Below are 57,671 nucleotides of genomic sequence, written 5' to 3'. Positions count from 1 at the left end.
TACTCAGCAGCACAAACAGCAGCGCCTGCAGCAGGTCGTAACTGCCTTCACCCACTTTGCGCAGCTGCTCGACATATTTGATGATCGCCGACAGGCCAACAAACGTAGCCAGTACCAGCGACATGGTGGCGACAATCGTTCGGCCGATATACCAATCTAGAATCTTAAACACTGCTTAAGCCGCCCTTTTCTGTCTTATTTTATCTTTGAGACGTCGCACCGGAATACTGTCCATTGAGTTGACCACCAGCGCGGTGATCAGCAGCCCAAGGTTAATTGGCCACAAACCAATGAACGCCGGGATCGAACCATCTTCTAAGGCCGACTTGGTGGCACTAATGGCGAGAAAGTAAGTCAGATAAATCAGGATTGCCGGGCCCATCTTGGCAAAGCGCCCCTGACGCGGATTCACCGCCGACAGCGGCACCACCAACATGGTCAGCAGCGGAATACAGATCACCAGCGAAATACGCCACTGCAACTCCGCCTGCGCTTTCGGATCAGTGTTACCCATTAACTCCTGAGTCGGCAGCGCCTCCCAGTCACGACCTTTTTGCCGCACTTCACGCTGGCCGATGATCCCCTCGTACTGATTAAAACGGGTGACCATATAATCCAGCCGGGTGGGAATCGCTTCATAACGGACGCCATCGTTCATGCGAATGATCTGACGGCCGTCACTCAGTTCAACCACTTCTCCGGATTGTGAATAAGACACGCTCGGCAGAACCGAATCTCGCGGGCGCATCTGCGCAATAAAGATGTGCTTAAGTTTTTTGTCCTCAATATCGTCGATGAAAGCCACCGATGCGCCATCTGGCGTGCCCTGGAAATGGCCTTTTTTCAATAGATCGACATTGTTTTCCGCCTGCACCTGCTCCTGTAGCGCGGTGATACGGTCCTGGCTCCAAGGCGCCAGCCAAAAGGCGTTAAACGCGGCCGCCGTACCGGTTATGACCGCCAGGTAAAGCGCGGCCCGCACTAAAAACTTATTACCGATGCCAGTCGCATTCATCACGGTAATCTCACTCTCAGCATACAGACGGCTGAAGGTGAGCAAAATACCCAGAAACAGACTCAGTGGCAACATCAACAGCCCCATATAGGGCATACTCAACGCAACAAAATTCATCACCAGACCGGCAGGAATTTCACCATCTGAAGCATCCGCTAATACCCGTATCAGTCTCTGGCTCAAAAACACTAAAAATAGGATGAAAAATATCGCAAATTGGCTCTTTAGTGTTTCGCGGATCAAATATCTAACAATAATCACGCTGAAATTACCCACACAAAACTTGTATTTTTGATTGAATCACTATAGTTTCCCGTTGAACCTATTATTTTTTAAATTTTCTCTAACTGTTGGATAGCCTGGTTCAGGGTCAGTTCCGTCACCGGATTCAACCACTAAGTGCACCATTATCTAACATTTAGTTCTATTTGTCTTCAGGATGTAGGAGTACGCATGGAGTTCAGTGTAAAAAGTGGCAGTCCGGAAAAACAACGTAGCGCATGCATCGTTGTTGGGGTGTTCGAGCCACGTCGCCTTTCTCCCGTCGCCGAACAGCTGGATAAGATCAGTGATGGCTATATCAGTTCACTACTTCGCCGTGGTGATCTGGAAGGTAAACCCGGTCAGATGCTACTGCTGCATCAGGTACCTGGCGTATTGTCTGAACGTGTTTTGCTGGTCGGATGCGGCAAAGAGCGAGAACTGGGCGAACGTCAGTACAAAGAAATCATTCAAAAGACCATCAGCACTTTGAACGAAACCGGTTCAATGGAAGCGGTCTGCTTCCTGACTGAACTGCACGTCAAAGGCCGTGACACCTACTGGAAAGTTCGTCAGGCGGTTGAAGCGACTAAAGATGGCCTGTACACCTTTGACCAGTTCAAGAGCAGCAAACCGGAAACCCGTCGTCCGCTGCGCAAGCTGGTATTCAATGTGCCTACCCGCCGTGAACTGAACTTAGGTGAACGCGCCATTGCCCACGGCCTGGCAGTCTCGTCTGGTGTCAAAGCGGCTAAAGATTTGGGCAACATGCCACCAAATATCGCTAACCCGGCATATCTGGCTTCACAGGCCCGCCGTCTGGCTGACGATTACGACTCCATCTCGACCAAGATCATTGGCGAGCAGGAGATGGAAAAACTGGGTATGACTTCGTACCTGGCGGTTGGCCGTGGGTCGAAAAACGAATCCATGATGTCGGTCATCGAGTACACCGGTAACCCGGATGCTCAGGGCAAGCCTATCGTGCTGGTCGGCAAAGGGCTGACTTTCGATTCAGGCGGTATTTCACTTAAGCCAGGCGAAGGCATGGACGAAATGAAATACGACATGTGCGGCGCGGCCACTGTATTCGGTGCCATGAAAGCACTGGCGAAACTGAATCTGCCGATCAACGTGGTTGGCGTACTGGCCGGTTGTGAGAACATGCCTGGCAGCAACGCTTACCGTCCGGGTGATATTCTGACTACTATGTCGGGCCAAACCGTTGAAGTACTGAATACCGATGCCGAAGGCCGTCTGGTCTTGTGCGATGCCCTGACTTACGTTGAACGTTTTGAACCGGATTGTGTGGTCGACGTTGCAACGCTGACCGGCGCTTGTGTCATTGCCCTTGGTCACCACATCAGCGGCGTGATTTCCAACCACAACCCGCTGGCACACGAACTGATCAACGCCTCAGAGCAAGCCAGTGACCGCGCTTGGCGTCTGCCAATGGCCGATGAGTACCAGGAACAACTGAAGAGCCCGTTTGCTGACATGGCCAATATCGGCGGTCGCCCAGGCGGTACTATCACTGCCGGTTGTTTCTTGTCCCGCTTTGCCAAGAAATACAACTGGGCCCACATTGATATCGCCGGTACCGCATGGAAATCCGGTGCTGCCAAAGGCTCGACCGGTCGTCCGGTCTCAATGCTGGTGCAGTTCCTGCTTAACCGCAGCGGCCAGGATAGCGAAGAGTAAGCAATCCATGATAAAAAAGGGCCATCCGGCCCTTTTTTGTTACAGCCGAAACAAGGTATCCGATGCCCAACGCCAATTTTTATCTGATTCAGCCACAGTCGGCCCAAGCCAGCCAGAGCGGCTTTCATGACTATGTGCTCTACCTGGCCAAGCACTTTTCCGCCCAGGGGGCCAAAGTTTATCTTAACTGTCAGGATAAAACCGAGGCAGAACAACTGGCTGAACTGTTCTGGCAACTGCCAGTCGATCAGTTTGTCGCCCATAACCTGGTCGGTGAAGGCCCCAGATACGCCACACCGATTGAGATCGGCCACTGTCAAACCAGGCCGAGCTGGAACCGACAACTGGTGATAAATTTGGCTCAAACCGACACAACCTTTGCGAACCAGTTTAGTGAGGTGGTAGACTTCGTCCCTTGCGAAGAAAAAGCCAAGCAACTCGCCCGAGAAAGGTATAAAATCTACCGCCAGGCGGGCTATCAGCTCCAAACGATCGCAATTTCGTATCCATAGTCAAACTTTATAGTTAAGGCGATCTTGGTCAGATCCCTCACTTATAAAGTTTGGCAGTAAATAAACCAGCAAGATATCCATTTAAGAGCGCTATGGAAAAGACATACAACCCAACTTCAATCGAACAAGCTCTGTATCAGACTTGGGAAGAGCAAGGCTACTTTAAGCCCCACGGTGACACGACAAAAGATGCCTACAGCATTATGATCCCGCCACCGAACGTCACCGGCAGCCTGCATATGGGCCACGCGTTCCAAGACACCATTATGGATACCCTGATCCGTGCCGAGCGCATGAAAGGTCACAACACTTTGTGGCAGGTAGGTACCGACCACGCCGGTATCGCGACTCAGATGGTAGTTGAGCGTAAGATCGCCGCAGAAGAGAACAAAACCAAGCACGATTACGGCCGTGATGCCTTCATTGACAAAATCTGGGAATGGAAAGGCGAGTCTGGCGACACCATTACCAAACAGCTACGCCGTCTGGGCGCATCGGTAGACTGGGATCGTGAACGCTTCACTATGGATGACGGCTTCTACAAAGCGGTTCAGGAAGTGTTTGTCCGCCTGTACAAAGAAGACCTGATTTACCGTGGCAAACGCCTGGTAAACTGGGATCCGAAACTGCACACCGCCATTTCCGATCTGGAAGTGGAAAATAAAGACAAAAAAGGCCACATGTGGCACTTCCGCTACCCGCTGGCCGACGGAGCCAAGACCGCGGAAGGCAAAGAGTACATTGTGGTGGCAACCACTCGTCCGGAAACCATGCTGGGTGATACCGGTGTTGCTGTTAACCCGGAAGATCCTCGTTACAAAGATCTGATTGGTAAAGAGATCGTGCTGCCTATCGTCAACCGTCGCATCCCGATCGTAGGTGACGAGCACGCAGACATGGAAAAAGGCACCGGCTGTGTGAAAATCACTCCGGCACACGACTTTAACGACTACGAAGTCGGTAAACGTCACAACCTGCCAATGATCAATATTTTCACCTTTGACGCTAACGTGCGTGACGCAGCAGAAGTGTTCAACTCCAACGGTGAAGCCAGTGACGCCTACAGCTCAGAGTTACCGGTTAAATACCATGGCATGGAGCGTTTTGCGGCGCGTAAAGAGATCGTGGCAGAGTTTGAACTGCTGGGCCTGTTGGATGAAATCAAAGATCACGAACTGACTGTGCCTTACGGCGACCGTGGCGGCGTAGTCATCGAGCCGATGCTGACCGACCAATGGTATGTCCGGGCTGGTATTCTGGCTAAGCCTGCGGTTGAAGCGGTGGAAAACGGCGACATTCAGTTTGTGCCAAAGCAATACGAAAACATGTACTTCTCCTGGATGCGTGATATTCAGGACTGGTGTATCTCCCGTCAACTCTGGTGGGGTCACCGCATTCCTGCCTGGTACGATAACGACGGCAATGTCTACGTAGGCCGTAACGAAGATGAAGTACGTGCCGACAACAATATCGCCGCCGACGTGGCGCTGCGTCAGGACGATGACGTTCTGGATACCTGGTTCTCCTCCGCACTGTGGACTTTTGGAACTCAGGGCTGGCCGGAGCAGACTGACGCGCTGAAGACTTTCCACCCGACCGACGTACTGGTAACAGGTTTTGATATCATCTTCTTCTGGGTAGCCCGGATGATCATGATGACGCTGCATTTCGTGAAAGATGACAACGGCAAACCTCAGGTACCGTTCAAGACCGTTTACGTCACCGGCCTGATCCGTGATGAAAACGGCGACAAGATGTCGAAATCGAAAGGTAACGTGCTGGATCCGATCGACATGATCGACGGCATCGATCTGGAGTCACTGGTAGAGAAGCGCACCGGTAACATGATGCAGCCTCAACTGGCAGCCAAGATCGAGAAAAACACGCGTAAAACGTTTGAAAGCGGCATCGAAGCTTATGGTACCGACGCACTGCGCTTTACCCTGGCAGCGATGGCCTCGACCGGCCGTGACATCAACTGGGACATGAAGCGTCTGGAAGGTTACCGCAACTTCTGTAATAAACTGTGGAACGCCAGCCGCTATGTACTGATGAACACCGAAGAGCAGGATTGTGGTTTTAACGGTGGTGAGCTGGAATACTCACTGGCAGACAAGTGGATCGAATCTCAGTTTGAACTGGCGGCAAAAGCGTTCAACGAGCACATCGACAACTTCCGTCTCGATATGGCCGCCAACACCATTTATGAGTTTATCTGGAACCAGTTCTGTGACTGGTATCTGGAGCTGACCAAGCCAGTTCTGTGGAAAGGTACTGAAGCGCAGCAACGCGGTACCCGCCGCACGCTGATCACGGTACTGGAGAAGACCCTGCGTCTCGCTCATCCGGTGATCCCGTACATTACCGAAACCATCTGGCAGAGCATCAAGCCGCTGGTTGACGGTGTGGAAGGTGAAACCATTATGCTGCAGGCACTGCCTCAGTATGATGCCGCCAACTTCAACCAGGACGCCCTGGATGATATCGAGTGGGTGAAAGCCTTTATCACCAGTATCCGTAACCTGCGCGCCGAATACGACATCAACCCGGGTAAACCTCTGGAAGTAATGCTGAAAGCGGCCAGCGACAAAGACGCAGCCCGTCTGGAAGCGAACAAGCAAGTACTGGTTTCTCTGTCAAAACTGGAAAGCGTACGCGTACTGACAGCTAGCGAAGCTACTCCGGCTTGCGCCACTGCACTAGTCGGTAAATCTGAGCTGATGATCCCGATGGCAGGCCTGATCGATAAAGACGCCGAGCTGGATCGTCTGGCCAAAGAGATTGCCAAAACCGAAGGTGAAATCAAGCGTATCGAAGGCAAACTGGGCAACCAGGGCTTTGTTGCCAAAGCACCGGAAGCGGTGGTTGCTAAAGAACGCGAGAAGCTGGAAGGTTATAAAGAGACCCTGACCAAGCTGGAAGAGCAGAAAGTGACTATCGCGGCACTGTAATCACGGCAACTTTTGCTCACTAGCAGTAAAACAGATAAGGCAGCCAATTGGCTGCCTTCTTTATTTCTGCTGTGTTGTCACTGTTTAGGCTTAAACCACCCGGTTCTGCCGCTCACCACGCGCAAACGCAGCAATATTGTCGATCAGTATGTTGGCCAGTTGCTGGATGGCAGAATCACTGCCCCAGGCAACATGAGGGGTGAGCAACAGATTCGGCAGGTCACAATTAACCAGTAGCGGATTACCTGGCTCAGGCGGCTCTGAAGTAAACACATCGACCCCGGCGCCGGCAATTTGGCCTTTCTGCAGTGCTGTCACCAGCGCCTGCTCATCAACCAACCCGCCCCGTCCGGCATTGATCAACAGTGCACTCCGCTTCATCAGTACCAGTTCAGCTTCACCGATCAGGTTACGGGTCTGTTCCGTCAGCGGACAGTGCAAGCTGATCGCGTCGGCCGTTTTCAATACCTGTTCAAATGGCAGGTAACCGTCACGACAAGTGGTAGCACCTTTGCGCTCAGCAAACAGCACCTGCATACCCAGCGCGCGGGCAAGAGCCGCCGTCGCCTGGCCCAGCGCCCCACTACCGATAATACCCAGGGTACTGCCGGCGATATCACCAATCGGATGAGTAAAGAAACAGAACTGTCCCTGCCGCTGCCATTCACCAGCGGCAATATCCTGGTGATAACCCACCAGGTTACGTCTCAACGCGAACAGCATGGCGATCACATGTTCCGGTACCGAACGGGTGGCATAACCCTGCACGTTAGTCACGGCAATATTGTTCGCTTTACAGTACTCAATATCGACATTGTTGACCCCGGTCGCGGAGACGGCGATCAGCTTAAGCTGCTCCAGTTGCGACAACACACTGGCGTCCAAGACCACCTTGTTGGTGATGATGATATCCGCATCCTCGATCCGCTCGAGCAACTGCTCCGGCTGGGTGTAGTCGTATTCCATCCACTGATGCTGGAAAGGCAGGTGCGGCAGATGGATGTGGCCGGGAATGGTCGCCCGGTCAAGAAACACCACTTTAATTAACGGCATAACAACTCCTTGTCCTGAGACGCTCCGCTTGCGTCCTTAAGGTTTCGGCAAACTTTTATAATCCGGTAATTTACGCTCCGGGTCAAAGTAGTCGAAGATCATCTCTTCGCCTTCTGGATAAAAATCGCAGCGAACAAACAGACTGCGTAGCCAGTGACTACGCGGGTGATAAAAGCTCAGTTCGGCAGCGTGCAGTTCCAGCCGTGAAGAAAACGCCAACGCCTCCGCCGTGGCATAAAATTCGTCGCCAACGATCGGATGACCCAGTGCCTGCATGTGCACCCGCAGCTGATGAGAGCGGCCGGTGATCGGCAGCAAACGGACGATACTGGTTTTCGCTTCGCGCTTAACAACCTGATAAAGCGTTCTGGCCGGCTTGCCCTGCTCCAGACAGACTTTCTGCCTGGGCCGGTTCGGCCAGTCGCAAATCAGCGGCAAATCCACTTCGCCCTGCTCTTGCTCTAAATGGCCCCAAACCCGGGCGTAATAGACTTTATGGGTTAACCGGTACTGGAACTGCTTTTTCAGCGCCCCTTCAGCCCGTTTGTTTTTCGCCAGTACCATCAGACCAGACGTCGACATATCTAACCGGTGTACCACCTGAATATCCGGATGATCCTGCTGCAGGCGGCTCCAGATACTGTCGTGATGCTCTGGCAATCGTCCGGGCACCGACAGCAACCCCGACGGTTTGTTGACCGCCAGAATGTGGTCATCTTCATACACCACCTCAATCCAGGGGTCAGTGGGCGGGTGGTACTCAGTCATTGCCATTAACGTTATCTCTTGGAAAAAAACGGCGCATTATAACAAGACCTGAGCCCGGCTGTTAGTCACCATGGGCCAATGGTTTAACTGTGGTAGAAAACAGCTCCTGCCAATCGTACATTAAACTGACAGCCAGAACCGCTATGGCCGTTATGATAGAAATCGAGATTAAGAAAAGGCCTTCCCGCTGGAAGGCCTTTTCTTGGCTATAGGGACGAACAGAACTAGCCGTTGTGCGTCACAACAATCAGACGCAATGAATCAAGCTGATACTGTGCCTGGCTGATATAGCCGGCCAGTTGGTCTATTTGCTGCTCGATCGCCTCCAGCTCTTCATCACGAATATTCGGGTTCACCGCCTTGAGCGCCTGCAGCCGCTCCAGCTCTGCATTCAGATTGTGCTGCATCTCCTGGCGGGCGCGCTCGCGCACCTCAGTCACTTTATCAACAATCTGTGAGTTCCCTTGCTCAATCAGGGTGTGGATCTGAGCCTGAACCGAGCTGACCAGCTTACTGGCCAGCTGGCGGTTAACCGGACTGAGCTGACGGTTGAACGACTCAAACTCGACCTGGCTAGAAAGATCGTTGCCGCGGCCATCAAGTATCATGCGGATCGGCGTAACCGGCAGGAAACGGCTGATACCACTCTGCTTCGGTGCCTGGGCATCCACTTTGTACACCAGCTCCAGCAGAATAGTTCCCACCGGCAGCGCTTTGTTTTTCAGCAGCGAAACCGCCGAGGTACCGACCCCTTCACTCATCAGCAGATCGATCCCGCCCTGGATCATCGGGTGCTCCCAGCTGATGAAGTGCATATCTTCACGAGACAGCGCCGTATCACGATCAAAGGTGATGGTCGCGCCTTCATAAGGCAGACCCGGATAGCTCGGCACCATCATATGCTCAGATGGCGTCACCACCAGAGCGTTCTCCCCTTTGTCATCCTGATTCAGGCCGATGGTATCAAACAGGCTGAGTGCGAACGTCACCAGGTTGGTATCACCGTCGGTAGATTCAATCCGCTCAACTATCTGCTGCGCCTGCTCACCACCGTTGGAATGCATTTCCAGCAGGCGGTCACGGCCGTGCTCCAGCTCCTGCTTCAGCGTTCGGGTCAGCTTGGCAGACAGGTCGATCACCTCATCCAGCTCGCCGCTGTCACCACTGGCCAGCATCTCGATCAAACGTTCAGAATACTGGTCGTACACCGCCCGGCCAGTCGGACAGGTTTCGGCAAACGCATTTAACCCTTCGGCATACCAGCGGGCCAGAATCACCTGGACGGTATCCTCAAGGTAAGGTACATGAATATCGATATCCCGCAGCTGGCCGATTCGGTCAAGACGACCAATGCGCTGCTCCAGCAGGTCCGGGTTGAACGGCAGATCAAACATCACCAACTGGTTAGCAAACTGGAAGTTGCGCCCTTCGGAACCAATCTCGCTACAGATCAGCACCTGGGCGCCACCTTCTTCCTGGGCGAAATACGCGGCCGCTTTGTCCCGCTCAATAATCGACATACCTTCGTGGAATACGGTGGCACGAATGCCTTCGCGCTCTCGCAAAGCCTGTTCCAGTTGCAGCGCGGTGTTGGCCCGCGAAGCGATCACCAGGATTTTCTCACTGCGTTTGGCTTTCACTTTGTCGATCAGCCAGTTGACCCGCGGGTCAAACTGCCACCAGCTGGAACTTTCACCTTCAAACTCCTGGAACAGCTCTTCAGGATAGAGATTTTTCAGTGCCCGCGCTTCCAACGGCATCGGGCCGCCGAGCATATTGGCCACCCGCATAGAGGTCTGATACTGGCTTGGCAGTGGCATCGGCATTAAATGCACCTGACGTACCGGGAAGCCCTTGACCGCCGCCCGAGTGTTGCGGAACAGTACCCGCCCGGTACCATGCCGGTCCATCAGGTTATCGATCAGCTCCTGACGCGCCTCGGCTTTTTCTTCGCCGTCGGCCTGGCTTTCTAAGGTGCGGAACATCGGCTCCACATCCTGTTCGGACAGCAATTCGCCGATCTGGTTTTTGGCCTGATCCGTTAATGGCTGGCCACTGAACAGGGCGCTGATGGCATCGGCTACCGGCGCGTACTGGCTCTCTTCTTCGACAAACGCGGCATAATCGTAGAAACGATCCGGGTCAAGCAGGCGCAAGCGGGCAAAATGGCTCTCCCGGCCCAGTTGCTCCGGGGTTGCGGTCAGCAGCAGTACGCCAGAGGTGCGTTCGGCCAGCGCTTCCACCAGCTGATATTCCCGGCTTGGTGCCTGTTGGCTCCACTCCAAGTGGTGCGCTTCATCCACCACCAGCAGATCCCAGTCGCCTTCCAGCGCCTGTTCAAAGCGATGACGGCTGTGACGCAGAAACTCCAGTGAGCAGAGCACCAGTTGTTGGGTATCAAACGGGTTATCCGCATCAGTAACCGCTTCCACACAGCGCTCTTCATCAAAAATAGAAAAATGCAGGTTAAAGCGGCGCATCATCTCCACCAGCCACTGGTGCTGCAGGGTTTCCGGCACCACGATCAGAATCCGCTCGGCGCGACCGGTCAGCACCTGCTGATGGATAATCATGCCGGCTTCAATGGTTTTGCCCAGGCCCACTTCGTCAGCCAGCAGCACTCGCGGCGCGTAACGACGTCCCACTTCATGGGCGATAAACAGTTGATGCGGGATCAGGCCGGCACGCATGCCACATAAGCCACGCATCGGGCTCTTGTGCTGCTCATATTGGTTCATAAGTGCACGATAACGGAGCACAAAGTTGTCCATACGATCGATTTGACCGGCAAACAGCTTATCCTGAGGTTTATTGAAACGGATCTGATTGCTGAGCATGATCTCACGCAGCAGCACCGCTTGCTGATTATCTTCGCGGACACCCTGATAACTGAGCACGCCGTTCTCTTCCAGTACCTGTTCAACCACAAGGCTCCAGCCTTCCTGGCTTTCGACCACATCACCACGATTAAATATTACTCGGGTCACCGGGGCATCATTACGGGCATAGACACGATTTTCTTCCGATGCGGCAAACATCAGTGTGACGGTGCGGGCATCCATTGCCACTACGGTACCTAAACCCAGATCGCTTTCCGTATCACTTATCCAGCGTTGACCCAAAGCAAATGTCATCGATCGACTACCTCATTCTTAGTTTTGTCTTATTATCTTAGCCGCTGTCAGTTCTGGCTACAGCGTCTACGCGCGGAAATCCGACGGATGTCAGACAGCCGCGAAAAAGGTCGCTCATCTTACTGCAAGCCGTGATATGGGTCACGTATAAAGCCACTTATCGACCGGTTTTTTTGCCCGTCTTCAAACTGTCATATTTTCGTGGCATTGCTAACAGTGTGTGTTGCACAGCATGGCATATACTCTAGGTGAGTGTGCTGCGCCCGCCCTGTTCCAGATTGGCATAGCGCATGCATAGTCATAAGCTAGTTCAACACCAGGTTGCAGAATGTCGGACCCAGTCATTCGCGCCAGCGGAACATGGCGTCCAACCCCTTCTGCAAACAGCGATTGCTAAGCTGCCGCCAGACGGCAAGGAGACGCTTATGGCCGACACCGATCGGAAACTGTTTGTACTCGACACCAATATCCTTCTTCACGAACCTTTTGCTATTTACTCCTTCCAAGAACATGACGTGGTCATTCCGATGACCGTCCTCGAAGAATTAGACCGAATCAAAGACAGCAAGCGCGACGTCGCCCGCGATGCCCGGGTCGCCATCCGGGCACTGGAAGACTTTTTTAAAGACGCCACGCCAGAGGCCATCTCTGAAGGTATCCCTATTAACAAGGAGTCAGCTCAAACCGGACATATCTCTATCCTGGCCGATTTCCAACTGCAGGAAACGGTGAAAGCGTTTGCTGATAAGGCCGGCGACAACCGTATCCTCAATGCTGTGCTCAACCTGCAGACCAAACGGGCGCCAAGGGATGTGGTCCTGGTGACCAAAGATATCAACATGCGGCTGCGCGCCAAGGGGGCCGGGGTCCGCTACGTGGAAGATTACCGTACCGATCAACTGATAGACGATGTGCAGTACCTGACCAAGGGCTTCCAGCAGGTCGAAGGCGAGTTCTGGAGCCGAATCGATCAGGTCGACAGTCAGACATTGGGCGGTTATACCTACCACACCATTGCGCGGGCACCATTTGAACCGACCTACATCAACCAGTATGTACTGGATGAAAAAAGCGACTTTGCCGGCCGGGTCGAACGAGTCGACAGTGAAACGTTAACCGTGCGCGATCTCAGCCGGGAAAGGATGATGCACCGCCGGGCCTGGGACATCACTCCGAAAAATATCTATCAGGCGATGGCCATGGACGCTCTGCTTGATACTGATATCGACCTGGTGATCCTGACCGGTGCCGCCGGTAGCGGTAAAACCCTGCTGGCGATGGCGGCGGCGCTGGAACAGACGATAGAGAAAGGTATGTTCGATAAGATCATCGTCACCCGCAATACCCCGGACATCGGCGAGTCGATCGGCTTTTTACCTGGCACCGAAGAGGAGAAAATGATGCCCTGGCTGGCCGCGGTCACCGATACCCTGGAAGCGCTGCACAAAAATGACCACTGCACTGAAGGCTCACTCAAGTACATTTGTGATAAAGCCAACATTCAGTTTAAGTCGATCAACTTTATGCGCGGACGCTCAATCCAGAATGCCTTTGTGCTGCTCGACGAATGTCAGAACCTGACGGCGTCGCAGATCAAAACCATCATTACCCGCTGCGGCGAAGGCACCAAAATTGTCTGTTCCGGCAACCTGGCGCAGATTGACTCTCACTATCTGACTCCGGTGACATCCGGTCTTACCTACATGGTAGAAAGGTTCAAAAACTTCGAAGGCAGTGCCAACATTCACCTCAATGGCGTGGTTCGCAGCCGGCTGGCCGAGTTCGCTGAAGAGAATTTATAATCACAATTAGCGAGATATTATTTATATCTCGCTCTTTTTACAAAATAATTATTCACATTTACGCCATTTTTATGTTTTACTAGCCCTATTCATAATCCCCTGACAAAGGACTGAGGTATGGCTTTTAACCTACGTAATCGCAATTTCCTAAAATTACTCGACTTCACCCCGAAAGAGATTCAGTTTCTGCTTGAGCTGTCGGCTGAACTGAAAAAAGCCAAATACGCCGGTAGCGAGCAGCCTCGCCTGAAAGGAAAAAACATCGCGCTGATCTTTGAAAAGTCTTCTACCCGAACCCGCTGCGCGTTTGAAGTCGCCGCTTTCGACCAAGGTGCCCAGGTTTCTTACATTGGTCCGTCAGGCTCTCAGATCGGCCATAAAGAGTCGATGAAGGACACCGCACGGGTGCTGGGCAGAATGTACGACGGCATAGAGTACCGCGGATTTGGCCAGTCTATCGTTGAAGAGCTGGGGCAATACGCTGGCGTACCGGTGTGGAACGGCCTGACCAACGAATTCCACCCGACCCAAATCCTGGCCGACTTCCTGACCATGCTGGAGCACGGCCGCGGCAAACAGCTGCATCAAATCAGCTTTGCCTACCTGGGCGATGCACGCAATAACATGGGCAACTCCCTGCTGGTCGGCGCGGCCAAGATGGGGATGGACATCCGACTGGTGGCACCGAAACAGTTCTGGCCCGAAGCTGACCTGGTGGCCGAGTGTCAGCAGATAGCTGAGCAGACTGGCGCTTCAATCCTGCTGACCGAAGATGTCAGCGAAGGCGTTGCCGGGTGTGACTACCTGTACACCGATGTCTGGGTCTCGATGGGCGAAGCGCCGGAAGCGTGGGATGAACGGGTCGCATTAATGACCCCTTACCAGGTTAACCAGCAAGTGATGAATAAAACCGGCAATCCGCACGCGAAATTTATGCACTGCCTGCCGGCGTTCCATAACGATGAAACCACGGTCGGCAAACAGGTAGCTGAAAAATACGGTATGAACGGGCTGGAAGTGACCGAAGAGGTGTTTGAGTCGGAAAATTCCATCGTGTTTGACCAGGCGGAAAACCGCATGCACACCATCAAAGCGGTAATGGTTGCGACGCTGGGTGATTAACCTTAAAAATTACCAGACTAAAGCTTGATGCAATCGCTTGCGCTCAAATTAGTTAGGCGTATAATGCTCCGCAATTTGTCTGGAGATAGCGATAATGACCCGTCAATTGCGTTCGAAAATACGCTCAGTTGCTGCTAAGCCGATTGGCTTATTAACCGTCGTTATTGCTGTTTCTAATGATTATTAAAGCCTCCCTTTCAGGGAGGCTTTTTTATTGTCCATCATCACTTGGGTAGGGAAGAAGACTATGACCAATACGCTTTATCAGAAGCACATTATCTCGATTCCGGAACTGTCTCGTCAGGAACTGGAATTGATCGTAAAAACGGCCGGTCAGCTCAAATCTGAGCCAAATCCAACACTGATCAAAAACAAAGTGGTTGCCAGCTGTTTCTTTGAACCTTCAACTCGAACGCGTCTGTCATTTGAAACCGCCATCCAGCGCATTGGCGGCGATGTGATTGGCTTTGATAACGGTGGCAACACCTCACTGGCCAAGAAAGGTGAAACCCTGGCGGATTCCGTGCAGGTGATCTCCTCTTACGTGGATGCCTTTGTCATGCGCCACCCACAGGAAGGTGCGGCACGTCTGGCATCTGAATTCTCTAACGGAGTACCGGTGATCAACGCCGGCGACGGTGCCAACCAGCACCCGACACAGACGCTGTTGGATCTGTTTAGTATCGCTGAAACCCAAGGCCGCCTGGACGACCTGAACGTCGCTTTTGTCGGCGACCTGAAATATGGCCGTACCGTCCACTCGCTGACTCAGGCGCTGGCGAAATTCAACAATGTGCGCTTCTTCTTCATCGCACCAGATGCACTGGCGATGCCAGATTACATTTTGGAAGAATTGGATGAAGCCGGCATCGCTTACAGCCTGCACAACGATATCGAAAGCGTGGTCCCTGAGCTGGATATCCTGTACATGACACGGGTACAGAAAGAACGCTTTGACGAGTCGGAATACGCTCACATTAAGTCGGCTTACATCCTGACCGCCAAGACGCTCGAAGGTGCCCGTGAAAACCTCAAAGTGCTACACCCACTACCACGGGTGGATGAAATTACCACCGACGTCGACAAAACGCCGCACGCCTACTTCTTCCAGCAGGCAGAAAACGGCGTGTATGCCCGCGAAGCCTTGCTGGCACTGGTTCTGAATCAATCACTGTAATTGGAGGAAAATATCATGACAAAAGAGACACAATTGCAGGTAGAAGCGATTAAAAACGGCACCGTAATCGACCATATTCCGGCACAAATTGGCATCAAGGTGTTGAAACTGTTCAACATGCACAAATCTCAGCAGCGCGTCACGGTGGGCCTCAACCTGCCCTCTTCGGCACTGGGCCACAAAGATCTGCTGAAGATTGAAAATGTCTTTATCAGCGAAGAGCAGGCCAATAAGCTGGCCCTTTACGCGCCGCACGCGACCGTTAACCAGATAGAAGATTATCAGGTGGTTAAGAAGTTGGCGCTGGAGTTACCGCAGCGAGTCAACAACGTGTTCGCCTGTCCGAACAGCAACTGTATCTCCCACAACGAGCCGGTGGAAAGCAGTTTCAGCGTAATCGAAAAAGCGGACGATATTCGCCTCAAATGTAAGTACTGTGAGAAAGTCTTTTCACGCGAGGTGGTGACCGAACGATAGTCACCCATTAACTGCTCAATCCCTCGCCAGTCGGCGGGGGATTTTTACTTTACCCTTGGGTCGATTCACGGCACACTGCTTATCAATTTCCCATAAGCAAGATGGAACATAACAATGACAAAAGTACTACATACCGAATCTGCCCCTGCCGCTATTGGTCCTTACGTTCAGGGTGTTGACCTGGGCAACATGGTGCTGACATCCGGCCAGATCCCGGTCAACCCGGTAACCGGTGAAGTTTCAAGCGATATCGCTGAGCAGGCGCGTCAGTCGCTGGAAAATGTTAAAGCCGTGGTCGAAGCTTCAGGCCTGAGCGTGAGCGACATTGTTAAGCTGACTGTTTTTGTTAAAGATCTTAATGATTTTGCCACCGTAAACCAGGTATACGGCGAGTTCTTTGACGAACACCAGGTCGCACACTACCCAGCGCGTTCTTGCGTAGAAGTAGCGCGGTTGCCAAAAGATGTCGGCATCGAAATCGAAGCGATTGCGGTACGTAAATAATACCCGCCTACCGGTGACGGACAGAAGCAAAAAGGCGAGCATACTGCTCGCCTTTTTATTACCTGTCGGTATATCACCGTCAGACGCTATTGTTTTTTAGAAGCTATAGCTTTTAGCATCACCGGCGGCCAATGCAATCGCATCGCTGGCCTGGTTGATGGCAAATGTCTCGCCCTCAACAATGCCCTCTTCGGAATCATCGTTAGCACTACAGGTATAGCCTAAGGTGTAGCTTCCCGCAGCCAGGTGACCAAAGCCAAATTGATAGCTGCTGCCTTCGTCGCCGCTGATTTCCTGCACGTTGGCTGCCGCAATCGGAGCCACGCTACCAGTACCGGCAAAGGTGCCCATATCGGCCATCGCCACATCACCCGGATAGAGATATACCGCGTGAGCAAAACCGTTATTCGACGGCGTGTTCAATTCACAGTCGTTGAAGGTTGCAGGATCAACGCTACCCGTCAACTCGGCCGTGGTAACGCTATTGATTAATGACACGGACGTACGCTGAATGCTATAGCTGTCCGGTACGGTGGTGTCTTCCTTTAAGCCGCGGCGTAAATCGAAATCGAGCACAAAGTCATTGTTTTGCGCATTAACGGTAAAGGTTTTATTGAAGTAAAGTACTCCGGCATCAGGCAGTTCACCGACGCCTTGCGGGCATTTGCCATCCCCTTTCACCGTCAGCGGGTACTGACTTTGATTGACACTGTCTTGCACGTAAGAGGCACGATCCGGATGGTTACCATCGTGGGCAAACACACACAGCTTGTAATCACCAACCGGAATTTCCTGCTGTTCAACCAAAGGCTTCACCAACTGGCCCTGGTACTGCAGCAAGTCAACCCGCATCGCCAGTGGCTGTTCGCCTTCTGCCAGCGGAGCGCCATTATCATCGACGTAATTACCCTGCTCGTCTTTCTGATAGACATCAAACAGGATAGGCTTGCTGCCATCCAGCGGCAAAAACGCCACCTTACTGTAAGCCACTACTACTTTTTCCATCTCGTCGACCGGCGCATCGGTCACCGACAAGGTCACTGGCGTGGTCTTCGGCTGGTCATTTGAGCTGGAATCAAAACAACCGGTTAAAGCGGTCGCAATCAAACTGGCTGCTAGCGTGGGATAGAGATATTTCATTCTGTTGTCCTATATTGATTCAGTCCATTCACAACGCCAACATATTAGCAATACCAATAAATACATTAACTAACGCGCGGTTAGCGTTATGTCAGTAACAGGTTATTGCGACTGAACCAACCCGGTCATTTAAAACCTTTCTCCCGTTTAATCAGGTCGTAGGCATTCTGGATTTCCTGGGCCTTTTCTTTTGCCACATTCATCATCTCTTTAGGCAGGCCTTTCGCCATCAGCTTGTCCGGGTGGTGTTCGTTCATCAGCTTACGATAGGCCCGTTTGACCGTTTTACTGTCAGCCTGCTCACTCACCCCCAGCAGTTTATAGGCGTCAGCCAACTGACTGGCACTGGTTGCCTGTTGCCACTGTTGGCCCTGCTGACCTCCGCCCGCATGGCCAAACCCGCCTTGCTGGAAACGGAAGGCAGCTTCCTGCATGCGAAGCCGCTGTTCCAGTTGCGCAGCAGAAAAACCCAGCCCACTGGCAACCTGATGCAGCACTTCTCGCTCTTTCGGATGGATTTCACCATCCGCGAACGCTGCTGAGATTTGCAACTCAAGAAAAAACTGCAGCAAGTCAAACCGGCCACCGGTGGAGATTTTTACCCGCTGTAACACGTCCTGAAGAGGAAAGTCGGCGGTTTTTCCTTCTCGAAATGCATCCTGTGCTTCACGTCTGTGTTCACCGCGCAGGCCCATCCGATCCATCATCATGCTGGCCAGTTCAATCTCCTGGCGGGTCACTTGACCTTTGGCTTTTGCCAGGTGGCCCATCACGGCAAACGCCGCCTTGAACAGTTCATGCTGTTTTTCACTCTGGCTCGGCCCGGAGCCAAATGGGCCGCTTTTAAATCCCGCCTGGTTTAGACGACGCGCTTTATCAAATTGATGGCCAAGAAAAAGACCAAAAATGGCACCGACGGGACCACCAAACAAAAAGCCGAAAAAGGCCCCGAGAATTTTGCCGAAAATATGCATTATGTGCTCTCAATCTGTGAATTTTTTACTCATGCGGTGGTCTGATAGTGCTGGATGCGCCAATTTCCTTTATGATATGGGGCGTCATAATAACAATTGGACATCTGTTCGCCAGATCAGTCAGTTTCAACAGGATAGTAAAACTCAATGCCACTTTTTCCCCGCACCTTGTTGGCTGCATCCATAGGTGCCGCCTTATATGTGCCCCAGACCCTCGCCGAAGCTATGATCAACGATAGTGTGCAGGAACTGCCTGCTATAGATCAATGTTTAGTCGATGTTCCTGAGCAAGAAGATGCCACTCAACTGCCCATCAAGGTAGAAGCGGACTCTCTGGAAGCGATCAGCGGCGACAAGGCGACCTACAGTGGCAATGTCGTGGTCGTTCAGGGTAAAAAACGCATTCGCGCCGATAACGTTACGCTTCATCAGCAAGATAACATGGTCGTCGCCGAAGGTAACGTGCAGTTCAGTGACGGCGAGTTTCAAACCCAATCTGATCGCGCCACCAATGACCTCAACAAAGATCAAATAACGCTGGAAAACACCCAATACAAGTTCCTGTGCGAACCAGGACGAGGTGAAGCGGTTTACATTTCTAAAACCGGTAAAGCAGTCTACAAGATTGAAGACGGTAGCATTACCTCCTGTCCTGACGGTGATAACGCCTGGCGGATGAAAGCCTCCAGCATCGATGTCGATCAGGAAAAAGAGCAGGCGGTCTTTCACCACACTCGGTTTGAGATCCTGGATGTACCGGTCATGTATGTGCCCTATATCACCCTGCCGATTGGTGATACCCGTAAATCCGGTTTTCTCTATCCAACCATATCCTATGGATCCAGCGATGGTTTTAAAACTGAGATCCCGTATTACTGGAACCTGGCTCCAAATTACGATTTAACCACCACCTACCAGTACCTGCAGAATCGTGGCAACCAGTTTGATACGGATTTTCGTTACCTGACCCAACTGGGTGCGGGTAACTTTCGCAGTGAATACCTGATCGACGATAAAAAATATCCGGATCAAGGTGATCGCTGGGGCTTCCAGTATAAACACAGCGGGATCTACCAGCAGCAGTGGAAATTTGATATTGACTATTCTCAGGTCAGTGATATCCGCTACTTCAGTGACGTCCGATCCAACATTGGTAACCGTGAAGATGGCCAGCTGATCCAGAAAGGCTCAGCCATGTATCGCGCCAGTAACTGGGACACGTCGATCGTGGTAAAAGATTTCCAGGTATTGACTGAAGATGGCAACCAGCCCTATCAGCTGTTACCCCAGTTGAATTTCAACTATTACGCGCCAGCACTGCTACCTTACCTCGATTTCGATATGGTCAGCCATATCTCGCAATTTGAGACCGATGATCCCAAAAAGCCGAGTGCCACGCGAATTCATGTCGAACCTGGTTTGAAAGTGCCGCTATCAAGCACCTGGGGCAACTGGACTACTGAAGCTCGCCTGCTGGGCACCTACTACCAACAGGAAATAGACCATCTCAATCTGAGTTCTGATAATTTCAGTAACTATGACCTAAAGCCGGAAACCTACCGGGTCATTCCTGAATTCCGTTCGCATGCCGGACTGGTACTGGAACGGGATACCGTGGTGCTCGGTAACTATACCCAGACGCTGGAGCCGCAGATCCAGTACCTGTACGTACCAGAGCAGGATCAGAGTGATATTTACCTCTATGACACCACCTTGGTGCAGTATGATTATTACGGCCTGTTCCGTAGCCGCCGCTATAGTGGAGTGGATCGGATTGCTGCCGCCAATCAGTTCAGCTACGGTGCCAGTACCCGGCTGTTCGACGACGGTTTCAAAGAGCGCTTTAATCTGTCGTTTGGCCAGATTTTCTACCTCGATACCACCAACAAGTATCTGCGTAATCAGGATCGTCAGGTCAATTCCAATTTTTCCGCCTGGGCGGTTGAAATGGACTTCAATCTCAATGACAACGTGTTTTATCACGGTGGCGTGCAGTACGATCTGGATACCAGCTCAGTTCAGTCTGGCAACAGTACACTCGAATATCAGTTTGATGGTGGATTTATCCAAACCAATTACCGCTACGTGAGTAAAGAGTATATTCAGAATACGGTGGATTTTGATGTTAACACCATTACCCGCAACGGTATTTCTCAAGGTGGATTAATGGGTTCTTATCAGCTCAGTCGAAAATGGCATGCCAGCGCCCAGTACTTCTATGATTTCACCACCCGACGTGAACTGGAATGGGTGGCTAACCTGAATTATCTGTCCGATTGTTGGTACATCGGCTTTACCTACAGCAACCAGTTACGTCGCTGGGAAGGCGACTATATTAATACTGATAACGCCACGCCGATCTACGAGAACAACTTTAGCTTTAAGTTCGGCATTGTCGGCTTTGGCACGTCCATTGGCGCGGGCTCTGGGAATACGGGGATCGATAACGCCGACAACTCACTGGGTTATGGGCGACCATTTTTCTTAAACAACTAATATTTTCCGCCCGCCGATCAACTTAGCGGGCCGTTTCAAATAGGAATACACATGAGACTTTGGAAAGCTACCCTGATGGGAATTCTGGCCACTTGCTCAATTTCACTGGCTTCGGCCGCACCACAGCCGCTGGATAAGGTCGCGGTGATCGTCAATGGCGGTGTGATTTTGCAAAGTGATGTGGATACCGCGCTGATCACAGTGAAAGCCACCGCGAAAAAAAACGGCCAGGCCTTGCCCGATGATGATGTCCTTTACGATCAGGTGGTAGAGAAACTGATCCTGGACACTATCCAGGAGCAGGAAGCCGATCGAATCGGCGTTCGAGTCGATGATAACCGGCTGAATGACGCGATTGCCGATATTGCCAGAAACAACAATCAGACCGTTGAACAGCTGACGGCTTCACTCAGTGAAGAAGGTTTGACCTATCCGGAGTTCCGTGAACAGGTGCGTAAAGAGATCGCCGCCAGCGAAGCACGCAATGCCCTAGTGCGCCAGCGAGTGAATATCCTTCCCGCCGAAGTCGATAATCTGGCCGAAGCGTTAGCCCAGGAAACTAACGCCGAGGTGCAATACAAAATCGCTCACATTCAGCTGCGATTCAAAGATGGTGAAGATAAAAGCCAGCTAGAGCAACAAGCAAAAAAGTTGGTTGAGCAACTCAAAGATGGCGAAGACTTTGCCACTATGGCCTACACCTATTCTAAAGGGCCGAAAGCGCTACAGGGCGGTGATTGGGGCTGGATGCGCAAAGAAGAGATGCCGACCATCTTTGCCGACCAGATCAAACTGCAGAATAAGGGCAGCATCATCGGTCCGTTCCGCAGCGGGGTTGGTTTCCATATCCTGAAGATCGAAGACATCCAAGGGCTGGAAACTGTCGCCGTGACTGAAGTTAACGCGCGCCATATTCTGATCAAACCGACGGTGATTCTGAGCGATGAAGGCGCTCAGCAGCTACTCAATGGCTACATTGAACAAATAAAATCCGGAGAAGCGACTTTTGCCCAGCTGGCACAGCAATTTAGCCAGGATCAGGGCTCCGCGGCCCAGGACGGCGAACTGGGATATCAGACCCCGGATCTGTACGTACCAGAGTTCAAACATCAGCTTGAAGTACTGCCCATCGGTGAAATCAGCCAGCCGTTCAAAACCGCCCATGGCTGGCACATTGTCGAAGTGCTCGGCCGCCGGGAAGTAGACCGCACCGATTCTGCTTTGAAAAATAAAGCCTACCAAATTCTGTTTAACCGTAAATTTAATGATGAAGCAGGGGCCTGGATGCAGGAAATCCGCGCCAGTGCCTATGTAGAAAAGATTGAGGACAGTAACGATGGCAACTAAGCGAATCGTTGTCACCGCTGGCGAACCAGCCGGTATCGGACCGGATCTGGCCCTTTCGCTGGCCCAGCAGGACTGGCCACACCAAATCGTGGTATGCGCCGATAAAAACCTGTTGGCTGAGCGAGCCGAGCTACTGGGTCTGCCGGTCGAGTTGGTTGCTTACGACTCAGATTCCGCCCCTGAGCCCAGCCGCCAAGGCATGCTGTTTGTTGAACATATCCCATTAGCCGAGCCTTGTGTCGCAGGCCAGTTGGATGAACGCAACGGCCATTATGTACTGAGTACGCTGGAACGTGCGGCCTACGGCTGTATGGACGATGAATTCGATGCGGTGGTTACCGGGCCGGTGCATAAAGGCGTAATCAACCGAGCTGGCGTAGCGTTTAGCGGCCATACAGAGTTTTTTGCCGAAAAGTCCAGCACGCCACTGGTGGTGATGATGTTGGCGACCGAAGGACTGCGAGTCGCGCTGGTCACGACACACATTCCGCTGGCCTATGTATCAAAAGCCGTGACACCTGAGCGTCTGGAAAGTATTATCGCCATCCTGCACCGTGACCTGGTCGAAAAATTCGCCATTGAGCATCCGACCATTTACGTCTGTGGCCTCAATCCTCATGCTGGTGAAGACGGCTGTCTGGGCCGGGAAGAGATCGAAACCATCACCCCGACACTGGAAATGATTCGTCAGCGTGATGGCATCAATCTGGTTGGCCCTTTGCCTGCTGATACTATATTTAACGAAAAATACCTTCAGGATGCGGACGCCGTTTTAGGCATGTATCATGATCAGGTATTACCGGTACTGAAATACAAAGGCTTTGGCCGTTCGGTAAACATCACTTTAGGTTTGCCCTTTATTCGTACCTCAGTCGACCATGGTACCGCACTGGAGTTAGCGGGCACCGGCACTGCCGATACAGGAAGTTTCACTACAGCGCTGCGCCATGCGATCGAACTTGCTGAAAAAAGAACCAATTAAACTGAGAACACTATGAGAAATGATGTCCACTTAGGACACAAAGCGCGTAAACGTTTTGGTCAGAACTTTCTAAACGATCCGTATATTATCGATGGCATTGTTTCGGCCATTAACCCTAAGCCGGGGCAGAATCTGGTCGAGATCGGTCCGGGCCTGGGGGCGATCACTGAACCGGTCGGTAAAGAAGTGGATAAGTTTACCGTCATCGAACTGGACCGCGACCTGGCTGAGCGCCTGCGTAATCATCCGGATCTGGGCGACAAGCTGACCATCCATGAAGGGGATGCGATGCGCTTCGACTTCAGCCAACTGGTCAAGCCCAACAACAAATTGCGCATTTTCGGCAACCTGCCGTATAACATTTCCACCCCGCTGATGTTCCACCTGTTTGAATTTCATGGTGAAATCCAGGATATGCACTTTATGCTGCAAAAAGAGGTGGTAAATCGTCTGGCAGCCGGTCCCGGTAGTAAGGCTTACGGGCGCTTAACCGTGATGGCACAATACTACTGTAAAGTGATTCCGGTTCTGGAAGTGCCACCAACGGCATTTGTACCGCCGCCGAAAGTTGATTCCGCCGTGGTCCGTTTAGTACCTTATGAGCAACTGCCCTACCCTGCCACCAGCTTAAAATGGCTGGACAGGGTTTGTCGCGACGGATTTAACCAGCGCCGTAAAACGGTCAGAAACTGCTATAAATCCCTGATGGACGTCGAAGTACTCGAACAGCTAGGCGTCAATCCGGCGATGCGGCCGGAAAACCTGACCCTGGAACAGTTTGTGGCAATGGCCAACTGGCTGGACGCCAATCACTGATGGAACAACAGGTAAGGGCACTGCCCTTACCTCTACTTGAGCAAAGGAGTCGCTATGCCCATCTCTCAGCCCTGTATTAAAATTCAAGTCCAGACCAAGTACGTTCCTGAACAGTCCTCTCCTGAGCAAAAACGCTATATCTTCGCTTACATCATTACTATCAAAAACCTTAGCCAACAGAAAGTGCAGCTGCTCAGCCGTCGCTGGCTGATCACCGATGCTAACGGCCGCCAGGTTACGGTGGAAGGTGATGGTGTGGTTGGTCAACAGCCGGAGATCGAAGCCAACGATGACTATACCTATACCAGCGGTACCGCACTGGATACCCCGGTCGGAGTGATGCAAGGCCATTACGTCATGATCGATGAGGCCGGTTCAGAGTTTCACGCCGAAATCGAGCCGTTTCGTCTGGCAGTGCCGAATATGCTCAATTAACCGCATTCTTGAATAATTGATAGCGACGAAAATAGGAAACTAGCTTGGCCACATACCTGGTTGGAGATATTCAGGGCTGCCTGGATGAACTGCAGTTACTGCTGAAACGGGTCGAATTCGATCCCAGTCACGATCAGCTCTGGATTGCCGGCGATTTGGTAGCCCGTGGGCCTAAATCACTGCAAACCCTACGCTTTATCAAATCCCTCGGCGACAACGCCCACGTTGTACTGGGCAATCATGACCTGCATTTGCTGGCGGTATCGCTCGGCATCCATAAGGTCAAAGCCAAAGACAAAACCGCAGCGATATTTGCAGCCGAAGACAAACAATCGCTGCTGGATTGGTTGCGTCAGCAGCCGCTGCTCGCAGAACATGACGACTTTGTACTGTGCCACGCCGGTATCTCCCCGATTTGGAAACTAAAACAGGCCAGAGCGGCAGCAAGGGAAGTGGAACAAGTATTACGCAGTGACCGCTGGCAGTGGCTGATACGCCACATGTACAGTAACAGCCCGGATCAGTGGCACAATGACTTAGACGGGATCGCCCGCTATCGCTATATCATCAATGCCTTCACCCGAATGCGATTTTGTCACCCGGACGGCAGACTGGACATGCTCTGCAAACTTCCTCCCGCCGAAGTGAACCCAAAGCTGCTGACCCCCTGGTTTAGCTGTCCGGTTCGCCAGACATTGAAGAAGACGGTCGTGTTCGGCCATTGGGCCGCCTTAGATGGTTACCAGGACAAGGATGTGATCGGTCTGGATACCGGCTGTGTCTGGGGCGGAACCATGACCATGTTACGCTGGGAAGATAGGCGTTACTTTGTTCAGCCCGCCCTGACAGCAGAGGAATGATTTAACCAGCGACTCGCTGTAACACCACAAACTGCATATCGTGGGCATTTCGTTCATCGGCAGCGTAATGCTCTCGGTGGGTCTCTTGCCAGCCGTCGCCCCAATCGGGAAAGCAGGTATCACCGTCAACCTGTAAGTCAATAAAGGTCAGATACAGTTTGTCAGCCAACTCCAGGCAACTCTGATAGATAGAACCGCCGCCGATCACCATCACTTCATCCACTTCACCGGCCGCTTGCAGCGCCTCTTCGAACGATGTCACTGTGGTCACCCCGTCGATCTGCAGGTCAGCATCCCGGCTGATGACAATATTAGTGCGTCCGGGTAGCGGGCGCCCAATCGACTGATAAGTTTTCCGCCCCATCACTACCGGCTTACCCAGCGTACAACGTTTAAACCAGGCAAAATCTGCCGGTAAGTGCCATGGCATCTGATTGTCTTTGCCAATAACCCGATCGTTCGCCATTGCGGCTATCATACTGATGATCATTTCCATTTCCTGTTCACTGACGTTGTCATTGCATTCGCCAGGCGGCTTATACCACCGGACGGCGGCGGTAGAATAACAGTCCGGGCATCGCCAGGCCAATAGCCAGGCCGGCAATAATGAACATCGCTTTGAGGAAATTTTCCAGGCAGAGCGCCACCAGCTCCGGACTGTAGCCAGACTGTTGAATTTCCACCATGGCAATCATGGCCTTAAAGGCGTACACACCGGGGACCATCGGAATCAACGCCGCAACGGTAAACACCTTCGGGTGGGCAAGGAATCTATGCGACCAGTGAACCCCGATCATCCCTACCAGCGTGGCGGCGAATAGTGTCGCCCATTCGATCGGCACACCAAATTGCAGCATCAGATAACGGCTGCCATGGCCAAGAGCGCCGCCGACCGCGCAGTAGATCAGCGCTTTCTGCGGAACATTAAACACCAGAGCAAAACCCACAGCGGGTATTGCGGCAAACGCCATATCATTGGCCAGGTTTAACAATAATTGCCAGTACGACATCAGTTCATCCACCCCCAGACGCCAGTTACGCCCATTGCGCCGACAATCCCCAAGCACGTCGCCAGGGTCAGCAGGCTTGCCATCACAAAGCGGGCGATGCCCATATTGATGTGCCCTTTCAGCATATCCGCCACTGAGTTGATCAACGGGAACCCCGGCACCAGCATCAGCACAGAAGATGCCATCACCACGGTCGGCAGATTGCCGATAGCAAATATCACCGCCTGAGCAGAGATCAGCGTAGTGACAAATGCGGTCATAGCAAAATTGAGCAACGGGTTAAAATGGCGGTGGCCGATTTCCTGCCGCACCACCATTCCCACCGCCGAGGCGATAAAAGTCATGGCAAACACTGACCAGTCACCACCCGCCAGGCGGCTAAAGGAAGCACACGACAGGCCGATCATCCACACCACCAGCCAGCGGTTGTAACGCTCCGGACTGATCGCATCGAGTTTTTTCTTTGCCAAATCGTAGTCAAGGATGCCTTTTTCCATCATGATGCAGATACGCTGGATCTGGGTGATCACCCGCATGTTGATACCACGGTCGGCGCAGCTACGAGTAGTGGTGATACAGTGATCATTCATCAGTGTGGTGACGGTCAATGCATTGGCCGACAAGGCAACTTCTACTTCGCTCATACCACTGGCCAGCCCAATCCTACGCATAATGTCCCCAACCAGGGTACTTTCCGCTCCATGAGCCAGCATCATTTGCCCCGCCTTGGCGACTAACCGTGAAATTGCTCTTTGTTTGGACTGCATAGATATCTATTGTTCATTGGTTAAATTTCAGGCCTATCATACTACCTGCAGTCATCGATAAGCTGTACTGTGATCCAGACGTTGTTTGATTCATAGCAATAAATTACGCCGATATCTGTACAGATATTGATAACTCGCGGCTGATGAAAATGCCCTCAGCAATAAAAAAGCCCGAACACAGCGTGCTCGGGCTAAATAAGGCAATTAAGATTCCACGATTACTCGCGGACATAGATGACGTGACCATCGTCTTCGTCGTCGTCATCATCCCAGTCATCCCAGTCGTCATCGTCTTCGGTAACGACATCTTTACCGGCCATGGCATCTTTGTGGTAATCATCCCACATGAATTCGACTTTCTCTTCTTCACTCATTTCAGTCGATTCACGTGGCAGATTTTCCATGAATTCAGCCAGCTTCATACACAACTCTTTGGTACCCTGACGATTCACGGCGGAAACCTTGAAGTATTCACCTTCCCAGGCCAAGGCATCAAGAATGTTCTGAATGATCTCGTCCGCTTCTTCTTCCGGCATCAGATCCACTTTGTTGAACACCAGCCAGCGTGGTTTTTCCGCTAACTTATCGCTGTACTGCTCCAGTTCATCAATAATGGTCAGTGCATTTTGCGCCGGATCCGATTGATCAATCGGCAAAATGTCGATCATATGCAGCAGTACCCGGCACCGTTCCAGGTGTTTCAGGAATCGGATCCCCAAACCAGCACCATCGGCGGCACCTTCGATCAAACCGGGAATATCCGCGACGACAAAGCTCTTTTCAGGAACCACGCTCACCACGCCAAGACTTGGGATCAAGGTGGTAAAAGGATAATCTGCCACTTTAGGTTTGGCGGCCGATACCGCGCGGATAAAGGTCGATTTACCAGCATTCGGCAACCCCAGCATGCCGACATCGGCCAGCAGCAGCAGTTCAAGGCGCAGTTCACGCACTTCACCTTTGGTACCCATGGTTTTCTGTCTTGGCGCGCGGTTCACCGATGATTTGAAACGGGTGTTACCTAAACCATGCCAGCCACCTTTGGCCACCATGACTTTTTTACCGTGTTCAGCGACTTCACCAACGATCTCATTGGTATGGATATCGACCGCCCGGGTACCAACAGGGACGCGCAGAACCTTGTCCTTGCCCCGTTTACCGGTACAGTTACCACCACGGCCATTTTCGCCGCGTTCTGCCTCATAAAAGCGCTGAAAGCGATAATCGATCAGGGTGTTGAGGTTTTCATCGGCCTGGATGTAGATATCGCCACCATCGCCGCCATCACCACCATCAGGACCGCCTTTGGCAACGAATTTTTCCCGCCAGAAACTGACGACACCGTTACCACCATCGCCCGCTTGTACTTTTACTACCGCTTCATCAACGAACTTCATTTTTCACTCCGGCTACTGCGTGCGTAGCATGTTTGCTACTTGCCACAATTTTAGCAGATGACAGATCCCAGCTCCCATTCTCTAGAGGCTTGGCTCTGCCCACTGCTGTAAATAAAAAACCCCGCCGAATCGGCAGGGCTTTTGAATTCAGCTAGAAACTAAAATTATTCAGCTTCGATGCTTACAAACTTACGGTTTTTAGGACCTTTTACTTCGAACTTGACTTTACCGTCAGACAAAGCAAATAGAGTGTGGTCTTTACCGCAGCCTACGTTGTTACCAGCGTGGAACTTAGTACCACGTTGACGAACGATGATGTTACCTGCCAATACAGATTCACCACCGAAACGCTTAACACCTAGACGTTTGCTTTCAGAATCGCGACCGTTACGAGTAGAACCGCCAGCTTTTTTGTGTGCCATTGTTAAACTCTCCTACTAAATTAAGCGTTGATAGCAGTGATTTTCACTTCAGTGAACCACTGACGGTGACCTTGCTGCTTACGAGAGTGCTTACGACGACGGAACTTAACGATTTTTACTTTATCGCCACGACCGTGTTGTACAACTTCAGCAGTAACTTTACCGCCCTCTACCAGAGGTGCACCAACTGTAATGTCTTCACCATTTGCAACCAGCAGAACTTTATCAAATTCTACAGTTGCGCCAGTTTCAACGTCTAATTTCTCTAAACGAAGAGTTTGACCTTCGCTTACACGGTGTTGTTTACCACCAGATTGGAAAACAGCGTACATATTTTACTCCGCTTTTTCCGCACAGCCTGTTGCGTTTTATTTGTGCAATAAGGGTGTGCGCTAAACTAATCATCAATAGGGCGCAGATTCTACAGAAAGGATGCCCCTATGACAAGCCAAATTTTGAAAAAATTGGCGAAAAGCTAATCGCCAAACAAAAGTGCCGCAATCATGCCTCTAACCCGTGTATTAATCAACGTTTTTTCGTGTATTATTCAACGATTAAATTAGATAAGAACACCTTACAGGTCCTAACCTCAGCCGGATTTATCATGGATTTTAATGCCATCCAATCACTGACTGCCGAAGATATGGCAAAAGTGAATGAAACTATTCAAGCTCAGCTCAATTCAGATGTCTCATTAATCAATCAATTGGGATTTTATATCGTCAGCGGTGGAGGCAAGCGTCTGCGCCCGATGTTGGCGATTTTGTCTGCTCGTGCGCTGGGCTATCAAGGTCAGGGACACATCACCTCGGCCGCCTTTATCGAATTTATCCATACCGCGACCCTGTTGCACGATGATGTGGTCGACGAATCGGACATGCGACGGGGTAAAGCGACCGCGAACGCCGCGTTTGGTAATGCCGCCAGTGTTCTGGTCGGCGACTTTATCTACACCCGCTCGTTCCAGATGATGACGGAACTGGGATCAATGAAGATCCTTAAACTGATGAGCGATGCGGTAAACGTGATTGCCGAAGGTGAAGTGCAGCAGTTGATGAACTGCAACGATCCGAACACCACCGAAGCCAGCTATATGCAGGTGATATATTCGAAAACCGCCCGCCTGTTTGAAGCGGCCACTCAGATCGGTGCCATTTTGAATCAAGCGCCTGCTGAAGTGGAAACTGCGTTGCAAGATTACGGTCGCTATCTCGGTACTGCGTTCCAGTTGATCGATGACGTGATGGACTACACCTCTGATGGCGAGGAAATGGGCAAGAACGTCGGTGATGATTTAGCAGAAGGTAAGCCTACCCTGCCTTTACTTCACGCCATGCACCACGGCACACCGGAGCAGACCGCGATGATTTGTGAGGCGATAGAGAAGTCAAATGGAATGGAGCGCCTAAACGAGATACTGGCCGCCATGGAGCAGTGGGGATCACTGGATTACACCCGCGACAAAGCCCTACAGGAAGCCGACAAAGCGATTGAAGCCCTCGCCATCCTGCCGGAGTCAGACTATAAACAGGCGCTGATTACCCTGGCCCACATGGCGGTTCAGCGCACCAAGTAGCCAGACAATGTAAATTGATCAGTATTTAGTAGTATTGATCACAGCCATTATGCAGTTGCGGATCATCGTGCACTTCGTCAGCACGTAACGCCAACTGCTCATGGCTGTGACGTGGTTCCAGCAGCACACTGTCGGACTGTTCATCGACCACCAGTACCCGGCCTACCCCTTGATCGCATTCCAACCACATACCTTTTTTAATCTCACTGATGCGCATAATCATTTCCTCTTTGACTGCAGCAACAGTTATTTTTACGTGTGACGGATCGTAAGGATCAAAAAAGCCGACCAGTAATGATCGGCTTTTAATTACAGCTCAAACGGATTATTTGACGAAATCAACGCCGACCTGGATATCACCGTGCAGCGTTTCCAGCATGCCGTCCAGTGCGGCCTGTTCATATTCGCTGATAGCGCCGTAGCTCAGGATTTCTTCAATACCATCTTTGCCCAGTTTGATTGGTTGTGCAAAGAACGGAGCATGTTCACCGGCACCTTCTACATAAGCACATTCAACCACATTGCTGTCGCCTTGCAGCGCTTTAACCAGAGACAGACCGAAACGGCATGCCGCCTGGCCCATGGACAGAGTAGCAGAGCCGCCACCGGCTTTGGCTTCAACAACTTCTGTACCCGCGTTCTGAATGCGTTTGGTCAGAGCTTCGATCTCTTCTGCGGTAAATTCTACGCCTTCAACCTGAGACAACAGCGGCAGAATGGTTACGCCCGAGTGACCACCGATAACTGGTACACGGATATCGCCTGGATCTTTATCTTTCAGATCCGCGACGAAAGTTTCAGAGCGGATTACATCCAGTGTTGTTACACCGAACAGCTTACGCTTGTCATACACACCGGCTTTTTTCAGTACTTCAGCAGCAATTGGCACAGTGGTGTTTACTGGGTTCGTGATAATGCCGATACACGCCGTTGGACAAACAACCGCGATTTTCTCTGCCAGTGCTTTTACGATGCCAGCATTAACGTTGAAAAGATCCGCACGATCCATACCTGGTTTACGTGCAACACCCGCGGAGATCAGCACCACGTCAGCGCCTTCCAGTGCTGGAGTTGGATCTTCACCGGCGTATCCTTTAATAGATACAGGGGTCGGGATGTGGCTAAGATCGGCAGCCACACCAGGAGTGACTGGCGCGATGTCGTACAGAGCCAGATCAGAACCAGCTGGCAGACGATTTTTTAGTAATAGGGCTAGGGCTTGACCGATGCCACCTGCGGCACCAATTACGGCTACTTTCATTGTAGTTTCTCCTTGAGATGAGCTCTCTTATATATGTTGTCGGTGATACATAATCAGGTATGCCCAACCTATAGCAATTACAACTTGATTACAATCAATTAACGCCAGCTTTGCGACCTCGCTCAAGGGTGATTTCCCCCATCTCACCCCTTGTTATAAATATCAATATAATTACTTAATTAACAATAAGTTAAATGACATTCAATATTAGAAAGCGCGCAAAGTTTACAGTGATAGACTGAACATATTTGACCACCCGGTTTGCTGCAAACTGCATAGCTATGCGAAAATATGCACGAAATTCATCTTCACTGACGGTTAAATCAGTATTATGCGTAATTCAGAAAAACAAGATAACCTGGTCCGCGCCTTTAAAGCACTGCTAAAAGAGGAACGCTTTGGTTCCCAGGGCGACATTGTCGACGCGTTAAAAAATGAAGGCTTTGAAAACATCAACCAATCCAAAGTCTCTCGCATGCTTACCAAGTTTGGGGCGGTGCGCACCCGAAATGCAAAAATGGAAATGGTCTACTGCCTACCGGCAGAGTTGGGTGTACCGACAGTTTCCAGCTCTCTACGCGAACTGGTGCTCGATATTGACCACAACCAGGCATTGGTCGTTATCCATACCGGTCCCGGAGCCGCGCAGTTGATCGCCCGCTTGCTGGATTCATTGGGTAAAGCAGAAGGGATTCTGGGCGTGGTAGCGGGCGACGACACCATTTTTATCACGCCAACACTAAACATTACTACCGATCAGCTATTTAGCTCGGTATGCGAACTGTTCGAATACCACGGATAAGGTCTATATCTTCGTTTTTGCAATAAGTCACGCCATAAAAATCGTGACTTATTTCACATTATTAACAAAATCAAACTAAACCTATTTAATCAAACCTAACTGATTGATATTTAACAGTTTAATTACAAGACATTCACTAAGCCTTAAGCTCCTCTCAAAGACTAATTCACTGACTATCTGTGCAAGTCTATAATTATATTTGGTTTTTTTGGTATTATTCAGCCACTTTTTCATCAATCCGATCGAAAAAGATGCCGTTTCCAATCAAGGAAACCCCCTAAGCAACTACACTTGTCTAGGGGTAAATCAAGAATTAAGGAAGGGAAATACATGGCATTTAACAAACTATTGCAAGTCGGTGCGATCGCGGCAGCTGTCATGGGGGCTGGCACCGTGAACGCTCAAGAGTTCATTACTATTGGTACCGGTTCAGTAACCGGGGTTTACTACCCTACCGGTGGTGCCATCTGTAAGTTGGTCAATAAAGGACGTAAAGAACACAATATTCGTTGTTCTGTAGAATCGACTGGCGGTTCTATCTATAACGTCAATACCATCCGTGCCGGCGAGCTGGATTTTGGTATTGTTCAGTCTGACTGGCAATTCCACGGCTACAACGGTAGCAGTAAGTTTGAAGAGCAAGGTCCGTACAAGAAACTGCGTGCCATGTTCTCTCTGCATACTGAACCGTATAACATCATTGCCCGTGCCGATTCAGGCATCAATGGCGTCGCGGATCTGAAAGGTAAACGCGTTAACATTGGTAACCCTGGCTCTGGTGACCGCGCCACGATGGGTGTGGTGATGGATGCTTTTGGCTGGACCAATGACAGCTTTAAACTGGCATCTGAGCTGAAAGGTTCTGAGCGTTCACAAGCCCTGTGTGATAACAAGATTGACGCCTTTATCTACATGGTGGGCCACCCGAACGGTTCAATCAAAGAAGCGACTACTTCTTGTGACGCCAAACTGGTTTCCGCCACTGGTCCGCAAATCGATAAAATCGTAGCTGACAACCCTTACTATGCTTACAGCACAGTACCGGCTGGCATGTACCGCGGTACCGATGAAGACGTCCACAGCTTTGGTGTTGCTGCAACTATGGTGACTACCTCTGACGTATCTGACGAAGTGGCTTATAACGTCGCCAAAGCAGTGTTTGAAGATTTTGACACCTTCAAGCGTCTACACCCAGCGTTTGCCAACCTGAAAAAAGAAGACATGGTGAAAGCTGGTCTGTCTATTCCTCTGCACCCTGGTGCTGAGAAATACTACAAAGAAGTGGGCCTGATCAAATAACGATGGATCACTCCAATACAGGGAGGTTTTAACCTCCCTGTATTGATTGACTGAATTCAGTGTTTACGGCTTATCTTCTATTGGTTTTCCACCGATTCGAAAACCGCATTTAACTTCATTTCGTTTTCTCGACGCTCAGTTAAGCAATTTGACTGTAATTACCTAGACTTTTAATTGCTCATTAACTGTACCTCGAAGCTCTGATGGACCATAAATTATAAGGATAACGTACATGACGCAGACAACTACCCCGTCGCAAGATGTGCAAGAGATGGTGGCCCAAGCGGATACCGGTGCGCGCAATCCTTCAGGGATCCCTGGCCGAATATTGTGGTTGGTACCACTCTGTTGGTCACTGTTTCAATTATGGTATGCCTCACCACTACCATTTATATTCAATTTTGGTGTACTGAACGACACCGAAGCTCGCTCGATTCATTTAACCTTTGCGATCTTCCTCGCTTTCACCGCTTATCCGGCCTTGAAACACTCGCCACGAGATCATATTCCGTTCATCGACTGGCTGCTGGCGCTGGCGGGCAGTTTTTCTGCAGCTTACATTTACCTTTTCTATACCGAACTGGCCGGTCGCTCAGGAGCGCCAACTACGTTTGATATTGTCGCTGCCGTGACCGGGATGATTCTTCTGTTGGAAGCGACCCGCCGCGCTTTAGGACCTCCACTGATGGTGGTCGCCGCAGTCTTCCTGCTCTATACCTTCGCCGGTCCTCATATGCCCGACGTCATTGCCCATAAAGGTGCCAGCCTGAACAAAGCAATGTCGCATCTGTGGCTGACCACCGAAGGGGTATTCGGGGTCGCGCTTGGGGTATCAACCTCATTTGTATTCCTGTTTGTACTGTTTGGTGCCATGCTGGAGCGCGCTGGCGCTGGCGCATACTTTATCAAAGTCGCATTCTCGCTGCTGGGACATATGCGCGGCGGACCAGCTAAGGCTGCCGTGGTCGCGTCAGGGCTGTCCGGCCTGGTTTCAGGCTCTTCGATTGCTAACGTGGTGACAACCGGGACCTTTACCATTCCTTTAATGAAACGGGTTGGTTTTCCGGGCAGCAAAGCGGGTGCAGTAGAAGTGGCCGCTTCAACCAACGGTCAGTTGACGCCGCCTATTATGGGCGCTGCTGCGTTTCTGATGGTGGAGTACGTGGGTATCTCTTACGTTGAGGTTATTAAGGCCGCCCTGCTGCCAGCACTGATCTCCTATATTGCGCTGATTTACATCGTCCATTTGGAAGCGTGTAAAGCCGGCATGACCGGACTACCGCGCCGGCACACCCCTACCTTGTTACACAGCCTGCTTTCCTTTACCGGTACCATTCTGGGATTATGTGTTATTAGTGCGGCTGTCTATTATGGCGTGGGCTGGACCAAAGATGTCTTCGGCGCCGCCGCGACCCCGATAGTGACCATAGCGCTGCTAGTGACGTACATAGCTCTGGTTAAGATTTCAGCCAACCACTTAGAAGATGGCGCTATCGACTTAGATACTGAACTCACAGAAGTGCCCGATGCGGGGCCAACCATCAAATCCGGTCTGCACTTCCTGCTACCAATCGTAGTACTGGTCTGGTGTCTGACGGTAGAAAGGTTCTCTCCGGGCCTGTCGGCTTTCTGGGCGACGGTATTTATGATCTTCATTCTGCTCACCCAACGTCCGTTGATTGCACTGATGGCAAAAACTGGCGATGTTTCCCAACAGGTGAAAGAAGGCTTTATCGATCTGGCTGAAAGCTTAGTTGCCGGTGGTCGAAACATGATCGGTATTGGTGTCGCGACTGCTGCTGCCGGTACCGTGGTCGGTGTGGTTACTCTGACCGGTATTGGCCTGGTGATGACCGAGTTCGTCGAATTCATTTCCGGTGGTAGCGTGATCCTAATGCTGCTGTTTACCGCTTTGATCAGTTTGATTCTCGGTATGGGTCTGCCGACTACGGCAAACTATATTGTGGTGTCGACACTGATGGCTCCGGTTATTGTTACCTTAGGCGCACAGCATGGCCTGATCATTCCATTGATCGCCGTACACTTGTTTGTGTTCTACTTCGGTATTCTGGCAGATGATACGCCGCCGGTTGGCTTGGCGGCTTTCGCCGCCGCCGCGATCGCCAAATCGGACCCGATCCGAACCGGTATCCAGGGCTTCACCTACGATATCCGCACCGCGATCCTGCCATTCATGTTCGTGTTCAATACCCAGCTGTTATTGATGGGGATCGATACCTGGTGGCATCTGGCGCTGACAGTGTTCTCCTCGATTATCGCCATGCTGATCTTCTCGGCAGCCACTCAGGGATGGTGGTTTACCAAGAACAAATGGTGGGAAACCGTACTGTTACTGGTGCTAACTTTCAGCTTCTTCCGGCCTGGCTTCTGGTGGGACATGATTTATCCGGCCACCGTGGTTACTCCGGGTATCCAAGCAGCACAAGTGGTTGAAGGGCTGGATATTGGCCAACCGATTCAACTGCGAGTGGCGGGCGAAACCCTGACCGGTAAGCATGTTGAGAAAACGGTAATACTGCCGTTTGCTGACGATGCTACCACGGCAGAAGACCGCTTCAGTTCAATGGGCCTGACTTTAATGGAGTCCGACGGCAAAATGTTAGTCGATATGGTTGAGTTCGGCAGTCCGGCAGAGGCGGCCGGTATTGATTTCGACTGGCAAATTCAATCCGTCATTCAGGACGCTGATCGGCCAATGAAAGAGTGGGCATTCCTGCCTGCACTGCTGCTGTTGTTTGCCATCGGCTACAACCAACGCCGACGCGCCAGAAAACAGGAAATGAAAGCTTGATTCGCGGCCTCACCTGATTGACTCAGGTGGGGCTAAACTTAAGTTAATGATAGAGATATTGCAGAGATAATCCCATGTATAAACAAATTCTTGTTCCCGTTGATCTCAACGATCAAGGCTTCTCCGACCGAGCGTTGGAGCTGGCAGTTTGGCATGCTAAACATGCCAACGCTCAGGTTCATCTGCTCACCGTGCTTCCTGGCATCCACATGTCTATGGTGCAATCGTACTTTCCCAAAGATGCGGCGTTAAAGATGAAGCGAGACGTGCAGAATCAGCTCAAACAATTCGCCTTGAGTCACGTGCCGGAGGATGTGGTTTACCAGACCCACGTCGCCGAAGGCAAAGCCTGGACGACTATTCTGGAGTATGCGGAAAAATTAGGCGCTGATTTGATCGTGATGCCAAGCCATAAACGCTCCAAGATCGATAAAGTCGTACTGGGCTCGGTGGCCAGTAAAGTGGTACAGAACTCGCCGATTAACGTTTTGGTGGTCAAACCAAACGGCTAAACACTCTTCTTCTCTCTGTCAGATCAAAGACGCTGTTGCAGCGTCTTTTTTTTGCCTCAGCGAAAAACTTTTGCAGCTGCCTATCAGACAAATAGGTAAAATTTATTTGCCTAAATGATAATGATTATCAATAATAAACGTGTCGAATTGATGAGGTGGTCAAGATGATCAAGAAAACTATAAATTTTGCAGCGATCCATTTCACTATCGCCTTTACCCTCGCTTATCTGCTGACGGGTGATATCCTGTTTGGCAGCCTGATCGCTATGATCGAGCCGATGATCAACTCGCTGGCATTTTATGCCCATGAAGTGATCTGGAAAAGGGCGAACATACTGCGCCGTATGACGAGTTCCGCGCAGATTAAAACCGTTAGTTTTGCAACCATACATTTTTCGGTAGCAGTCGGCGTGGTGTACCTTATCACCGGAGATCTGTTGGTCGGCGGAGTGCTGGCAGTGATTGAACCCGCGTGTAACACGGTCGCGTACTTCTTTCATGAACGCTTTTGGCGACGCCGCCATCCGGAGGCATCCCTCAGTGCACAGTCAATCTGACTTGCTCACCATATACCTTATAAAGGAAAGTGAACCACACATTGACTGCTGTTCAGTCCGATATGAAATTCGCGCTGCTGACCGTCTAAACTGACTTGCAGCAGATAGAGATCCGCTGGATCCGGTTGCTCTAACCGATAAGTGCGCGGAGCTTCAACCTGAAATAGCACGCTGGCATGATCATCACGCACATCGAGCGGAACATTTAACGTCATACCATTAAACTTCACTTGCGCGGCAACCAAACCCGGTTTCAGGCAGTGATAAAACAGTTCAACCAGAAACTCACAGCCACCACCGTGATGCCAGACCTGTTCTGTTGCGACATACTGTAATCGTACTTGGGGAATCATTTCCAGATAAGGAGTAGCCCAGATACCAATACGAGAGTCGTGAGGTACCGCTTCTGGTTCACCCAAATCACACACTGCGGTTTCAACTAACCACTCATCTTCCTGCTCAAGAAACAGAATTTCGATTCGGTTGCCACCAGATTTAAGGTAAGGCTTGATATCTTTCCGATAAACGGCCTGAGAGCCGTCACAGTCGAATACCGCCACACCGTTAATACGCACTTCGGCGAAATAGTCGATCCCAGCGATCACCAGATCGATTGCAGCATGATTGATATGACCGTCATCCAGCATAAAATCATGCATTAGATGCCACTCCTGCGCAGCTACTTGAGCTTCTGACAGCTCTGCCGGCAGAACCGAACTCAACGGAGCGGGAAAGTGTATATCATCCTGAGGAATAGCAAGGTCGGTAAGCGGCGACAACTGCCACCATCCAGCCAGAGAGAATTGCATAGAGACTAAACTTGAGCGAGATCAATTTTGCCGATTATAGAGAATAGCCGCGCAAATAACCATCGTAACTCAATAAAATACCAGCGCGAAGGCTGGTATTTTAGGTGAATCGTTAGGGCAGATTATTCGATATCTTCGTCTTCTTCTTCATCGCCATAAAGGGCATCTTCCCCTTCGTAATAAGTGCCCCAGCCATCATAGATAATGTCGTATTTTTCGGCCAGATGAACCAGTTTCTCAACTTGCTGATCGATCAAATCCGGATTCAGAGTCGATTGCATAGTGGCATCACAGCAGAGCAGCTTGTTACCGTCTTCATCTTCGGTTTCTTCGGCTTCCAGTACTTCAAAGCCCATTTTGAACGCTTCCACAACTGCTTTTTCTAACCGGTCAAAATCTTCTGAGAACAGGTGATGTTCAATCTCATAGAGAGCATCTGGATCACTACCATCTTCCAGTAAGGCCTGGACGATATCGCGCGTATCTTCTTTTTGCAGCGCAATGAGTTCTTCTACAGACATGTATTCATCTTCATGAGACATAGCGGGCTCCGGAAAGTCTTCAAGTTAAGTGCGACGAAATATGGCACGGATCGCGACAAAATACCACAAGGATCGCGAAAACAGCCTCAAGAATAGTGGCTGTTCAGCAGTTAGACCCTGAGATATCCTTAACAGACGACATTTTTTAACATTTTATTTTCAAATGCTCGATTCAGAATTATCTATCAATGGCGTGAATGGTGAAAAATGAGCTCAAATGCGAAAATTTCAAATTAAAATGCACTATGCCCGATCTAAGCTACGTGAATAAAAAACCACACATCAGTCTTAGTACCCCATTTAATTGCATAGCCATGCCAATATCTCGTCAATAATTTCTTTTTTAAGGAGCACATTTAGAGAATACAGTGTCAGATCTTCCTATTAGGTCAACTCAACCTAAATTGAAATAAATGCAAACAAAATTTTCAAATTGCAAAATAATAACCTACCATTTTTATTTTAATGGTATTTTAAACCAACAGAGTGACTTGCATCTTGCTAACAAGCTTGTCATAAATACGCTCTGGAATTTGTGTAAGGATACAAAATGAGCGAGTTGTATGTAGGCTCTGAAGTCGGCCAATTAAGACGAGTATTGTTGAACCGCCCGGAACGGGCGCTGACTCATCTAACCCCTTCGAACTGTCATGAGCTGTTGTTTGACGACGTGTTGGCGGTTGAAGCCGCAGGCAAAGAACATGACGCGTTTGCCGAAACCCTGCGTCAGCAAGGCGTAGAGGTATTACTGCTGCATGATTTGTTGGTGGAAACTCTGGAAGTGGCAGAAGCTCGCCACTGGCTGTTGACCACTCAAATATCAGATTTTCGCTATGGCCCGACATTCGCCCGCGATTTACGCCACTACCTGGCAGAATTGGATAATGAGCACCTGGCAACCTTGTTACTAGGCGGACTGGCCTATTCCGAGTTACCGATCAAGTCCTCGTCGATGCTGCCAAATATGCACCGGCCACTGGATTTCGTGATCGAACCGTTACCTAACCATCTGTTTACTCGTGATACCTCATGTTGGGTTTACGGTGGTGTGTCACTTAACCCGATGATGAAGCCGGCGCGCCAGCGCGAAACCAACCATTTGCGCGCTATCTATCGCTGGCATCCGGTGTTCGCCGGCCAGGATTTCATCAAATATTTCGGTGATGAAGACCTGCATTACGATAATGCCAACATTGAGGGTGGTGATGTCCTGGTGATCGGTAAAGGTGCCGTATTGATTGGCATTTCAGAGCGCACCACGCCGCAAGGTGTGGAAAATCTGGCGGCCCAATTGTTTAAACATGGTCAGGCCAACCAGGTGATTGCAGTAAATCTGCCTAAGCACCGTTCCTGCATGCACCTGGATACCGTGATGACCCACATGGACATCGACACATTCTCGGTTTACCCGGAAATTATGCGCAAGGATCTGGAAACCTGGCGCCTGTCACCAAAAGATGACGGTGAGATGCGAGTCGAAAAGGTGCCAAGCTACGTGCATGCCATTGAAGAGGCGTTGGGACTGGATTATCTGAAAATTATCACTACCGGCGGCGATAACTATGAGGCTGAACGGGAACAGTGGAACGATGCCAATAACGTCCTGACGGTCAAACCTGGCGTGGTTATCGGCTATGAGCGTAACGTCTATACCAATGAAAAATACGATAAAGCCGGGATTGAAGTACTGACGATTCCAGGCAACGAACTGGGTCGCGGACGTGGCGGGGCCAGATGTATGAGCTGCCCTATCGAGCGCGATGGTTTGTAACCGACAACCAGTCAATTGCTGAAAAAACAAAAAGCTGCACTGAGTGCAGCTTTTTTCATTTTTCCTACCGCGCTTATTCTGTACCACCGACGGTGAGCGCGTCCAGCTTAAGTGTTGGCTGACCAACCCCGACCGGGACACTCTGGCCGGCCTTACCGCACACCCCGACACCGCGGTCGAGTTGTAAGTCATTGCCCACCATAGAGACTTGCTGCATTGCTTCTATGCCGGATCCGATCAATGTCGCGCCTTTGACCGGGCGGGTGATCTTACCGTCTTCAATCAGATAAGCTTCCGAGGTTGAGAAGACAAATTTCCCCGAGGTAATGTCTACCTGGCCGCCGCCGAAGTTCGGAGCGTACAAGCCTTTTTTCACCGAGGCGATGATCTCTTCCGGGCTATGCTGGCCAGGCAACATGTAGGTGTTGGTCATCCGCGGCATTGGCAGGTGCGCATAAGACTCACGACGGCCGTTACCGGTTGGAGCGGTTCCCATCAGGCGTGCATTGAGTTTGTCCTGCATATAGCCTTTCAGCACACCATTTTCAATCAGGGTGTTGTACTGGCCATTGACCCCTTCATCATCGATGTTGAGCGAGCCGCGCAGATCTTTCAGCGTGCCGTCATCCACGATAGTACACAGCTCAGACGTAACTTTTTGTCCGACTTTACCTGAAAAGACCGAAGACTCTTTACGGTTAAAGTCACCTTCAAGGCCATGTCCTACCGCCTCGTGCAGCAGTACACCGGGCCAGCCGGAGCCCAACACCACAGGCATGGTTCCCGCAGGCGCCGCATCGGCTTCCAGATTGACCAGCGCCTGACGAATCGCTTCATCGGCGAAACGAAATGCCACCTGACTGCCGGCATCATCACTCAGAAAGTAGTCATAGCCAAAACGACCACCACCGCCCGCGCTGCCCCGTTCGCGACGGTCACCTTTTTGTGCCAGCACACTGATAGACAGGCGCACCAATGGGCGAATATCGCCGGCATAGGTGCCATCCGTTGCGGCCACCAGCACTTGCTCATGCACCCCGCTCAAACTGATGCTCACCTCTTTCACCAGCGGTTCTTTCGCCCGGATATAGGCATCCAGCTGTTTCAGCAGCTCGGTTTTCTGCTGTTTTTGCCAGCTCTCCAGCGGGTTCACTGCGGCATATTGCGCCGGATTATCGTGACGTTTGAACGCCTGCACCCGACCAGACCGGCCCTGCTGGGCGATGCCACGCGCCGCATTGGCACTTTGTTGTAGCGCCTCAAGCTGGATCTGATCTGAATAAGCAAAACCGGTTTTCTCTCCGGTTACCGCCCGGACACCGACACCCTGATCGATGTTAAAGGAGCCGTCTTTAATAATGCTGTCTTCCAGCACTAACGATTCGTGCCAGCTCGACTGAAAATAGAGATCGGCATAATCAATCTCTCGCGTTGCCATGCTGGCCAGCGTTTCCGCCAGATTTTGTTGATCCAGTCCGGCCGGTGCCAGCAGAGCTTGTTCAATGCGGTTTATCGTCATACCGTACTCTTAGATTTAAATTGGTTTTCAAACCGGTTGTGCTGACTCACCGGCATTGCTGATCGGATATCGTTAACTTTACTGATATCCAGTTGTGCCAGCATACTGTGCATCGGACTGCCGGCATCTGCGACCACTTCCCCCCAGGGGTCGATCAGCATTGAATGCCCCCAGGTTTCGCGACCACATGGATGATGCCCGGTTTGATTGACCGCCAGCACCCAGCACTGATTTTCAATTGCCCTGGCTCGTAGTAACGATTGCCAGTGTGCCCGTCCGGTGACAGCAGTAAAAGCCGCCGGAACCAAAATCAGTTCAGCGCCCCGGTTTCTTAATTCAGTATACAGATGCGGGAAGCGTAAATCATAACAGATCGACAAACCAATATTGGCAAACGGAGTATGGACCAATTTTACCTCGTTGCCAGGGGTGAAAGTTTCCGATTCCCGGTAGTGGCGATGGCCGTCGGCCACATCGACATCAAACATATGCAATTTATCGTAACTGGCCTGACATTGACCCTGCGGGTCAAACACTAGGCAAGTGGTGGTTACACCCGACTCTCTGCGAATAGGCATGCTGCCGACCACCAACCAAATCTGGTGTTTGCGCGCCAGTTCACTCATCGCCTGCTGCAGCGGACCACTACCGAAAGACTCGGCAACTCGGTGGTAATCGCGTTTACTGCCAAATACCAACGCATTTTCTGGCGTAACCACCAGAGCGGCGCCCTGTTCAGCCAGCAGTGCAACCTGAGTCTGAATATAAGCCAGGTTTTGCTCGGCATCCGGTCCGGATGTCATCTGTATCAGGCCTACTTTTTCCATCTGTCCACTTCCTATTGCTTTCCGTGTGTTACTGTTGCTTTTCCTTGCGCATTTTTTTCGGCAGGGTGAACTCTCCCCGGCTCCGCGACAGCTCGCTCACTTTGGGAGAATCCAGCGGTCCTTTAACTTCGTAGTTCACCTGAGTAAAGACTTCCACAACCGGCGCAAACACCGTGGTAATTGCCAGCACATACAGCGCTGTAGGTGGCGTCACGGCAAAAGCGGTCAGCACGGGAATACCCGAGGTAATATCCGGGACAAAGTTCACTTCCGCATCGACCATCTGACTGTTCAAGTTGGCGATACCTTTTATATTCATCTCACCGGCAACCGCATCCATCTGAATGTCATTGGTGATAAAAATGCCGTCCTGAAGCTTACCGGTACCGGTCAGCGAGTTAAAAGCCATCCCGTTGTCAAATACGTCACTGAAATCAAGCTGCATCTTACGAATGATCGAATCGAGGCTAAACAGCCCCAACAACTTGGCAGCGCCGCTGACATCCGATACAACGCCTTTGCCCAGCTTAATCTTCATACCGCCTTGCAACGACGAGATGCGGGCTGACCAAGGCGCCCCGTCCCACTCGGTATCCGCCGCCAGCTCAAACGGCGCACGCTGAATACCGGTAGAAATGCCAAACCGTTCCAGCACGTCGCTGTTGTTTTCGCCCGAGGCCGACATATTCATCTGAGTATGGCTGCGATCGCCAGACAGCTCCCAACGACCACTGATATCCAGCTGGTTGTTGCCACTCTGCATCGACAGCTTTTTCCACTCCAGCGAATCTCCACGCCGTTGTAAGTCCATGTTGAGCTTGCCCACTTTGTAACCCTGCAACCAGAAGTCCGAGATATTCAGAGTAAGATTCGGCATCAGTTGATGGAAGCGGCGTTCAAAACCGGAGATCAGTGGCGCCGACTGATCTTCCGCTTCGAAGATGGATTTACTCTCATCCCGTTGTTCCAACTGAGGGACAAACACATGGAGCCGATCGAGTGACACGGAAAGGTCATAAGGTTCAATATAGCTGGCTTCGCCTTTGGCTTCCTGGCTGTTGAGCTGCATATACCAGCCAAGATTTTTACGCTTAGCTTCAAACGCCACATCGTGCCATTCCAGTCCGGCCAGGTTGACGGTTTCACTGTTAAGGTTAACCCGCTCCGGTATTGGGATCTCAGGAGTATTGAGCTGAGAAAGACGCGTTTTTTCGGTTTTAACCGGTGCTTCGAACGCGCTCAGCCAGGAGTCCAGATCGATTTTATCCAGCCGGACCTGGGCCTGATGGCCGACAATCGGGCTGATCTTAAAGCTGCCACGTCCAAGTATCAGATTACTGGCATAAAGTTCCGGAGTGTTGGGTCGAATGTCAATTTCCGTCTGATATTTGGCTCCCGGTACCTGCAGCCGCGCACTGACGGTTTCCTGATTACCGGATGCCTGCAATCTGGCCTGGCCGGCCACCCCTTTCGCTTTGGCCAGCGGGTACGGGAATTCACTTACCAACTGCTTGATGTCGGCGCGGGTATCGATCTGATACGTAAAGCCGACATCATCCAGCTGAATATCCACATCCATATTCCACGGCGCATGACCAGATAGCTTGCCCAGCCACTGTTTGCCAACATAGGGGACCAGCGGTTTGATATCCCAGTCCCCCAGCACATCAATATTGACCACGTAACCTTCACTGGCATTTTCACCGGCAAAATCGATCGAAACTGGCTGATCGAGCAAAATTGCGCTCAATCCCGCCGCCTTAACGACATCATTGTCAAACTCTACCCGTCCCGAGACATCGGCTAATGCCATTGGCGGCGCATTGATCTTAACCTGATCACTGGCCAGATCGGCATAGCCCCAGGCTCTGGGCTGACGCTGACGATTAAACGGAATATTGAGCTGAAACTCGGAATCGACATCACCATCGATCTGGATCGTGGTTAATGCCGCACCGACGGAATCCACCAGCGGCGTGGCCGTCATATAATCTCTGACCGCGTTGCCTTTTCCTCTCGCTTTCGCTTCGATCTCGATATGGCCGTCAGGGGCCAGATGAGGAATCCGTCCGGTAATACGCTCAGCATTAACATCCATTAGCACCGCATGGTCTGAATCCAGATACATGGCGTCATTTTGAAATAACAGATCCAACTGCAGATCAGTGATCGGAGGCCAGGCGGTATCAAAACTGAACTTACCTTGCTTGAGTCCAACCCAGGCCTGGAACATACCGTTATTATCCGCGTAGGGAAAATCGGCCAGACGGCCATACCAGAGCAATTTGGCGGTATTCACCTTGCCGCCCTGAATGGCAGTAGAGAGGTAGTCGGTCAGATCCCGCCCCAACGCCAGTGTCGGCAGGTAACGCCAGGTCTGACCGGCATTCACCAGGTCGGCCTCAGCGTAAAATGACAGTAATGGGCTCTGCTCAGGAGGCATGTCGAGGCGAAACGCCCCCAGCGCCTGCAGATCCGGGGTCGCAACCGCGACTTTATCCGCCCATAAACTCCAGCCCCCTTGCGGCCACTGTTGCCAGACAATATCGACCAGCCCTTGTTTTATATTCAACGGCGCCTGGAATACGTCACCGTAAGGCAACTGATCATCGATCAGCTCAGCCTTAGCATTGAGTTGTTCCAGGTTACCACTGATTTGGGCACTCAACCGGTGCACTTCCGGCAGCAGATACCCCTGAGCCAGAGACCCGTCGGTCAGGTTGGCGGAATACCGCAATGACTCCACCTCGCTGCCCATCGACAGACGAATGTCGCTTAAAACGCCGCCAGGCTGTAATTTATCGACTGTCGTGCTGATATCGCTGGAACCTGGTATCAGGCTCACCAAAGGCCTTAACCTCGCCAACTCCAACTGGGATACGTTTAACAGCCACTGCTCGGGTTGCCAGTTGAAGGCCAAGTCGATATCTGGCCAGGATTGTTGATCGGTAGACAGCTTAAGTGAGTGACCAATTACCTGCCAGCCTTTATCAGTTGGGAATAACTTGAATACGCCTGAATCAACAGTCAACTGATGTTCAACGTCATTCTGCCAGGACAGTTTCGATGGTCGCAGCTCGACATAGGCGTCTTTGGGCTCACTGCGTTCCAGTGTCAGCCAGCTGTTGAAGCTCGCGCGTCCCTTGGTAATGCCGGTTTCTGTTTTAATGTACTGCGTCAGCCAAGGGCCAACCTGGACATTATCTGCGGACAGATAAAAGTCACCGGAAACATCGGCGACGGAGCCATAATCGGTAAACTGAGCGCTGACGGATAAAGAATTAAGATTGCTATCCACTACGCTGACAATACCGTCAGCCAGGTGCCGTTTGCCCTGATTGCGCCAGCGTAACTTATCAATCGCCAGTTCCCGCTCACGACCATCCAAGCCAAGATAGGTTAAGCGGGAATCCAGCAGGGCAAACTCATCCAGCTGACGCAGAAAAATGCTCTCCAGCTGCTTGATCACCGAACTATCATCGCTTTGCGGTTTCGCTACCGCGCCTTGCTCGGCTTGCGCTTCCAGCCAGTTGATCGAACTGACATCCAGCGCCATCTGATGCAAAGTGAGCTCGGCGACCACTGGCTGCAGTTGTAACAGCGACTGGATCAGGTCAAACTCCACTTCCACACGACCGACGGTGAGCTGGATATCACTGCCAGGACCGGTATCAGCGTCGACGCCCTGCAATGAAATGGAGGGGTGGGTATTGCGCCAGAAGCCTTCAATGGCCGCGATTTCAAAATCGATCCCGCTCTGTTGATTAACCCAGGTTTGAATCTCGTCACGGTACTGGTTTAACTTGGGCAGTACCACGCGCATGGCTGTGACTGCTATGGCCAATGAGACCAGAGCAGCGACCATAAGATACAAACTGATTCGCCATAAACGGGTTATCATCGCTCTTTGCTACCCGGAATTACATCATCACGACGTCAAACTGTTCCTGAATGTACAGGGGCTCAGCCTGAATGTGCACTTGCTTACCAATAAACAGCTCCAGCTCAGCCAGAGCGTGGGATTCCTCTCCATCCAGGGCTTCTGCCACCAATGGCGATGCATACACCACAAATTTATCGGCATCGTAGGCGCGGTTAACCCGGGTAATTTCACGCAGAATTTCATAACAGATGGTTTCCACCGTTTTGACACTGCCACGCCCTTCACAGGTCGGACATTGCGAGCACAGCACATGCTCGATGCTTTCTCTGGTGCGCTTACGGGTCATTTCGACCAAGCCAAGTTGGGTGAAACCATTGATATTGGTTTTCACCCTGTCTTTGTTCAGCGCCGTCTCGAGCGAGTTGAGTACTCGCACGCGATGGTCGTCTGATGCCATGTCGATGAAATCAATGATAATAATACCGCCCAGATTCCTCAGCCTCAGTTGACGGGCGATGGCCTGTGTCGCTTCAATATTGGTATTGAATATGGTCTCTTCCAGATTGCGACGACCAACAAACGCACCGGTATTGATGTCGACCGTGGTCATTGCTTCCGTTTGGTCGATGATCAGGTAGCCACCCGATTTGAGCTCGACTTTGCGATCTAACGCTCGCTGGATTTCATTTTCGGTGTCGTACATATCGAAGATAGGTTTATCCCCTTCGTACAGATCCAGTTTCTCTGTCAGTTCGGGCACATATTCAGAGGTAAACTCCTGCAGGTTTTCGAATTCCTGCCGTGAATCCACCAGAATCTTATCCAGTTCGGTACCGACAAAGTCACGCAGAATACGTTGCGACAGCCCAAGCTCACCGTACAACGTCGAACGGGTCTTGTATTTGCTGCGACGCTCCATAACCTTAGACCACAGACGTTTCAAAAATGCCGCATCCTGGGACAACTCTTTTTCGTCTGCGCCTTCTGCGGCGGTGCGAATAATAAAACCGCCCAGTTCATCACAGTAATCGGCCACGACTTTTTTCAGCCGATCACGCTCTTGTTCACTTTCGATGCGCTGGGAAACCCCTACGTGACTAGCTCCCGGCATAAACACCAGATAACGGGATGGCAGGGTAATGTCAGTGGTTAAGCGAGCCCCTTTAGTACCGAGTGGATCTTTCACCACCTGCACCACAATATCCTGCCCCTGGCGGACTAACTCAGAGATATCCCGTACCTGGAACTGCTGCTTTTCATTTTCCGCGACACATTCGGTATGGGGGACAATATCGGAAGCATGCAGAAAAGCCGCTTTATCCAGACCGATATCGACAAACGCGGCCTGCATGCCGGGCAGTACACGACTGACTTTACCTTTATAGATATTGCCGACTATGCCTCGTTTGGCTTCACGTTCGACATGGATTTCCTGGAGGGTTCCCCCCTCGATCATCGCGACCCGGGTTTCACTGGGGGTAACATTTATAAGCAACTCTGTACTCATGAGAGCACCTCAAATTTGATTTTATAAGAATTCTTGTAGCAGTTGGTCCGTTTCGTACAGGGGTAAACCAACAACAGCGTGATAGCTGCCTTCGATGCGGGTAACAAATCGCCCACCAAGTCCCTGGATTCCGTAACTGCCCGCTTTGTCGCAAGGCTCACCAGATTGCCAATACTGTTCTATTTCTTGTTCTGACAGGCATTTAAACCAGACTTGAGTGGTAACCAGCACCGTTTTTTGCACTTGTGGGGTGGCGATACATACCGATGTCATCACCTGATGCGATCGCCCGGACAACTGTTGCAGCATCTGTTTCGCCGCGGCAAAATCAGCCGGTTTTTCTAACACCTGCTTGTCGCACACCACGATAGTATCAGACCCGAGCACCACGACATCACCTGCATAAGCCAGCACCGCTAGCGCTTTCTCTCGCGCCAGCCGCTCAACATAGTGCACCGGTGACTCATCGGGCTGTCGCTGTTCTTCAACAGCCGGAATCAAAATATCGAACTGATAACCGAGTTGCTGCAACAACTCTTTTCGACGAGGAGAGCCGGAGGCCAGGACTAATCTTTTGCTCATTGTTCTACTTTACGTGCCAGTGACGCCGAACCCGGCGCAACAACAAAAATAACCATGACCACAGTATACAGTTAATCAGGCCGCTCCACAGTGACAACGGGTTAAAGGCGACATCCTGAATCAAGTATTCTCCAAAAAATATCAGCACTTGCAGCAACATAGACAGTAGCGCGATGATGATCGCCTGCTGCCAGAGCGCCATATTTCGCAGTACCAGGAAGTTTAGCGCGACGATATAAATCACAATCGCCATCATCATCCCGCGGATACCGAGTGTCGAGCCCAGCAGCAAATCCCACAATAAGCCCAGCACCAGAGCGGTACCGACATTGACCCGGTGTGGCAGCGCCAGAACCCAATAACAGGTAACCAACAGCAGCCAGGAGGGCCTTAGCAGATCCAGTATTCCTGGCCATGGAATGGTTTGCAGTACCAGTGCGAGCAGAAAAGTGGTCGCAATCACCATTTTACTTTGCAGTACGTGGTTAGCCATCTTTTTGCTCCTCATCAGACACGGTTGCTGCCGGCGGTTGTGGCGCAGGCTCTTCTTCAACTGATTTCTGATTGGCTTCACTCGGCCAGACCAACAACAGATAACGCAGCCGCTCAAAATCGACCACCGGATCCGCTTCGATCAAGGCGAACTCTCGCCGACTGTCACGTTCGACTTTGGCCACCACCGCAACCGGGTAGCCTTCAGGATAGATTTCCCCCAATCCGGAGCTGACCAATAAGTCGCCTTCCTGAATGTCGGTACTGATAGGAATGTGTTCCAGCTGCATTTTGTCCACTTGGGCATTGCCAGATGCTATCACCCGGATGTCGTTGCGGATGACCTGGACAGGAATGGCGCTGTTGCTGTCAGTCAGCAGCAGTACCCGGCTGTTGTGTGCCGAAACAAAAGTAACCTGACCGACGATACCTTTGTCATTGATGACCGGCTGACCGACATAAACACCGTCGGTACGGCCTTTATCGATCACTACCTGATGACGGTAGGGTGAAGTATCGACCGCCATGACTTCCGTGACCACTTTACGCTCATCGCGGACAAACGAAGACCCCAGCAACTTGCGCAGCCGCTGGTTCTCTTCGCGATATTGGTCCAGCAGCACCAGTTCACTTTTCAGTCCCAGCACTTCACGACGCAGGTTGTGGTTGGACTGCATCAGCTCCTGGCGGCTGTTAAATCGTTCGTAAAAGCCGTCAAACATTACCCGCGGCAAATCGGCGGCGTATTGGATCGGAGCAACCATGCTGTTGAGCAGGTAACGTACATCAGAAAATGCACCCAAACGACTATCAGCCAGCATAAGGCTGGCTGATACTATAACGGCGATAAATAGTCTTAACTGAAGTGAAGGGCCTCTACCAAAGATTGGCTTCATGCGTTCGAAATCCTATCTGAGCTGATTCCAGTTCACCCATAGTGGCGAACCGCAGAAGCGTTATTCTTCGCTAAACAGATCGCCACCGTGCATGTCGATCATTTCAAGCGCTTTACCACCGCCTAAGGCAACACATGTCAGTGGGTCTTCTGCCACCACTACAGGAATGCCGGTTTCTTCAGTCAGCAATCGATCAAGATCTTTCAGCAATGCACCACCGCCAGTCAGGACCATACCATTTTCGGAAATGTCTGATGCCAATTCTGGTGGACACTGTTCCAGTGCAACCATCACGGCCGATACAATCCCGGTCAGTGGTTCCTGCAGGGCTTCCAGGATCTCGTTAGAGTTCAGGCTAAAGCTGCGTGGCACACCTTCTGCCAGGTTACGACCGCGAACTTCGATTTCCTGAACTTCGTCACCCGGGTACGCAGAACCGATCTCATGTTTGATTTTCTCGGCAGTCGCTTCACCGATTAAGCTGCCGTAATTGCGGCGAACATAGTTAATGATCGCTTCATCAAAACGGTCACCACCAATGCGAACAGATGAAGAGTAAACCACACCATTCAGTGAGATAACGGCAACTTCAGTAGTACCACCACCGATATCGACCACCATTGAACCGGTAGGTTCAGATACGCGTAAACCGGCACCGATTGCCGCCGCCATTGGTTCGTCGATCAGGTACACTTCACGTGCGCCAGCACCCAGTGCCGATTCACGGATCGCACGGCGTTCTACTTGGGTAGAACCGCAAGGGACACAGACCAGCACACGTGGGCTAGGTTTCAGCACGCTGTTGTCGTGCACTTGTTTAATAAAGTGCTGCAGCATTTTTTCGGTAACGTAGAAGTCGGCAATGACGCCATCTTTCATCGGACGAATTGCTGAAATATTCCCTGGAGTACGGCCCAGCATTTGTTTAGCAGCATGACCCACCGCTGCGACACTTTTACCTGCACGATTACGATCCTGACGGATGGCAACTACAGAGGGCTCGTCAAGAACAATACCTTGTCCTTTTACATAAATTAGGGTGTTGGCAGTGCCTAAATCGATAGATAGGTCATTAGAAAACATGCCACGAAGTTTTTTGAACATATTCTTCGCTCGTCCTGCAAGAATTAGAAGATAGAAAACTGAGCTAAATGTACCAATGCCTTGCCATCACAGCAAGGCATTGAGGTGTAAACATGGGCTGAAACACGCAATTTCTAACATATTCCTTACTTAGTATAAAAAAAGGACAACTGTCAGCCGCCTGTAAGGCCGGTTTCGCCACGAAAAATGATCTTATCGTTACCACGGAAGATACCGAAGGTGACCAATGCCTGAGGATCTTCTTCGTCGTTCTTATCTTGATCCCAGTCGTAACGAAGCCAGGGCAGCAGATTGACACCCGGAGCGCTGCAGCTAGGTTCGGGAGGAGCACTTAGCGCCAATTGAATACGCGCCTGTTCTCTCCGGGCCGTTTGTTGACTGGCGATTAATTGCTGCGACTCGCCATCAACCACAGTCGCGCTGCCAGACGCCGTGACATTGGTACTGCTGCTGCAACTGTTACTACCAATAAAGCTGGTCGCATTATCCTGGCCGTTTACAGCAAAAGTATTGCCGTTCCAGTATTGAGTTTGTAGCGGTATGGCGATATCTCTGCCCGTCGGCCCGTCGACATCGGCCAAGTGTAGCCGACCAAACAGAATCTGTGGCTGTACGGGTAATAACAGGGTCTCAGCCCTGGTTGGCGTAAATTTGACCGGGTCTTCATTCACAAGAGGATCGACAGTCAGACTAATTTGACTATCGCTGTTTCCGGACAGATTTAGCGGTCCATCAGGCACAAAATCCGTTGCCTTGGTCCAGCAGAATCCCGTGGCACAGTTATGCGTTGAAGGTGAACTGTAATCAAACTCACCTAATGCAAAATCTTCTCCCCCGGCAGTTGCCGAACTCCAACGGCCTTTATCCAATGATGGCGAAATAAGCCGATTTGGAGTGCTACCCATTTCAGACAGTGCAATTTTGGCTTGAAACTGCGGCTCAAACCAAGTGTAGTTTTTCACTTTTTCCCCGGCCGAATTGTACGCCGAAAGATTAAACTGATAACCGTCAAACGGCTGGTGCATATAGGCAAAGTTTTGGCTGGAGGGGTAATCCCAGCTATTGTCACCTTCTAGCTCAAAATAGGCGGGGTAAAAGCGGCCGATGCTCAGCCGGCCAGAAAAGCCTCCCAGGATATTACTGAAGAAAGCGCTGGTTTCATTGACCTTAAATTTAAAGCTGCCGACTTCGCTATAACGCAGATTGGCAAAAGCATAACCGCCATTATCCGGGGCAACACCAGTAATAGATTGATTTAACAGCGAGATTGGCTTCAGCCCCCCCACTTCTCCCTCTATCGGCGAGTCGAGAACTGGCATCGCCGCTACGCGGCCATCGGTAAAAAAATAGTTTTGCGTTACGCCGGTATTATCTTCCGTGCAAGCCTGGGCATTTCTCGCCCCATACATCACCGGTTTGGCGTAAAGGGTAAATGGGTCACCTGCCGCCCGGTAACCTGGTCCAGCATAACTGTAACCATCGACGCTCTCGTTGTCTTGGGAACAGATGGCAAAACGGTCGGGGCGGGAGCGTACATGGAAAGTGCCAGTGAGTTCTTTTTGCCCATCGATAGGACAATCTCTTAAACCGGTGCAGTCAAATTTGGGCTCGACCAGAGTGACCTGAAAATCACCCGCTTCATCTATCGACAGGGAACTATTGGATTTTCCAGCACTAAACTGCGGCTGATAAGTCAACGTACCGTCAATACCGCCATCTGTCTTGCTCGGGTAGATGACGCTATGGCTGACACTAGGTGAGCCACTGTAACTGGAGGCAATAATCGCAGTATTGTTCTCCGTACAGGCCCAGACCTCTTGATTCCAAGTTTGCCCTTCACGTGGAAAAACATCCCCGGCAACCACATCCAAATTATCTACCGCGATTAAAAATGGCACATAACTGAATGTCGCGGCCACCTCTTTGCTTTCATCGTCCACCATAGTGATTTGAATGGTATAAGGGTTTTCAAGGTCTGTTTTACTTGGCGATGTCGAACGGACGCTTAGTCTCAATTCGCCTGAAGTATTAGAAGAAAAATATCCGCCGCCATTATTTTGTCCGATTCCATTAGCGACTTCCGCACTTAAATAACTACTGTCGCCAGGACTTGAACGATATATTTCTACTTTGACCTGAAGAGATTCTGCAACACCATTTTTTGAGGTATTGACAGTAAAGTTGGGACTGGCACTACCGCAAGCAAGCGCCATCTGCGTTGATGGTGAGATACGGATATCAAACCGGTTGCCTGGTGTGACACACTGGTGTTGGCTACGCGACGCTATTATACCATTCCAGCCACTGATATTGACACTGTGTGCACTTACCCCACCAGAAAGGTAAAAATCTGTCGCTCCAATATCAAATCCCCCACCTCGAGTGTTGGCCGGATCCACATAGATATAACCATAAACACTCATCCCCTCAACAGTCCAGGGAACTGACCAGTTGGAGGCTGCACCATGGCCAATAATCAGCAGATCTTCACTTACACCACCGTCATTAATTTTGATAGGGTTAACAGAGCCTGACTGGTCAAATACGGCCTGTTTATAGTGAATAACACTGGGCGCAGTGATAGTTATCTGCGCACCACCAAGCATCGTCAACGTTCCGATATAGTAGTGTCCCCCAGTCAGATTGATGGTACTGTCTGTTCCAAGGAAGACGGATTCATATTTGCGTGCAGCCAGGTCACCGCAATCTCCGCCAGTACAATTGACAGCGGCCTCTCTGTCGACCGAATAATCATTTATGACCGGTGGAAAATTAAGGTAATGTTTGATTGGATCAACCTGACAAGTTTGAATCCCAAGTGATGGATAGTCACATCCCGCACCACCAGCGTAGTTTTTAAAGGAGAGCTCTGTCCCATCGGATGGCAGAACCAGCTTGCTGCCAGTGCCATTGGTTATCGCCAGTTGACCCTGTGGCTGGCGATTCCAGTAAACATTACTTTGAGCAACTTCGGGAACAAATGGGCAGACATCAACATCGATCTCAACCGGAGGCAACTCAGGAGTATTGCTACACTCGACTTCATTTACACCCTGCCCATCGCCAGATACCGCAATGGCAGCAGATAAATCGGTTAGGTCGGCAAATTCCGAACTAATCAAATCCCATGCACCATCTCGTAGTAGGTAGTATTCTAAAATTCCGGCCTTATTACTGGTAGTTTGGTAACTGAGTGCAATGTTGTAGACGTATCCGGGAGAAGTGTCATAGTCAGTAATAACCGCCCCAACATTGGCATTATTACTCCATATCGGCACATAATCTCTGGCCTTTCTGGGATTTCGCTTGGTTGCGTAAATCACGTCATTGTCACTCGCGGGATCAAGTTTGTAAGTAACTGCAAACTCGGTATTACTTAACAGCGCCCCACACTGAGCACTGGAAAATGCCCATGCTGGTAGAGTAAACAGTGAAAGTAACAGAACAAACCAAATCCTGACCATTACTCAACCTCTCTCAACCAAGCCTGCTGGCTACGTTCCACCAGAAACTCACCCGAACCGCATTGGACCCTCGATTGCAACGTAAAATAGCGCAGCGCTTCGGGAATACCTGAACCCGGTGGAGTACAACTGACGACTATTTGGCGGCAGTTTTCGGTATACAGCCCAGCCGGAACCGCCGGTAGCGCCGAACAGGTAGCAGTAAGGTCAAACTGCTCTCCGGTATTCAACGGCGGATATAGCTGAGTAAGTGCCCACTCATTTACCGAGTGCGCTAACAACCAGGCCTGGCTACCGAGCACATCACGTGAATTAGCCTCCTGATTACTCCATTCCACCCGGCTTAAACTGGCCGCCAGAAAACCCATCACCACAATGACGAATATCACTACCACAAAGAGATTGCCTCGCTGGGTCCGCTGACTATGGTACATTGAGCACCTGTACATCTTGCTGGTAGTTAGTTTGTTCACCCTGTGATTCAAACAGCAGGTTTATATGTACCAAACCCGCCTGCTCCATATTGGTGCCCTGATACGAAAAGCTGCCTTGGTTGATAACCGAATCGGAAACCGGGATTAGAGATTGTGAACCGGTGGCTAAATCCTGCTGCTGGCGAACAATATCCGCACTACCACTGCGCAGACAGTAAGCAACCTGTTGGGAAAACAGATAATAACGATTGGCGACAGACTGGCTGGAGAGCTGACTGGCTCCGCTGACCAGGGTAAACACCGCGCCTGACACTGTCGTATTAGCACTGGTCAATTCAATGGCATTGACCGCGTCAGACACCGAAGTGGGATTGGTGATCAGTCTTTCACCGGCATCGATAATCTGGTTATTGCTGTATGAACCACCGACCACAAACAGCACATCCGCACCGGAAATGGTATAGAAACCGGCATAGTCGATCGGGTAGAAATTGATGCAACTGCTGCTTCCGATAATCAGGTCATCGGACAGCATATTGGGCACGCTATGGCGTAGCTCTCGGCTCATTTTCTCCAGCACAAATTTTGCCTGGGTCTGCAGCCGCTGCCGCTCAACTGAATCGGCATAGCCCTTAGTGCCAAATTCGACAAATCCGGCAATCGCCAGCACCAGAATGCCGCCGATAACCATGGTCAACACCATTTCAATCAGGGTAAAACCGCGCACGCGCATCAGTAGTTCCCCCTGAAGGCGGTAAATTGCAGCGGTTGCTGGCGGCTGGCGTGGATCACCATATTGATCTGCTTAAGTGAATTGGGGGCAAAGCCTGCGGCATAGTCGACAGCAATATCCACCCTGAAGTTTTTGTAGCTGGTCTGGCTGTCACCCACCAGCAGGTTGAGATCACTGCAGCCATTGCCGCCACCGGGAATCCAGCAGCCCTGGTAATCATCAACATCGTTAAACTGCTGCGGCGATTCGCTCTCTGCCCCCATCACCGAGCTGCAGTTTGCATGTGGCGTACCGGCGGATTGTCCCTCTCCGCAGCGAAGTTCACCGCCGTTAAAGTCACTGTTGTGATCAAACCCGCGCGCCAGAATTTGTGTCATTAAACTTTGCCCCAGTGCGGCAGCCCGGGCCTGGTAATGCAGGTCGGCAGAGCGAGTTACCAACGGGACAATAAAGCTGCTGATGGTCACCATGGCAATCCCGAGCACCACCATCACCACAATACTTTCTATCAGGGTAAAGCCGCGTATTTTCATTCTCAGCAACCTCCTGACACATAACCCTGGGCATTAATACAGACCCGGGTTTGGCTATCACTGGCAGTCAGGGTAAGAGTAATGCCTCCGGCCGCTGCCCCTTGCGGATTACCCAGCATATCAAAGCTGATATCAGTGACGTTAGGCGTGACGCTGACCGTAACCTGATCGCTTAACATCACATCGCTGCGCTGCTCGGTTGTCAATGAACACGCCAGTGAACTGCCAATACAGCTGGGCAGACCGGTTTGAATGCTAAGCCGACTGCGCAGGCAATGCTGCTTAAGCTCACTAGGCGCTGCCGGGCTGTCGCAATAGCTGTTGAGATCAGCAATATTGGCCTGCATCCGGCTTAGCTGAACCTGGCGGATCACCGCGATCGTCTGTTCCTGAGCAGTATAAGCGGCAAAACTGCCGACGCCGAAATAGCGGCTGGCGGCATATACGGTGACTATCGCGAGCAAAATGATCACGATTATCAGTTCTACCAGGGTAAATCCTTTTGCCGCGTATTTGTCCATTGCAGGGGGATAACTTGTTTGCTAATTGGTTAACTATATAGGGAAAAATACCATTGCTAGAGGGGGTATTCGTAAGCTATGGCGAGTTTTAGAATTGAAGGACTTAGTGGAA

Annotated in this window: 51 protein-coding genes (1 of these 51 running past the window's edge); 21 read left to right on the top strand and 30 right to left on the bottom strand. The window is 51.1% G+C overall.

Annotated elements, in window-relative coordinates; translation table 11 throughout:
* Both lptG and lptF read right to left on the bottom strand, forming a co-directional pair.
* Positions 1-172 carry the beginning of an LPS export ABC transporter permease LptG gene (gene lptG, locus ACQY6F_RS05835; protein WP_428772893.1) on the bottom strand. 899 nt of this gene lie to the left of the window's left edge, so only the first 172 of its 1,071 coding nucleotides appear in the window; its start codon is at positions 170-172; the stop codon falls past the left edge of the window.
* Between the two features lie 3 nt (positions 173-175).
* A complete protein-coding gene (gene lptF, locus ACQY6F_RS05830; protein ID WP_428772892.1) occupies positions 176-1,276 on the bottom strand; it encodes an LPS export ABC transporter permease LptF in 1,101 nt (366 codons plus the stop codon).
* Positions 1,277-1,468: 192 nt separating this feature from the next.
* On the opposite strand from lptF, the gene pepA reads away from it, so the two are divergent.
* The 3 genes from pepA to ACQY6F_RS05815 all read left to right on the top strand — a co-directional run bounded on the left by pepA (position 1,469) and on the right by ACQY6F_RS05815 (position 6,440).
* Positions 1,469-2,977 (top strand): leucyl aminopeptidase, encoded by a 1,509-nt coding sequence (gene pepA, locus ACQY6F_RS05825; RefSeq protein ID WP_428772890.1) that lies wholly within the window; start codon positions 1,469-1,471, stop codon positions 2,975-2,977.
* A gap of 62 nt (positions 2,978-3,039) precedes the next feature.
* Positions 3,040-3,489, top strand: a complete 450-nt coding sequence (locus tag ACQY6F_RS05820) for a DNA polymerase III subunit chi (RefSeq protein ID WP_428772889.1) — start codon at positions 3,040-3,042, stop codon at positions 3,487-3,489.
* Between the two features lie 92 nt (positions 3,490-3,581).
* Positions 3,582-6,440 carry a valine--tRNA ligase gene (locus ACQY6F_RS05815; protein WP_428772888.1) on the top strand — a complete coding sequence of 953 codons (2,859 nt, stop codon included), beginning with the start codon at positions 3,582-3,584 and terminating at the stop codon, positions 6,438-6,440.
* 90 nt (positions 6,441-6,530) lie between these two features.
* Here ACQY6F_RS05815 and ACQY6F_RS05810 read toward each other — a convergent pair whose 3' ends face one another.
* The 3 genes from ACQY6F_RS05810 to rapA all read right to left on the bottom strand — a co-directional run bounded on the left by ACQY6F_RS05810 (position 6,531) and on the right by rapA (position 11,395).
* Positions 6,531-7,493 carry a D-2-hydroxyacid dehydrogenase gene (locus ACQY6F_RS05810; RefSeq protein WP_428772886.1) on the bottom strand — a complete coding sequence of 321 codons (963 nt, stop codon included), beginning with the start codon at positions 7,491-7,493 and terminating at the stop codon, positions 6,531-6,533.
* A gap of 36 nt (positions 7,494-7,529) precedes the next feature.
* On the bottom strand, positions 7,530-8,267 hold the full coding sequence (gene rluA / locus ACQY6F_RS05805) for a bifunctional tRNA pseudouridine(32) synthase/23S rRNA pseudouridine(746) synthase RluA (protein ID WP_428772884.1): 738 nt from the start codon (positions 8,265-8,267) through the stop codon (positions 7,530-7,532).
* A gap of 218 nt (positions 8,268-8,485) precedes the next feature.
* A complete protein-coding gene (gene rapA / locus ACQY6F_RS05800; RefSeq protein WP_428772882.1) occupies positions 8,486-11,395 on the bottom strand; it encodes an RNA polymerase-associated protein RapA in 2,910 nt (969 codons plus the stop codon).
* 425 nt (positions 11,396-11,820) lie between these two features.
* Between rapA and ACQY6F_RS05795 the strand changes: the two genes are divergently transcribed.
* The 5 genes from ACQY6F_RS05795 (at position 11,821) to ACQY6F_RS05775 (ending at position 16,477) form a co-directional block, all read left to right on the top strand.
* Entirely contained in the window at positions 11,821-13,197 is a 1,377-nt protein-coding gene (locus ACQY6F_RS05795; protein WP_428772881.1) for a PhoH family protein, read from the top strand.
* Between the two features lie 117 nt (positions 13,198-13,314).
* Entirely contained in the window at positions 13,315-14,319 is a 1,005-nt protein-coding gene (locus ACQY6F_RS05790) for an ornithine carbamoyltransferase (protein WP_428772880.1), read from the top strand.
* A 247-nt stretch (positions 14,320-14,566) separates the two neighbouring features.
* The gene (gene pyrB / locus ACQY6F_RS05785) at positions 14,567-15,496 is read left to right on the top strand and encodes an aspartate carbamoyltransferase (protein WP_428772879.1); all 930 of its coding nucleotides are present in this window, start codon (positions 14,567-14,569) and stop codon (positions 15,494-15,496) included.
* 15 nt (positions 15,497-15,511) lie between these two features.
* The gene (gene pyrI / locus ACQY6F_RS05780) at positions 15,512-15,973 is read left to right on the top strand and encodes an aspartate carbamoyltransferase regulatory subunit (protein WP_428772878.1); all 462 of its coding nucleotides are present in this window, start codon (positions 15,512-15,514) and stop codon (positions 15,971-15,973) included.
* A gap of 114 nt (positions 15,974-16,087) precedes the next feature.
* Positions 16,088-16,477 (top strand): RidA family protein, encoded by a 390-nt coding sequence (locus ACQY6F_RS05775; protein ID WP_428772876.1) that lies wholly within the window; start codon positions 16,088-16,090, stop codon positions 16,475-16,477.
* Between the two features lie 96 nt (positions 16,478-16,573).
* Here ACQY6F_RS05775 and ACQY6F_RS05770 read toward each other — a convergent pair whose 3' ends face one another.
* A complete protein-coding gene (locus ACQY6F_RS05770; RefSeq protein ID WP_428772874.1) occupies positions 16,574-17,617 on the bottom strand; it encodes a DUF4382 domain-containing protein in 1,044 nt (347 codons plus the stop codon).
* Positions 17,618-17,742: 125 nt separating this feature from the next.
* On the bottom strand, positions 17,743-18,591 hold the full coding sequence (gene djlA / locus ACQY6F_RS05765) for a co-chaperone DjlA (RefSeq protein WP_428772873.1): 849 nt from the start codon (positions 18,589-18,591) through the stop codon (positions 17,743-17,745).
* 147 nt (positions 18,592-18,738) lie between these two features.
* Here djlA and lptD point away from each other — a divergent pair, with 147 nt between their 5' ends.
* Genes lptD through apaH form a run of 6 tightly spaced genes read left to right on the top strand, consistent with a single transcriptional unit; the run spans position 18,739 to position 25,527 of the window.
* Positions 18,739-21,087, top strand: a complete 2,349-nt coding sequence (gene lptD, locus ACQY6F_RS05760; protein ID WP_428772871.1) for an LPS assembly protein LptD — start codon at positions 18,739-18,741, stop codon at positions 21,085-21,087.
* A 51-nt stretch (positions 21,088-21,138) separates the two neighbouring features.
* Positions 21,139-22,434, top strand: coding sequence for a peptidylprolyl isomerase SurA (gene surA / locus ACQY6F_RS05755; protein ID WP_428772870.1), 1,296 nt, complete (start codon positions 21,139-21,141; stop codon positions 22,432-22,434).
* On the top strand, positions 22,424-23,416 hold the full coding sequence (gene pdxA, locus ACQY6F_RS05750) for a 4-hydroxythreonine-4-phosphate dehydrogenase PdxA (protein ID WP_428772868.1): 993 nt from the start codon (positions 22,424-22,426) through the stop codon (positions 23,414-23,416). Before surA ends, pdxA begins: the two co-directional genes overlap by 11 nt.
* A gap of 12 nt (positions 23,417-23,428) precedes the next feature.
* A complete protein-coding gene (gene rsmA, locus ACQY6F_RS05745) occupies positions 23,429-24,232 on the top strand; it encodes a 16S rRNA (adenine(1518)-N(6)/adenine(1519)-N(6))-dimethyltransferase RsmA (RefSeq protein WP_428772867.1) in 804 nt (267 codons plus the stop codon).
* Between the two features lie 54 nt (positions 24,233-24,286).
* The gene (apaG, locus tag ACQY6F_RS05740) at positions 24,287-24,667 is read left to right on the top strand and encodes a Co2+/Mg2+ efflux protein ApaG (protein ID WP_428772866.1); all 381 of its coding nucleotides are present in this window, start codon (positions 24,287-24,289) and stop codon (positions 24,665-24,667) included.
* Between the two features lie 44 nt (positions 24,668-24,711).
* Complete coding sequence (apaH, locus tag ACQY6F_RS05735) at positions 24,712-25,527, top strand: bis(5'-nucleosyl)-tetraphosphatase (symmetrical) ApaH (RefSeq protein WP_428772864.1); 816 nt, start codon at positions 24,712-24,714, stop codon at positions 25,525-25,527.
* Between the two features lies 1 nt (position 25,528).
* Here apaH and folA read toward each other — a convergent pair whose 3' ends face one another.
* The 6 genes from folA to rplU form a co-directional block, all read right to left on the bottom strand.
* Positions 25,529-26,017 (bottom strand): type 3 dihydrofolate reductase, encoded by a 489-nt coding sequence (folA, locus tag ACQY6F_RS05730; protein WP_428772863.1) that lies wholly within the window; start codon positions 26,015-26,017, stop codon positions 25,529-25,531.
* A 46-nt stretch (positions 26,018-26,063) separates the two neighbouring features.
* Complete coding sequence (locus ACQY6F_RS05725) at positions 26,064-26,537, bottom strand: threonine/serine exporter family protein (RefSeq protein WP_428772862.1); 474 nt, start codon at positions 26,535-26,537, stop codon at positions 26,064-26,066.
* Positions 26,537-27,304, bottom strand: coding sequence for a threonine/serine exporter family protein (locus ACQY6F_RS05720; protein ID WP_428772861.1), 768 nt, complete (start codon positions 27,302-27,304; stop codon positions 26,537-26,539). The genes ACQY6F_RS05725 and ACQY6F_RS05720 overlap by 1 nt, the downstream gene beginning before the upstream one ends.
* A gap of 218 nt (positions 27,305-27,522) precedes the next feature.
* Positions 27,523-28,701 (bottom strand): Obg family GTPase CgtA, encoded by a 1,179-nt coding sequence (gene cgtA, locus ACQY6F_RS05715; RefSeq protein ID WP_428772860.1) that lies wholly within the window; start codon positions 28,699-28,701, stop codon positions 27,523-27,525.
* A 164-nt stretch (positions 28,702-28,865) separates the two neighbouring features.
* Positions 28,866-29,123, bottom strand: coding sequence for a 50S ribosomal protein L27 (gene rpmA / locus ACQY6F_RS05710; RefSeq protein ID WP_036750185.1), 258 nt, complete (start codon positions 29,121-29,123; stop codon positions 28,866-28,868).
* Positions 29,124-29,143: 20 nt separating this feature from the next.
* Positions 29,144-29,455, bottom strand: a complete 312-nt coding sequence (gene rplU / locus ACQY6F_RS05705; RefSeq protein WP_428772858.1) for a 50S ribosomal protein L21 — start codon at positions 29,453-29,455, stop codon at positions 29,144-29,146.
* Positions 29,456-29,727: 272 nt separating this feature from the next.
* Between rplU and ispB the strand changes: the two genes are divergently transcribed.
* Positions 29,728-30,699 (top strand): octaprenyl diphosphate synthase, encoded by a 972-nt coding sequence (gene ispB, locus ACQY6F_RS05700; protein ID WP_428772857.1) that lies wholly within the window; start codon positions 29,728-29,730, stop codon positions 30,697-30,699.
* A gap of 25 nt (positions 30,700-30,724) precedes the next feature.
* Here the strand turns inward: ispB and ACQY6F_RS05695 are convergent, their stop codons facing one another.
* Entirely contained in the window at positions 30,725-30,916 is a 192-nt protein-coding gene (locus ACQY6F_RS05695; RefSeq protein WP_428772855.1) for a hypothetical protein, read from the bottom strand.
* Positions 30,917-31,024: 108 nt separating this feature from the next.
* Positions 31,025-31,960 carry a malate dehydrogenase gene (mdh, locus tag ACQY6F_RS05690; protein WP_428772854.1) on the bottom strand — a complete coding sequence of 312 codons (936 nt, stop codon included), beginning with the start codon at positions 31,958-31,960 and terminating at the stop codon, positions 31,025-31,027.
* 331 nt (positions 31,961-32,291) lie between these two features.
* On the opposite strand from mdh, the gene argR reads away from it, so the two are divergent.
* From argR to ACQY6F_RS05665, 5 genes are all read left to right on the top strand, one after another.
* Complete coding sequence (gene argR, locus ACQY6F_RS05685) at positions 32,292-32,762, top strand: transcriptional regulator ArgR (RefSeq protein WP_428772852.1); 471 nt, start codon at positions 32,292-32,294, stop codon at positions 32,760-32,762.
* Between the two features lie 330 nt (positions 32,763-33,092).
* Positions 33,093-34,061 (top strand): TAXI family TRAP transporter solute-binding subunit, encoded by a 969-nt coding sequence (locus ACQY6F_RS05680; protein WP_428772851.1) that lies wholly within the window; start codon positions 33,093-33,095, stop codon positions 34,059-34,061.
* Positions 34,062-34,293: 232 nt separating this feature from the next.
* Positions 34,294-36,873, top strand: coding sequence for a TRAP transporter permease (locus ACQY6F_RS05675; RefSeq protein ID WP_428772849.1), 2,580 nt, complete (start codon positions 34,294-34,296; stop codon positions 36,871-36,873).
* A 74-nt stretch (positions 36,874-36,947) separates the two neighbouring features.
* Positions 36,948-37,385, top strand: coding sequence for a universal stress protein (locus ACQY6F_RS05670; protein WP_428772847.1), 438 nt, complete (start codon positions 36,948-36,950; stop codon positions 37,383-37,385).
* Between the two features lie 167 nt (positions 37,386-37,552).
* Positions 37,553-37,942, top strand: a complete 390-nt coding sequence (locus tag ACQY6F_RS05665) for a DUF2061 domain-containing protein (protein ID WP_428772906.1) — start codon at positions 37,553-37,555, stop codon at positions 37,940-37,942.
* 17 nt (positions 37,943-37,959) lie between these two features.
* Here the strand turns inward: ACQY6F_RS05665 and ACQY6F_RS05660 are convergent, their stop codons facing one another.
* The gene (locus ACQY6F_RS05660) at positions 37,960-38,751 is read right to left on the bottom strand and encodes a glycosyl hydrolase 2 galactose-binding domain-containing protein (RefSeq protein WP_428772846.1); all 792 of its coding nucleotides are present in this window, start codon (positions 38,749-38,751) and stop codon (positions 37,960-37,962) included.
* 122 nt (positions 38,752-38,873) lie between these two features.
* Positions 38,874-39,293, bottom strand: coding sequence for a ribonuclease E inhibitor RraB (rraB, locus tag ACQY6F_RS05655; protein ID WP_428772845.1), 420 nt, complete (start codon positions 39,291-39,293; stop codon positions 38,874-38,876).
* A 550-nt stretch (positions 39,294-39,843) separates the two neighbouring features.
* Here rraB and arcA point away from each other — a divergent pair.
* Positions 39,844-41,064 (top strand): arginine deiminase, encoded by a 1,221-nt coding sequence (gene arcA / locus ACQY6F_RS05650; protein ID WP_428772843.1) that lies wholly within the window; start codon positions 39,844-39,846, stop codon positions 41,062-41,064.
* A 73-nt stretch (positions 41,065-41,137) separates the two neighbouring features.
* Here the strand turns inward: arcA and tldD are convergent, their stop codons facing one another.
* From tldD to ACQY6F_RS05585, 13 genes are all read right to left on the bottom strand, one after another.
* A complete protein-coding gene (gene tldD, locus ACQY6F_RS05645; RefSeq protein WP_428772841.1) occupies positions 41,138-42,583 on the bottom strand; it encodes a metalloprotease TldD in 1,446 nt (481 codons plus the stop codon).
* Entirely contained in the window at positions 42,580-43,410 is an 831-nt protein-coding gene (locus ACQY6F_RS05640) for a carbon-nitrogen hydrolase family protein (protein ID WP_428772839.1), read from the bottom strand. The genes tldD and ACQY6F_RS05640 overlap by 4 nt, the downstream gene beginning before the upstream one ends.
* A 28-nt stretch (positions 43,411-43,438) precedes the next feature.
* Positions 43,439-47,311, bottom strand: coding sequence for a YhdP family protein (locus ACQY6F_RS05635; RefSeq protein WP_428772837.1), 3,873 nt, complete (start codon positions 47,309-47,311; stop codon positions 43,439-43,441).
* A gap of 19 nt (positions 47,312-47,330) precedes the next feature.
* Positions 47,331-48,800, bottom strand: a complete 1,470-nt coding sequence (gene rng, locus ACQY6F_RS05630; protein WP_428772835.1) for a ribonuclease G — start codon at positions 48,798-48,800, stop codon at positions 47,331-47,333.
* Between the two features lie 21 nt (positions 48,801-48,821).
* A complete protein-coding gene (locus ACQY6F_RS05625) occupies positions 48,822-49,382 on the bottom strand; it encodes a Maf family protein (protein ID WP_428772834.1) in 561 nt (186 codons plus the stop codon).
* 4 nt (positions 49,383-49,386) lie between these two features.
* Complete coding sequence (gene mreD / locus ACQY6F_RS05620; RefSeq protein ID WP_428772832.1) at positions 49,387-49,875, bottom strand: rod shape-determining protein MreD; 489 nt, start codon at positions 49,873-49,875, stop codon at positions 49,387-49,389.
* Positions 49,868-50,770 carry a rod shape-determining protein MreC gene (gene mreC, locus ACQY6F_RS05615; protein WP_428772830.1) on the bottom strand — a complete coding sequence of 301 codons (903 nt, stop codon included), beginning with the start codon at positions 50,768-50,770 and terminating at the stop codon, positions 49,868-49,870. The genes mreD and mreC overlap by 8 nt, the downstream gene beginning before the upstream one ends.
* A 60-nt stretch (positions 50,771-50,830) precedes the next feature.
* Complete coding sequence (locus tag ACQY6F_RS05610; RefSeq protein WP_428772829.1) at positions 50,831-51,874, bottom strand: rod shape-determining protein; 1,044 nt, start codon at positions 51,872-51,874, stop codon at positions 50,831-50,833.
* Between the two features lie 152 nt (positions 51,875-52,026).
* On the bottom strand, positions 52,027-55,338 hold the full coding sequence (locus ACQY6F_RS05605; protein WP_428772828.1) for a DUF6701 domain-containing protein: 3,312 nt from the start codon (positions 55,336-55,338) through the stop codon (positions 52,027-52,029).
* Positions 55,338-55,772 (bottom strand): MSHA biogenesis protein MshP, encoded by a 435-nt coding sequence (locus ACQY6F_RS05600; protein WP_428772826.1) that lies wholly within the window; start codon positions 55,770-55,772, stop codon positions 55,338-55,340. The genes ACQY6F_RS05605 and ACQY6F_RS05600 overlap by 1 nt, the downstream gene beginning before the upstream one ends.
* The gene (locus ACQY6F_RS05595; RefSeq protein ID WP_428772825.1) at positions 55,762-56,505 is read right to left on the bottom strand and encodes a PilW family protein; all 744 of its coding nucleotides are present in this window, start codon (positions 56,503-56,505) and stop codon (positions 55,762-55,764) included. Before ACQY6F_RS05595 ends, ACQY6F_RS05600 begins: the two co-directional genes overlap by 11 nt.
* Positions 56,505-57,038 carry a type IV pilus modification PilV family protein gene (locus ACQY6F_RS05590; protein WP_428772823.1) on the bottom strand — a complete coding sequence of 178 codons (534 nt, stop codon included), beginning with the start codon at positions 57,036-57,038 and terminating at the stop codon, positions 56,505-56,507. Before ACQY6F_RS05590 ends, ACQY6F_RS05595 begins: the two co-directional genes overlap by 1 nt.
* Positions 57,039-57,040: 2 nt before the next feature.
* A complete protein-coding gene (locus ACQY6F_RS05585) occupies positions 57,041-57,559 on the bottom strand; it encodes a prepilin-type N-terminal cleavage/methylation domain-containing protein (protein ID WP_428772822.1) in 519 nt (172 codons plus the stop codon).
* Positions 57,560-57,671 lie beyond the last annotated feature (112 nt).

This window comes from Vibrio sp. (assembly GCF_050299255.1).
Classification (GTDB): Bacteria; Pseudomonadota; Gammaproteobacteria; order Enterobacterales; family Vibrionaceae; genus Vibrio.
Note: the sequence above shows the minus strand (reverse complement) of the source record. Positions and strands in the feature narration are given on the sequence as shown.

Bases quoted from the DNA above. Each gene is read 5' to 3' on its own strand.
- ACQY6F_RS05660 (WP_428772846.1), bottom strand. From the start codon at position 38,751: ATGCAATTCTCTCTGGCTGGATGGTGGCAGTTGTCGCCGCTTACCGAC.
- ACQY6F_RS05610 (WP_428772829.1), bottom strand. From the start codon at position 51,874: ATGTTCAAAAAACTTCGTGGCATGTTTTCTAATGACCTATCTATCGAT.
- ACQY6F_RS05820 (WP_428772889.1), top strand. From the start codon at position 3,040: ATGCCCAACGCCAATTTTTATCTGATTCAGCCACAGTCGGCCCAAGCC.
- ACQY6F_RS05600 (WP_428772826.1), bottom strand. From the start codon at position 55,772: ATGTACCATAGTCAGCGGACCCAGCGAGGCAATCTCTTTGTGGTAGTG.
- ACQY6F_RS05595 (WP_428772825.1), bottom strand. From the start codon at position 56,505: ATGCGCGTGCGCGGTTTTACCCTGATTGAAATGGTGTTGACCATGGTT.
- mdh (WP_428772854.1), bottom strand. From the start codon at position 31,960: ATGAAAGTAGCCGTAATTGGTGCCGCAGGTGGCATCGGTCAAGCCCTA.
- ACQY6F_RS05770 (WP_428772874.1), bottom strand. From the start codon at position 17,617: ATGAAATATCTCTATCCCACGCTAGCAGCCAGTTTGATTGCGACCGCT.
- rng (WP_428772835.1), bottom strand. From the start codon at position 48,800: ATGAGTACAGAGTTGCTTATAAATGTTACCCCCAGTGAAACCCGGGTC.
- ACQY6F_RS05795 (WP_428772881.1), top strand. From the start codon at position 11,821: ATGGCCGACACCGATCGGAAACTGTTTGTACTCGACACCAATATCCTT.
- rapA (WP_428772882.1), bottom strand. From the start codon at position 11,395: ATGACATTTGCTTTGGGTCAACGCTGGATAAGTGATACGGAAAGCGAT.
- ACQY6F_RS05605 (WP_428772828.1), bottom strand. From the start codon at position 55,338: ATGGTCAGGATTTGGTTTGTTCTGTTACTTTCACTGTTTACTCTACCA.
- rplU (WP_428772858.1), bottom strand. From the start codon at position 29,455: ATGTACGCTGTTTTCCAATCTGGTGGTAAACAACACCGTGTAAGCGAA.
- tldD (WP_428772841.1), bottom strand. From the start codon at position 42,583: ATGACGATAAACCGCATTGAACAAGCTCTGCTGGCACCGGCCGGACTG.
- ACQY6F_RS05810 (WP_428772886.1), bottom strand. From the start codon at position 7,493: ATGCCGTTAATTAAAGTGGTGTTTCTTGACCGGGCGACCATTCCCGGC.
- folA (WP_428772863.1), bottom strand. From the start codon at position 26,017: ATGATCATCAGTATGATAGCCGCAATGGCGAACGATCGGGTTATTGGC.
- rsmA (WP_428772867.1), top strand. From the start codon at position 23,429: ATGAGAAATGATGTCCACTTAGGACACAAAGCGCGTAAACGTTTTGGT.
- ACQY6F_RS05590 (WP_428772823.1), bottom strand. From the start codon at position 57,038: ATGAAAATACGCGGCTTTACCCTGATAGAAAGTATTGTGGTGATGGTG.
- djlA (WP_428772873.1), bottom strand. From the start codon at position 18,591: ATGCATATTTTCGGCAAAATTCTCGGGGCCTTTTTCGGCTTTTTGTTT.
- lptD (WP_428772871.1), top strand. From the start codon at position 18,739: ATGCCACTTTTTCCCCGCACCTTGTTGGCTGCATCCATAGGTGCCGCC.
- ACQY6F_RS05675 (WP_428772849.1), top strand. From the start codon at position 34,294: ATGACGCAGACAACTACCCCGTCGCAAGATGTGCAAGAGATGGTGGCC.
- mreD (WP_428772832.1), bottom strand. From the start codon at position 49,875: ATGGCTAACCACGTACTGCAAAGTAAAATGGTGATTGCGACCACTTTT.
- pyrI (WP_428772878.1), top strand. From the start codon at position 15,512: ATGACAAAAGAGACACAATTGCAGGTAGAAGCGATTAAAAACGGCACC.
- ispB (WP_428772857.1), top strand. From the start codon at position 29,728: ATGGATTTTAATGCCATCCAATCACTGACTGCCGAAGATATGGCAAAA.
- ACQY6F_RS05790 (WP_428772880.1), top strand. From the start codon at position 13,315: ATGGCTTTTAACCTACGTAATCGCAATTTCCTAAAATTACTCGACTTC.
- rluA (WP_428772884.1), bottom strand. From the start codon at position 8,267: ATGGCAATGACTGAGTACCACCCGCCCACTGACCCCTGGATTGAGGTG.
- ACQY6F_RS05670 (WP_428772847.1), top strand. From the start codon at position 36,948: ATGTATAAACAAATTCTTGTTCCCGTTGATCTCAACGATCAAGGCTTC.
- apaG (WP_428772866.1), top strand. From the start codon at position 24,287: ATGCCCATCTCTCAGCCCTGTATTAAAATTCAAGTCCAGACCAAGTAC.
- argR (WP_428772852.1), top strand. From the start codon at position 32,292: ATGCGTAATTCAGAAAAACAAGATAACCTGGTCCGCGCCTTTAAAGCA.
- rraB (WP_428772845.1), bottom strand. From the start codon at position 39,293: ATGTCTCATGAAGATGAATACATGTCTGTAGAAGAACTCATTGCGCTG.
- pepA (WP_428772890.1), top strand. From the start codon at position 1,469: ATGGAGTTCAGTGTAAAAAGTGGCAGTCCGGAAAAACAACGTAGCGCA.
- surA (WP_428772870.1), top strand. From the start codon at position 21,139: ATGAGACTTTGGAAAGCTACCCTGATGGGAATTCTGGCCACTTGCTCA.
- cgtA (WP_428772860.1), bottom strand. From the start codon at position 28,701: ATGAAGTTCGTTGATGAAGCGGTAGTAAAAGTACAAGCGGGCGATGGT.
- ACQY6F_RS05720 (WP_428772861.1), bottom strand. From the start codon at position 27,304: ATGCAGTCCAAACAAAGAGCAATTTCACGGTTAGTCGCCAAGGCGGGG.
- ACQY6F_RS05775 (WP_428772876.1), top strand. From the start codon at position 16,088: ATGACAAAAGTACTACATACCGAATCTGCCCCTGCCGCTATTGGTCCT.
- ACQY6F_RS05635 (WP_428772837.1), bottom strand. From the start codon at position 47,311: ATGATAACCCGTTTATGGCGAATCAGTTTGTATCTTATGGTCGCTGCT.
- ACQY6F_RS05680 (WP_428772851.1), top strand. From the start codon at position 33,093: ATGGCATTTAACAAACTATTGCAAGTCGGTGCGATCGCGGCAGCTGTC.
- pdxA (WP_428772868.1), top strand. From the start codon at position 22,424: ATGGCAACTAAGCGAATCGTTGTCACCGCTGGCGAACCAGCCGGTATC.
- rpmA (WP_036750185.1), bottom strand. From the start codon at position 29,123: ATGGCACACAAAAAAGCTGGCGGTTCTACTCGTAACGGTCGCGATTCT.
- ACQY6F_RS05725 (WP_428772862.1), bottom strand. From the start codon at position 26,537: ATGTCGTACTGGCAATTATTGTTAAACCTGGCCAATGATATGGCGTTT.
- mreC (WP_428772830.1), bottom strand. From the start codon at position 50,770: ATGAAGCCAATCTTTGGTAGAGGCCCTTCACTTCAGTTAAGACTATTT.
- ACQY6F_RS05695 (WP_428772855.1), bottom strand. From the start codon at position 30,916: ATGCGCATCAGTGAGATTAAAAAAGGTATGTGGTTGGAATGCGATCAA.
- ACQY6F_RS05625 (WP_428772834.1), bottom strand. From the start codon at position 49,382: ATGAGCAAAAGATTAGTCCTGGCCTCCGGCTCTCCTCGTCGAAAAGAG.
- arcA (WP_428772843.1), top strand. From the start codon at position 39,844: ATGAGCGAGTTGTATGTAGGCTCTGAAGTCGGCCAATTAAGACGAGTA.
- ACQY6F_RS05640 (WP_428772839.1), bottom strand. From the start codon at position 43,410: ATGGAAAAAGTAGGCCTGATACAGATGACATCCGGACCGGATGCCGAG.
- ACQY6F_RS05815 (WP_428772888.1), top strand. From the start codon at position 3,582: ATGGAAAAGACATACAACCCAACTTCAATCGAACAAGCTCTGTATCAG.
- pyrB (WP_428772879.1), top strand. From the start codon at position 14,567: ATGACCAATACGCTTTATCAGAAGCACATTATCTCGATTCCGGAACTG.
- ACQY6F_RS05585 (WP_428772822.1), bottom strand. From the start codon at position 57,559: ATGGACAAATACGCGGCAAAAGGATTTACCCTGGTAGAACTGATAATC.